This window comes from Serratia sp. CY33525 (genome assembly GCF_052169115.1).
Classification (GTDB): Bacteria; Pseudomonadota; Gammaproteobacteria; order Enterobacterales; family Enterobacteriaceae; genus Serratia; species Serratia sarumanii.
Genome location: NZ_JBJNLK010000001.1, coordinates 563,702 through 620,900 on the forward strand (window position 1 = coordinate 563,702; position 57,199 = coordinate 620,900).

Consider the following 57,199-nt stretch of genomic DNA (forward strand, 5'->3'; position numbering starts at 1 on the left):
ATGCATCGGCAACAGCATCTCGACCGGGTGATTGCCGGTGGAGAAGAACTTGCCGTTTTGCATCAGCAGGTAGCGCTCCTGCGAGGCGATCATCAGCACCTTCCACTTGCCGCCGCGATAGGCGTTCGGGTAGCTGGCACCCGCGAAGTCGGTTTTGGACGAGGTGTACTGGCTGAGGGAGTAAGGTGATGGGAAGAACGCGTTGTCTTCCGCCACATCCGGGGTGGGATTACGATCGTTGGACACTGAATCAGTCATGATTATCTCCATATTCACCGTTACGTTGCCCTTTCAGCTTAAATAACCGCCGGCGGGGCCGCAATGAGGGATATCCCTCAAGCAATCCTTGCAGCCGAAACTCAGGCGAGATTGCGTAGAGCGATAATAAAGGTTTCTTCGCTGGCGCCCTGGTGTTCATAGCAGCATTTTCTGACCGGCACCCGGAAATAGCGCTCCAGGATATCTTCCTGCAGCACTGCGCTTTTAACGCCAAACAGCGACTGCCGTTTTGCCATCAGTAAACACTTGTCGGAGATGCGTTCGGCGTAATTGAGGAAATGCGTATTCAGCACGATCGTCATCTGCCGCTCTTTGGCGAGGCGCCACAGCATTTCGATCATTTTGGCCTGATTGTAAAAATCCAGATTCGATTCCGGTTCGTCGAGGATCATGACGTCGGGATCTGCCACCAGCGCCTTGGCGAAATAACACATCTGCAGTTCACCGCCGCTGATCTGGTTGATATTTTTCTGCGCCAGCGGCGCGATCTCCAGCGCGTGCAACACCGCCTGCGCCCTGGTGAAATCTTGCCGCCGCGGCCCGGCGAACCATCCCGCCTGGCGGGCGCAGCCGAAAGTGACAAAATCGAGTACGCCATAGGAAAAATGTGGCGCCTTCGCCTGCGGCACGTAGGCCAGGCGCGCCTCTCGATTATCGACGCGGCCGATCTCGCACCTGCCGGCGCTGGGCCGACACAGGCCCGCAATATTTCTCAGCAGCGTCGTTTTGCCGGCGCCGTTCGGGCCCAGCACGCTGAGGATCTCGCCGCGCTTAAGCTCGAAGCTGACGTTGTCGAAAATGGGCTCCCGCCCCTTGAAACCAAAGGCTAGCCGGCTAGCGGTGATCATATCGATTCCCCAGAATAAAAAGCACCGCGAAAAGCGGCGCGCCGATCAGCGCGGTCAGGATGCCGATTGGAATTTCCGTATAGGTGGCGCCTCTCGCAATATTGTCGATAACCAGCAAAAACAACGCGCCGCAGAGCGCCGATGCTGGGATCAGGCGGCCGTGGTTATATCCCAGCACGCTTCGCACCAAATGGGGGATCACCAAGCCAACCCACCCCACCACGCCGGCCAAACTCACCGAGGCGGAAACCAGCAGAGAGGCGGCGATCAGCAGCAGGATCTTCAGCCGGGGCGGATTCAGGCCGGCAATGCGCGCCTCGTCGTCCCCCAGCGAGAGAATGTTCATGTTCCACCTGAGCCGGTAGATAGTCAGGTAACACGCCGCAAACAGCGGGATCAACCAATAGACCTGCACTTTCGCCACCGAAGCGAAGCTGCCCATCAGCCAGAAGACGATGGCGGGCAAGGTATCCTGCGGATCGGCGACATATTTGATGGCCGAGACAAACGCGATAAACACCGACGCGATAATCATGCCGGACAGGATCGTCGTCAGCGCATCCTGCCGGCGTTTCAGGCGGCAAATGCCAAGCACCAGCAACAAACTCACCACGCCGAAAAGAAACGACAGCAGGGAACTCAGGGCAAAAGACAAACTCAATAAAATGCCCAGCGCGGCGCCAAAGGCGGAGGCGGAAGACGTGCCCAGCACGTCCGGGCTGGCTAACGCGTTTTTCAGCACCGCCTGAAAGGTCGCGCCGGCGACCGCCAACCCGCCGCCCACCAGCATCACCGCCACCACCCGCGGCGCACGCAGGTTAAAAATCACCGAATAGTGGGCCTGGTTTTCCCCCGGCATGTTCCCCTGCCATAAAATCTGCAGCACGTCATGGGCCGACAAGGCGTAACGGCCGGCAAACAGTGATGCGACGGCAACCACACACAAGGCTAAAAACAGCCCTACCATGATCGCCATATATTTTCCTCTGCCCGGCATCCCCAAGCTCCTCCAACCCACTAACGCAATTCAACCGTGGTGCTAGCGCTGTGCCAGCACCTCATCCAACAAACGGTCCGGGATCGCATAGGAGAACATCGTCTGATAATAGCGGCGCGTCTCCTCCCGCAGCGTCTTGTCGCTAATGTCTTCAGGGGCATAGCGGTTGATCATAAACAGCGGCAGCAGTGACGTTTCCGCCGACAGGCCCCCCCAGTTATGAATGCCCACCGGCGTCGAGAAAACCTTGCCGTTTTTTACCGCCCTGAGCGTCTCCCAGGCCTGGCCGGGGATCCCCCCGTGCAGCAGCGCTTTGGCGCTGCCGAAAACCACGAAAATCACATCCGGGTCCCAGGCCATGATCTGCTCCATCGAAACGTTGATGTACCTGCCGGCATCCCCTTTCACCGGCAAATCCCCGGCGACGTTGTCCATGCCGGCCATTTTCAGGTAGGTGTCGCCGTAGGTATGCGGGCCGCTCACCTTCAGCTGCCTGCCGTCGCTTTCTTCGAGATACAACGCCCTGACGTGCTGCGCGCGGATGGCTGCGGCATAGGGGCGGATCTGCTTCAGGGTCTTTTCCCAGGCGTCTTTGAATTTGTGCGTGCGCGGCAGGCCGAGCGTGTCGGCGAAGGTATTTTCCCAATATATCTGGGTGACCATCGGTTGGTACTTTGTCTTCCCGCCGGCATCCAGATCGACGGTCATCACGCCCGCCCTTTCCAGCCGATCGTCCTGGCTTTTGCCGTAGTAATAAATAATGTCGGGCCGTAGATTCATTAACGACTCCATGTTGACCCGGTAGTCCTTATTGATGAAGGCGGAGGTGATCCTGCCGATGTCAGGCTTCATGTCCTTCAACACATGCATATCGGCATGCATGAACGCCCAGGGCCCCACGCCGACGACGTGCCGGTAGGCCGCCTCGTTCGCCAGGATCACGCCGAAGGGGCAGTTGCCGGTGATGACGATCCGCTGATAGTGGCCAGGCAACTTTTGCACCGCTGCGCTCTGCGGCCGTTCGGCCGCCGCCAGCTGACTGCCGCTGGCGCAAGGCGCCGTCGGCAAGGCGAATATTGCCAGCAGCGCGGTGGCGATAAATTTCACTGTGACGCACATGGTGCCTCCTGTGCGCACGCTCGGCGGCGTGCGGCGATGGGCTGCGTTAGGCCGACGCGGCGATGCCGGCGGCCATGATGGTTATCCCGGCCACAAAGACGATTGCCGTGGTGGCGACCGCGCCGCCGCCGACCAACGCGGCGGTTTTTCCTGTGGAAAGGTCTTTTCGTTGCAGGAAAGAGAGCTGCGACAGGGGAATGATTTTTCCGCTGTCGGCGACCAGGTCTTTCGGTTCAACCTTCGCCACCGTCAACTCGCCGCCGCTGCCGTCCTTCAGACCATATTTCAACCGGTCGCCGACATAGACCGGCGGCTGCAGCAGGTAATATTGGCTATTGAGCCCCGTCTCTTTTTGTTGCAACGCCACGTCGTGGTAGGTCGTGCAGCCGGCAAGGGAAAACGCCGCCATGCCGATAACCAACGGTACTAATGGGATAAATCGCATGGGAAACCTCGTGCTTCTATTTGCTGGTTTTTAACGTAACGGCGGACTTGAAGCGCATATAGCTCACGACCAGAGAAAGGAACGAGAATGCCGCCCCCGCCATTAAACTGATATTCGTCGCTTGCGCGCCCCGCATGTTGAAGAAAATCGCCACCAACGCCGAACCGACGATTTGCCCAATCAGCCGGGAACTGCCCAACAGGCCGCTGGCGATGCTGCTGTTTTCATGGGAGACCGACGTCATGATCAACAGGTTGTTCGGTGATTGAAACAGGCCGAAACCGATGCCGCACAGCGCCACGCGCCATACGATCGCCCCATTCGACGGATCGCTCGGCAGATTGGCCATCAGCAGCATGCCTGCCAGCAGACAGGCAAGGCCCGAGAGGGCAACAAGATTGGGATCGTACTTCTTGGCCAAATCGCCGGAAATCAGCGAAGACGCCATGGTGGCCAGCGGCCAGGCGGTCAGCAACAGACCGATTTCCACCACGTTTCTTTGCAGAACGTTGTGAAAATAAAAAGGCAGCGAAACATAGGCCAAAAGCTGGGTGCTGTAGGACAGCATCGACATCAGCAAAGACAATGACAGCGTCGGGTTATGCAGCATCGCGATCGGGATCAGCGCGGCGTCAGCCTTTCTTTTTTGATTGATGTACAGCAACCCGGCCAGCCCGGCGAATACCGCAAAGCTCAGCGCCGCCGCCGGCAGATGGTGAGTGGTCATGCTCATGGTGCTGAGCGAGAAAGCGATAAACAGCACAAACACCAACAGGGCGCCCCCGCTGTCGAACCCAACGCTGCGCCGCTCGCGGGAACCCAGGAATATCACGCTCAGCAGCAGCGACAGGCAGGCGATGGGAACATTAATGGTAAACAGCCAGTTCCAGCTCGTTTGAGAAAGTATCGCCGAGGCGATGGATGGCCCGGCGGCGGCGGAAACCGACACCACCATCACGTTTATGCCCAGGCCGCGCCCAAGCAGCCTTTCCGGGTATATCTCCTTGATCAGCGCCGCATTGACGCTGAGCACCGCCGCCGCGCCGAAGCCCTGTATCACCCTGAATGCCGTCAGCATCTCCAGCGTCGTGGACAGCGCGCAGCCCAATGATGAAAAAGCGAACAGCACCACCCCGGCCATAAAGATTTTTTTATTGCCCACCGCGCGACCCAGCGCCGCGAAGGGCATCAAAGAGGCGACGACGGCAAACTGGTAGGCATTAATAATCATGATGGAGGCCGATTCGGAAACGCCGAAATCTTTGGCGATCACCGGCAGCGCCACGTTGGCGATGGTACTGTCGAGCATGGCGATAACCGTGCTTAACGAGACGGCGAGAACGGCGAATATATTTAATGTCTCTTTTTCCTGGTGTTTAAAAGTCATGTTAACGCTCCAAAAACGTGAGTGACTTCATGCCGGCGGCAAAGACCCCATTTTTTATCCGTTTTAGTAATTACGTTATAACATATCAATTAAAGAGGAGAATAAATCTCATTTGAAATATTAGATTAAATAGTGTGTCAAAATAAGAATTAACAAATACAAAACAAATTAATAACAATACGAATATTCAATAAACAAAATAAATGCAGTATAAAAAACCAGTGAATTTAAGGAATGACATTAAAAGTAACAGCCGCTAACAGACAACCCCGCTGGTGCGTGAAATTGTTATGTTATAACAAAAACACCCTTTCCTTTTATGCTGGTTAACCTTATGGCTAAGACGGACCTTTTGAACACCCGGTTATCTCGCCGCAGAATGATGTTAGCAGGGCTGGCGGCCCTGGCGCTGAACGGCGCCGCTTCCCCGCTGGCTCACGCCCACGGCCTGCCGCGCCCCAAACCTCAGGGGGCGCGAAAAAGATTCCTGGTCATGTTGGATCCCGGTCATGGCGGCATCGACTCCGGCGCCATTGGCCACACCGGTTCGCTGGAAAAACATGTCGTTCTGGCGATCGCCAAAAATGTGCGTGCACAGCTCGACCGACACGGCATCGATGCCCGCCTGACGCGCGACAGCGACGTTTTTATTCCGCTTTACGATCGGGTGGAGATCGCGCACCGGCACGGTGCGGATCTTTTCATGTCCATCCACGCCGACGGTTTTACCTGCCCCAGCGCCTGTGGCGCTTCGGTCTTTGCGCTTTCCAATAAAGGCGCCAGCAGCGCGATGGCGAAATACTTATCGAACAGTGAAAACGCGGCGGACGATCTCGCCGGCCCTAACGTCATCAAGAAAGACCGCTATTTGCAGAAGATACTGTTTGATTTGGAGCAGACGGAAACGATCAAAGAAAGCCTGACGCTGGGCTCGCACCTGATTCAACATATTGCGCCCATTCATCATCTGCATGCCAAAAATACCGAACAGGCGGCCTTCGTGGTCTTAAAATCCCCGTATATTCCTTCCGTGTTGGTGGAAACCTCTTTCATCACCAACCCTGAGGAAGAAAGGCTGCTCGGCACCCCCGCATTCCGAAATAAAATTGCCACGGCGATCGCTCAGGGGATCGTCAGCTACTTTAAACGCGAAACGCACGCTTAAGCTTCGCCGAGGCGGCAAGCTCACGGGCTTGCCGCGCACAGGGACGGTGTCATCATGATAAAATGCAATCCGCGTTATTTTTCGGCGGGCATGCTTTTCCCCCTGCTGGCCCTATTACCACGCGGCGCCTTCGCCGTGTCGTTGACGGGGTCGCAGCAAAACAGCCTGAATTTCTACGGCACGATTATCGCCAGACGCTACAGCGGCCAAAACGCGCGCGACGACGGCGACCGCAGCTACCTCTATTTCGGCCTGATAGGCAAAAAAAAGATCGCGCCGCGCTGGCGGGCCTACGCCCACTGGGAATATACCGTCAGCTTCGCCGACGCGACTCGCAACAGCACCCGACTCGCCTATATTGGGGTGCAAAACGCAACCTTCGGCAGCCTCGATATCGGCCGCAATTGGGGCGTGCTCTATGATGTGACCGCCCTGACCGATCGCTCTCCGCTGTTTAGAGAGATGGCCTACAACTACATCGACAATTTTATGCGCGGCCGGGCGCGTAACCTGCTCACTTACCGCCGCCCCTTCAGCCTGTTTCAGCGGCGCGCCGCACTCGCGTTGCAATATCAGTTCAAAGACGGCGACGACCGGCAAACGCCGGGCAAACAAAACGGCAACGGATTCGGCCTCTCCTTCCGTTATGCGCTGACGCCGACGCTCAGCCTCATCGCCGCCGCCTCGGCGTCTCAAACCACGCAGCGGCAACAACGCGCCGCCGGCTATCGCCGGCGCATCGATACGCTGGCCGAAGGGGTTCTCTATGCGTCGAAAAAAATCTACCTTGCGGCCGTGTTCACCCAAAGCGACAACGCCATCAGCCCGCAACAAACCGCTAACCGCGGTTCGGCGTCAAGTTATGAAGCGCTCGCCAAATACCGGCTGACGGACCACATCCAACCCAACATCGGCTATACCCGTTTGATACAGACCCGGGCAGGCCGGAACATGGACTTATTGAACTACGAGGAGCTGGGCGTGACCTGGTTGCTCAACAGCAATATGCAGGTGTTTATTAACTATGAATTCAATAACCTTTCGCAGCACACGCCCGACGTCGATGCCTCGGACAAGCTCGATATGGGCATCAGCTATCACTGGTGATCCGCTCTCCCTCAGCCAATAAAAAGCCCCGCCCGGTGAAGGGCGAGGCTCGCGACGCGTTGAGTCTTTAGCTGTTCACGAACGCCAGCAGATCGGCGTTGACCTGATCGGCATGGGTGGTCGGGATGCCGTGCGGCGCGCCCTTATAGGTATTGAGCGTGCCGTTCTGCACCAGCTTGGCCGACAGCACGCCGGAGTCCTGATAAGGCACTACCTGATCGTCGTCGCCGTGGATCACCAGCACCGGAATGGCAATCTTCTTGAGATCTTCGGTGAAATCGGTCTGCGAGAAGGCGACGATGCCGTCGTAGTGTGCCTTGGCGCCACCCATCATGCCCTGGCGCCACCAGTTCCAGATAATCGCCTCCGACGGTTTGGCGCCCGGGCGGTTATAACCGTAGAACGGGCCGGCGGGCACGTCGTAATAGAACTGCGCCCGGTTGGCGGCCAGCTGCGCCTGGAAATCATCGAACACCGCTTTGGGGGTGCCCTGCGGATTGGCGTCGGTTTTCACCATCAGCGGCGGCACCGCGCTGATCAGCACCGCTTTGGATACCTTGTCCTCGCCGTGGCGCACGATATAGCGCACCACCTCGCCGCCGCCCGTCGAGTGGCCCACGTGCATCGCGCCCTGCACGCCCAGGTGTTTTACCACCGCGGCGACGTCATCGGCGTAGTGGTCCATGTCGTGCCCTTCCGACACCTGGCTGGAGCGGCCGTGGCCGCGGCGATCGTGCGCAACCACGCGGAACCCTTTGTTCACGAAGAACAGCATCTGGGCATCCCAGTCATCGCTGGACAGCGGCCAGCCGTGGTGAAAATAGATAACCTTGCCGTTTTTGGGGCCCCAATCCTTGTAGAAAATCTCGACGCCATCGCTGGTCGTTACGTAACCCATGTCGTTTCTCCCATTTACACTTTGGTTAAAAAAGAAGGTTTATACTGCGCGCGGCGCCGGGATCTCTGGCTCCCTCATCCCGGTTGGCCGACGATCTTGCGTTGATCGTTTAACGAGTATAGGTTTAAAGTTCACTTTAAGGTCAAACACGATTCGGCAAACCGCATTCCCGCTTTCACTCGGCATCAGGAGAATTCAAGTGCAGGGAGATGACATCCTCATGACGATGGAGCAACGGCTTGCCGCCCAGCGTCATGCCTTCCTGCGCGACGGCGCACCGACGATCGCTCAGCGCAAGGCCACCCTGCGCCGCCTGCGGAGCGCCATTTTGGCCCAGCGCGGCGCGCTGACGGCGGCCGTCAGCGCAGACTTCGGCCACCGTTCGCCTTACGAAACCGACATCCTGGAGATCCTGGTCACCGTGCAGGCGATCGATTACCTGCTGAGCAACCTGAAACGCTTCATGCAGCCGGAACGCCGCCACGTCGCCCTGCCGTACCAGGCCGGGCGCGCCTACGTGCAATACCAACCTAAAGGCGTGATTGGCGTCATGGCGCCGTGGAACTACCCGTTTTCGTTGACCTTCATCCCGCTGGCCACCGCCCTGGCCGCCGGCAACCGCGTGATGCTGAAACCTTCGGAGCTCACGCCGCGCACCAGCCAGCTTATCGAAACGATGCTGGCAGCGCTGTTTCCCGCCGATGAGGTCGCCGTGGTGACCGGCGGGCCGGACGTCGGGGCCGGGTTCAGCGAGCTGGCGTTCGATCACTTGGTGTTCACCGGCAGCACGGCGATCGGCCGCCAGATCATGCAGGCGGCCGGTAAAAATCTGGTGCCCTTGACGCTCGAGCTGGGCGGCAAAAGCCCCGCCGTGGTGGCGCCCGGCGCGGTTAACGCCAGAACCGTTAACAGCCTGGCGTTCGGCAAGCTGTCGAACGCGGGCCAAACCTGCATCGCGCCCGATTTCCTGCTGATCCATCAGGACGATGTGGAAAACTTCATCGCGCTCTACGACGCGGCGGTCAAAGCGTTTTACCCCGACGGGCCGACGAGCCATGACTACGGCGCCATCATCAACGACAGGCACTACCACCGTTTGCAGGATCTGCTCACCGACGCCCAGGCGCGGGGTGCGCGGATCGTTCCGGTGGGCCACCGCCCGGACTCGGCGGTGGAACGGCCGAAAACCCTCGCCCCCACGCTGATCGTCGGCGCCCCCGACGACAGCCGGATCATGCAAGAGGAAATCTTCGGGCCGCTGCTGCCGATACGCACCTACGCCGCCTTTGATGAAACGATCGACGTTATCAACGCCGGGCCGCGCCCGCTGGCGCTGTACTACTTTGGCCCAGGCGGCGCGCTGCAGGATCGGCTGCTGGCGCGCACCACCTCCGGCAACGTCAGCGTCAACGCCACCCTGCTGCACTTTGCCCAGGACGATCTGCCGTTCGGCGGCATCGGCCCCAGCGGCATGGGGGCCTGTCACGGCATCGAAGGATTCCGGGCGCTGAGCCATGCCAAGGGCGTCTTTATCCAAAGCCGCTGGCGCTTCACCGATCTGCTGCGCGCGCCGTTCGGCAAGCTGGCGGACGCGGTGCTCAAGGTGATGCTGCGGCGCCGCTAGAGCGCCGCGCTGACTATCAATAACACAGCCATGAATCGCCGCAAGCTATCACAGTATTCAATCATTCCTATTTTATCTCTCCGCCGCCGCTGACTAAGCTTAGCCATGAGTCGCCCTTTGCCCGTTAGCGGCCGGGGCGATGTGATTCCATTGAGTTCAGTTATTTAGCGCAACACCCGACGCAAGCCTTACCCGCATGCCTTGTTAACCGCTCCACGCCCGGCGGCTGGAGCACCCTTACGGAAGCAGAGAGCGCATTATGACAACTGAAAGCAAATGCCCGTTTTCGGGCGGCAAGCAGCCCGCACCGCAGAACGGCCCCACCAATCAGGATTGGTGGCCCAATCAGCTCAGCCTGAAACCGCTGCATCAGCACTCCCCCCTGTCCGATCCGATGGATAAAGACTTCAACTACGCCGACGCCTTCAACAGTCTCGATCTGGCGGCGGTCAAACAGGATCTGCACGCCCTGATGACCGACTCGCAGGAATGGTGGCCGGCGGACTTCGGCCACTACGGCGGCCTGTTCATCCGTATGGCCTGGCACAGCGCCGGCACCTACCGCATCGGCGACGGCCGCGGCGGCGCGGGCGAAGGCCAGCAGCGCTTCGCCCCGCTCAACAGCTGGCCGGACAACGTCAGCCTCGACAAGGCGCGCCGCCTGCTGTGGCCGATCAAACAGAAATACGGCCGCAACATCTCCTGGGCCGACCTGATTATCCTGACCGGCAACGTGGCGCTGGAATCGATGGGCTTCAAAACCTTCGGCTACGCCGGCGGCCGTGCCGACACCTGGGAGCCGGACGACGTCTACTGGGGCTCGGAGAAGATCTGGCTGGAGCTGAGCGGCGGGCCAAACAGCCGCTACTCGGGCGACCGCGATCTGGAGAACCCGCTGGCGGCGGTGCAGATGGGCCTGATCTACGTCAACCCGGAAGGCCCGGACGGCAACCCCGATCCGGTGGCCGCCGCGCGCGACATCCGTGAAACCTTCGCCCGCATGGCGATGAACGACGAAGAAACCGTGGCGCTGATCGCCGGCGGCCACACCTTCGGCAAGACCCACGGCGCCGGTCCGGCGTCTAACGTCGGCGCCGATCCGGAAGCGGCCGGGCTGGAGTCGCAGGGCCTCGGCTGGCACAGCACCTTCGGCACCGGCGTCGGCAAAGACGCCATCACCAGCGGCCTGGAAGTCACCTGGACCACCACCCCAACCCAGTGGAACCACGATTTCTTCCGCCATCTGTTCGAATACGAATGGGAGCTAAGCCAAAGCCCGGCCGGCGCGCACCAGTGGGTGGCGAAAGACATCGGTGAAACCATTCCCGACGCCTTCGATCCGAACAAGAAACGCCGCCCGACCATGCTGACCACCGACCTGTCGCTGCGCTTCGATCCGGCCTACGAGAAGATTTCGCGCCGCTTCTATGAGCATCCGGAAGAGTTGACCGACGCCTTCGCCCGCGCCTGGTTCAAGCTGACCCACCGCGATATGGGGCCGCGCCCTCGCTACCTCGGCCCGGAAGTGCCGCAGGAAGAGCTGATTTGGCAGGATCCGATCCCGGCGGTCGATCATCCGCTGATCGACGAGCAGGACATCGCCGCGCTGAAAAACGCCGTGCTGGCTTCCGGCCTGCCGGTATCGGCGCTGGTCTCCACCGCCTGGGCTTCCGCTTCGAGCTTCCGCGGTTCCGACAAACGCGGCGGCGCCAACGGTGCGCGCATTCGCCTGGCGCCGCAAAAAGACTGGGCGGTCAACCAACCTGCGCAGCTCGCCGCAACGCTGGCCAAGCTGGAGAGCATCCAACGCGCCTTCAATGATGCGCAGGCCGGCGGCAAGCGCGTCTCGCTGGCGGATCTGATCGTACTGGCCGGCGCGGCGGGCGTGGAACAGGCGGCGAAGAACGCCGGTTTGGCCCTGACGGTGCCGTTCGCGCCGGGCCGCATGGACGCTTCGCAGGAGCAGACCGACGTGGACTCTTTCGAAGCGATGGAGCCGCTCGCCGACGGTTTCCGCAACTTCCTGAAGGGCAAATACCGCGTGCCGGCCGAGACGCTGCTGGTCGACAAGGCGCAGCTGCTGACCCTGACCGCGCCGGAAATGACGGTGCTGGTCGGCGGGCTGCGGGTACTCGGCGCCAACGTCGACGGCACGCCGCACGGCGTGTTCACCCATCGGCCGCAGGCGCTGACCAACGACTTCTTCGTCAACCTGCTAGACATGGGCACCACCTGGCACCCGGTGGGTGAGGACGGCCTGTTCGAAGGGCGCGATCGCCGCAGCGGCGCGGTCAAATGGACCGGCACCCGCGTCGATCTGGTGTTCGGTTCACACGCGCAGCTGCGCGCGCTGGCCGAAGTCTACGGCAGCGCCGACGCGCAGGAGAAGTTCGCCCACGACTTCGTCGCTGCCTGGAACAAAGTGATGAACCTCGATCGTTTCGATTTGGCGTAAACTCCCCGCAACGGCCTGCTTCGGCAGGCCGTTTTTCCTCCCGAGATCAACACCGCCTCCGCTCAACGCCGGCCTTAGCACGCGCCGTTATATTTTATTTTCCGCTTATTCGTATTTACTCAACAAGTCATATAAAAATTTGATGGGCGGCAATTCTTTTAATGCTGTATTTATATTTAGACGGCAATGAAGACCGTAAACTCAGCTGGCTAATGCGATATATCCCATCCAGGAGAACACCGTTATGGATTATCTTCGATTCGCCTCAGCGCGCGGCGAGGCGGGCCTTATGACCCTCGCCGTTCCTTAGCGACAGCGGGCTTAGCCGGCAAAGGCACCCCACCGTTTTTATGCCAATAAAAAGAGAGGTTCTGCACCTTCGCGATATTCGCTTAGGCGCCAGAATTTCGCCCTTATTTAATGTTTCACGACGCGCATTGCGTTTTTAGTTTTTATTTTTCAGCCGACGGGAAAGCTCATAGGAAATCACGCTTCACTCAGGAAAATAACCGCTACCTGGAGGTCATCATGCAACATATTATCGGTATTTCTTCTCGTCGGCTGAGGATATCAGCCCTTGCGCTGCTGCTCCCTGCCGTATCATGGGCAGCCGATACGGCGTCTCTCGCCGTGGGGCCGCAATATGACACCACCCATGTCTACGTCGAACGCGGCAAAATGGATGCCTTTGTCGACAGCATCCTGAAAACCTTCGGCGGCACCAGCACCGAACGCGTGCTGGTCAACGTCACGCCCACGCCGAGCAAAACCTACTCCCAGCTGATACTGACGCCGGCCGGCAGCTTCTCGGTGTTCGATTTCAAAACGCCGATCCCGCACCCGTTCGGCGCCGAGCGCAACGGTTTTCTGGTCAGGGATATGGATGCCGCCATCCGCCAGGCCAGGGCCGCCGGCGCCGATGTGCAGGTTGCGCCTTTCGACGATCCGATTGGCCGCGACGCGGTGATCCAGTGGCCCGGCGGCGTCAACATGCAGCTCTATTGGCACACCAAGGCGCCCAACTACAAGCCGCTGCTGAGCGTGCCGGAAAACCGCCTGTATCTCTCCGCCTACCGCGTCAACGATTTCCTGAAAAGCTACCAGGCGTTCTCGCACGCCACGGTGGTGAGCGACGAACAGGTCAGCGATACGGCGATCGGCCGCAGCGACAACGGCAAGATCCGCCAGATCGAACTGGACTCGCGCTTCGGCAAAACGCGCATTTTCGTCACCGACGGGCATCTGCCTTATCCGTTCGGCCATGAGCGCACCGGCTATGGCGTCGACGATCTGCCGGCCACGCTGGCCAAAGCGACGGCCAGCGGCGCGCAGGTGCTGTGGCGTTCGACGGCGGCGGAGCGCCGCGCCTCGGCGCTGGTGCGTTTCCCCGGCGGCTACATCGCCGAAATCCACCAGACGGCTAAATAAACCCAAGGCGCGCTGCGGCGCGCTTTTTTCTTCGGATACCCATGATGAAACGCACGCTTCCCGCACTGTTGCTGTTCTCCTCGCTCCCCGCCCTGGCGGCGGAACCCGCCGCTTCCCCCTGGAAAAACATCCCGTTGGGCGATGCGGCCACCCTGTCTTTCGACGGTTCACTGCGCGAGCGCTATGAATGGACGGATCAACGCGATCTGAGCGGCGGACGCGACGACACCTTCATGCAGCGCCTGCTGATTGGCGCGCGCCTCGACTATGGCGACGACTTTGGCGCCTATGTCCAGTTGGGATCGTCACTGGCCACGCCGCGCGATCGCGGGCGCAAGCCGACCGACGAAGATCATGCCTATCTCGGCCAGGGCTATGTGGACTTAAAACTGCCCACCGCCTACGGCCTCGGCACCCTGCGGGTCGGCCGCCAGGAGATTGCGCTGGGTTCGCTGCACCTGATGGGCACCCGCGACGGCCCCAACGTGCGTCGTTCTTTCGACGCCATCCGCGCCAGCTGGGCCAAGGATAAAAACCGCCTAGACGCCTTTATCGGCCACCCCGTCACCCTCAAAACCGGCAGTTTCGACGACGATACCGACAACAGCCAAAAGGTGTGGGGGCTGTACGGCACCACGCCGCTGGCAGCGCTGGCGTCCTCGCTCGATCTCTACACCTTTGGCTTTGAGGATAACGACGCCCACTACGCGCAGCTCAGCGGGCAAGAACGGCGCTATACCGTCGGCGCGCGCATTTTCGGCGCAGCGCAGGGGTTCGACTGGGATAATGAAGCCGCCTGGCAGTTCGGCAGCGCAGAACAGCGCGACATCCGCGCCTGGTCGGCGTCGGCGCACGCCGGGTATAGGATGAGCGACTGGCGCTGGCAGCCGCGCTTTGGCGGCAAGATTGGCATCGCCAGCGGCGATAAAAACGGTCACGATGGGCAGCTCAATACCTTTAACGCCATGTACCCCAAGCTGCCCTACCTGACCGAAAACGGGCTGGTGGCGCCGGCTAACCTGATCGCCATTCATCCTTCGGTCACGATTACGCCGTGGCAAACCCTGGCCATCGACTTCAGCTGGGACGCGTTGTGGCGGCAACGCCGCGAGGATGCCTTCTACCTCGGGCCGATGCGCCCGGTGAAGGGCAGCGCGCAAGGCTCGCGCTTTATCGGCAACCAGTATCAGGTCGAAACCATCTGGACGCCGCGCAGCGATCTTCAGTTCAAGGTGGCCTATGTCTACTTCGACGTCGGCCACAGCCTGCAGCAGCATGCCGGGCTGAAAAACATGAACTTCATCCTGGCGCAGGGCACCTACAGTTTTTAATTATCAGGCAAGTTAATCGGTGTACGCGGGCGCCCTTAATGATCCCTTACTCAATTAATGACGTTCGCCGGCGTATAGCCGCCTATATGCATTGCGGCAATGGTGGCTACTCGCCGCCATTTACAGATGAAAATTAATGAAAAGCAAAAAGATAAATCAGTTAGGTAAACTCCACGAGCCAATTACAGAGTAATATTAAATAAAGATTTAATTCCACCTGGTTATTTAAGTGCGCCTTTTACACATATCTTATGTAAAAGATTCATATAAGAATAACTCATTAATAAAATAATTATGCCTATACTGCTTTCAGCCAACCATTGCGCGCCATTAATTCCTCACCGTGATTAATGATAAGGACATATCCCGCTTGAGTGCGATATTCAAGCCAGACCAAGGAGGCAAGCCAATGATAACCCAATAACTCCCCCTATTTTCAAACCTGTGTACGAGCATATAGAGCGTTAAGTGCAATATTGTCAACGTCCAAAGGAGTTTGATATGTCATTAGCTACCGATAAAATCTCAGATTATTTAACCGATTATGAAAGAGGCGATCGCGAGGGAAGCAGCAAGCCTTCATACGCCACGGAAGACGTTTCAGATCTGTTGCTGAGGAGCCATTATTCCGCCAATGGCAAAGGCGTGACTGACCATGCGGCAACAATAACCTACTCTTTCCCCGTGTATACCGACAGCGATAAGCCAGGATCCGCACAGCTTACCGCCGCCCAACAGGCCCAAACCAAGCTTTCATTGCAGTCCTGGTCAGACGTGGCCAATATCACCTTCACCGAGATCAAAGGCACCGATGCCAAAAGCGCTGATATAAAGTTTGGTTTTTATAAGGCGGCCAGCGGAGGCAATTACACCTCCTATGAAAGTACGCAAAACGACCTGAAAAGCACCATCTGGATCAGCGGCAACAAAGGCTACGACGCTTCGAATCCGCAGACCAATAACTATGCCAGGGATACGCTGACCCACGAAATAGGGCATGCGCTCGGGCTCTCCCACCCCGGAAACTATGATGCCTCCAACGCGACTTACCCCACCTACACCAACTCGGCGAAATATTATGAGGACGACCATCAATATTCTTTGATGAGCTATTTTAGTGAACAAAACACCGGCGCCGACTATAAAGGCGTATGGCCCTCGGGGCCGCAGCTGGATGATATTACCGCCATTCAGAAGCTGTACGGCGCGAACACCACCACGCGCACCGGTGATACCACCTATGGTTTCAACTCGAATACGGATCGAGACTTTTTGAGCGTTAAGGCGTCCACGGACAAAATCGTGGCGGCTATCTGGGATGCCGGCGGCAACGACACGCTGGATTTTTCAGGCTACAGCCAAGATCAGCGCATCAACATTAACGAAGGCTCATTCTCAGATGTGGGCGGATTGAAGGCGAATATCGCCATCGCCTATGGCGCGCAGATTGAAAATATCATCGGCGGCAGCGGCGCCGATATCTTAGTGGGCAACGCACTGAACAATACGCTCAAAGGCGGCGCAGGCAACGATATCATTTACGGTGCCGACGGCGCCGATCAGCTCTGGGGCAATGCAGGCGCCGACACCTTCGTCTTCAGCGCAGCCGACGACAGCCAGGCCGCCGCGCCGGACTGGATCCGTGATTTCCAAACGGCGGTGGATAAAATCGATCTGTCGTGGCTCAACCAGACGGTTAAGGCCGAGGGGGGCGAGTTGCACTTCGTCGATAATTTAAGCGGCTCGCTGTATGAAGCGGCGCTGAATTATGACTCGCAGCAGAATGTCACCGATCTGGCGATCAATCTCTCCGGCCATAACCAGCCTGATTTCCTGGTTAAAATCGTGGGGCAGGTCGACGCTTCCGCCGATATTCTCGTCTAGCCAAGAAACCCGCAGTCCGGCGCGAACGCCGGACTGTTTATCTCTTCGCAGGCCTCCGATGGCGTTTTTTGCGCGGTTCCCACATCACCAAAGCAGTAAATGGGTGTGAGGAGCAACGGAACAATAAACGCACTTAAGCAGTCAATTTAAATGACTATTATTCTATAAATCAATAAGTTATTACGTCATCGCCAGAAATCATCCGTTCTTCTTTCTTGTCTCATCCATCACACAGCAAATGATAGTCATTATCATTTGATATCTATTCCTGATGCTCATAACCTACTGTTCATGCATACAGTTTTCGTAATTTTTAACCATCTTCGTCTTAAATGCGCAGCGTCGTTAACTGTCTGTAAAGCGTTACCATGTGCCATTTCCATGGCAGGAACTTATTAATAAACTGAGGAATTATCATGGCTGAACAAAAGAAAAATGCCCAGGTACAGAGTGGCGTCAACGACGACATCACCGAACTAAAGTCGCTGACTACACTGCGCAAACGGGTCGTCAGCGACGGTGAAATCGTCTCAAAATCTGCCAACGGCTTTCGACTGGCCAACGGCAACACCGGCGTAATGTTGCGTAACGACGGCAAGGATTTTTATGCCCTGACCACACCAACCGGACAGGCACAGGACGGGCAGTGGAACACGCTGCGCCCCTTCTCGTTCAATCTGGCTTCCGGTCGGGTTGCTCTGCGCAACGGCGTAGATATCTCCGGCGGGGCGATGGTTTCGCATAATGCGGACATCTCCACTGCGACCACCGGCCCGGCTCCGCTTATCAACGGGCAGGTCTATAATGCGGCAACTATACATACCGAATTTACCAGCGGTAATATCACCACGACCATGCTGATGGGGTCACGCGTGGTCGCCGGCAAAGAGGATTATGGCCTGCTCTCTTACCGCGACTGGCAGGGAAACTGGAATGAACTCCGGGTCAAACCCAATGCCGAGCTGTCTGTTGGACAACTGACCAAGCGCAACGCTCACGGCTGGTTCACTGCAAGCCCGCCTGAGAATGTCGATAAATCGCAGGAATCCCTTACCAACGGGCTTTATTTACCTAATCCAGGTAATAAACACGTAAAAATTTATCACCACGACCATGTGAAGTACAACGAGCTGGTCATTAACGTGAGTGACGGCAATAAAAATAGCTGGTTCGTTTTCAAAGAAGACGGCTATGCCGTCACCGGCGGCGGGTGGAACATCAGCTCTGACGTCCGTATGAAAACGGAAATAACCCCAATCGACGGCGCCCTGGACAAGCTGGCCAACATCGGCGGCTACACCTACCTCAAACAGGGCGTACCGGAAGCCGGCGTGATTGCACAAGAAGTGGAAGAAATTCTCCCCCAATCCGTGACCCAGACCGAGCTGAAACTCAATGACGGCAGCGTGCTGAAAGACGCCCGCAGCATCAATATCAACGGCGTAGTCGCGTTGCTGGTTGAAGCGCTTAAGGAAGAACGCTCACTGCGCGAAGCAGAACGAGAGGCTTTTGAAAGACGACTGGTTGCCTTGGAAAAAGGCATTGAGCGCGCCTGATTAACAATATTGGGCCGTTAGCACTGAATACCTCTCAGCGCCTTTACAGGCGAGTACCACGCTTGCAACACGATGACGGAAAGGAACTCAATTATGAATGGATTTAATTACGGTGATGGTAAAGGAAGGGAGCGTCAAAGCGGTGTAAATGTAGAAGCTGCTTCCCGGTTCGATAATGTCTGCGTTATTCGCAGCTCGGCAGCGCGTCGATTACATCGTTCTATTTGAAGAGGGATCGGATTATGACACGATATGAAGATATAACGCAGTATGAACGCGATGTAATGACTTCAATGGGATACAACTGGAATGGACATGGTTGGCAACGAGGGTTTGACTTATCAGATAGCAATATGGTTGTAGAAGCATGGGTTGGCGAGGGTTTACCTGATAGACAGAAGGAATTGAGTAATATTACCCATATCTGGGATCAAAAAATTTCCGATATTAATAAACCGATAAGTGCTTTTGCTCCTGAAGATGATGATATCACGCCATTCAGTAATGAAGCAAAAGAGAGTTACCGTGAGGATTCAGATACAGCCATTCAGTTTGCAGCTAATAAAGCAAATGAAATTGACAACCAAATTAAAGAAATTCAAAAGGATATTGACGCATTAAGCAAGAAAGCTGAAAGTAGTCAACTGACTGAGTTCGAGAAAGCAAACCTAAAAGTAATTATTAGCAAGTTAAAGGTAAGTAAAGAACGCCTTACCATTCTTCGAAATGAAGCTAATAAACGAAAAGTACATCAGGAATATTTAAAGCTGAATAATGAAGACTGGTTCTTCTCTAGAGAAAAGCCCACCTCCTGGGTTAGGGAGCAGCAATCATTAAACAGAAAGGAAATGGGTAAAAAACTGGAAGAAGAGAAGAGAATACAGTCAGAAATTGACACAGCCAAACAAAATATTGAACATTTAGAAAATGAACAGCGTGAGAAGGAAGAGGAAGTCCGCAAAGCTGAGGAAGCTCGCAAGGCAGAGGAAGCCCGTCGAGCGGAAGAAACCCGCAAAGCCGAAGAGGCCCGTAAGGCAGAGGAAGTCCGTCGAGCTGAAGAAGCCCGCAAGGCTGAAGCAGCTCGGAAAGCGCTGTTCGCCAAAGCCGGCGTACTGGACGCCCCGGTCTATACACCCGGCATGATAAAAGCGGCCAATGCCGCGATGGCCACGGCCGGGGTCATGGTGCTCAACCGCGCGGGCGGTATGGTACAATTATCAACATGGATCAACAGCGTGATGACCAGCGCCAGTGAGCTGGCCGGCTGGGTATCCGGTGGAGTGTGGCGCGGCGCCGTCGAAGTTTCCCGGGTTACCACGCTCACTGCGGTAGCTCCGGCAGTCGGCGCCTTCGTTGTCGGATTCTGGCCGGGGAAAGCCGGTGAAAGTCAGAGCGATATTGATAAATTGCTGGGTCGTGATTTAACACAGATGTTTACCGTTCCGGCCAGCCTGGTTGCCGCAGGGAAAACACCGATTCAGCCGGAAATGACCACGGTCGATTTACCGGTGCGCGGGTTTATTCGCAGAGGGAATAGCGGTCAGCAAGAGGTAATACTGGTCAAAACAGGAACGGGCGGCGTCTCCGCTACCGTGCCGGTGTATCGGCCGGTTCGCGATGAAAAAACCGGCCTGGACCGGATAACCTTGCCGGCGGTTGCCGGTGCGCCGGGGCGAACCATTTTGATAAACCCGGGCACCGCCCCGTCGGGTCCGTGGCATACCGGCAATCCTGCGTCTGCAGCGCCGGTAACGCCGGTGCATACCGGTACGGAGATAAAGCAGGCCGACAGTATCGTCACGACGACGTTCCCTGCAGATGACATGCCACTGCAGGATTTTATCTACTGGCAGCCTGATGCAACGGGAACCGGTGTTGAGCCTGTCTATGTCATGCTCAGTGGTATCTATGGTGAAACCAACGCTAAAGGGCAATACAGTGGTCGCGACTACAACACGGACAAGGCCGGTGGCCCAATTCAGAATCTGGACTGGAAAACCGCCACCATTGACCGCGCCGGCGTGGACAAAGTGAAGCTGCATACCGGGCGGTTTGGCGAATCTCCCGATAACAAGGTGATGATTGACCGCCTGGAAAATATCCTGAAGGGAGAAGTACAGCCCACCGATACCGACAAGCGTTTTTACACCCACGAAATCAGGGAATTGGAGCGTTATAGAGCAGTTGGTGTTCCTGATGGAATATCACCTGATGACGATGGTGCTACATGGAATAACACTCATACGGCGACGTTGGAAGATTACAAATTAAGTAGCGATCGCTCTCTGTTATATACACCAGAAGCATTAAAAGCTGGTGATGAATAAATCTGGAGGTTATATATGATTGATTTTAAACCTATGTTTGAAAATGAACAAATCCGAGACATAGTTTTATTCTTGTCGGGACGAAAAGAAAACGGGATATCTCATCCTCAATTAGATGGGTATTGCACTATGTATGGTAATAAACGTATATCAAACATTGAACTGATCTCATTAGTGAAAAGCATGCGAGAAAAAGGGGATGTATCATCTAATGGAAAAGGTGGCTATAAAAGAGGTCCAAACTGGAAAGAACCCGCATTCGTAACCGAGAAAAAATACGGTATTGAGTAATTACCAGTGCCTTCCATAAGTGCGTTTTAAGCAGCGTCCAACAAACGAGAGTTTGTTGGACGTTTTCGTTGATGGCTAATTCCACGCCAGATTGGTTTTCAGTCCAGCCCTGGGGCAGAAAACAACGGTTTTGGCTCCGTTGCTCCCCCCAAATCGCGCAGACGAGCTCACACCGCTTCCAGCTCCGCCGCCAGGGTGGCGACCAGCTCCGCCGCCGGCATCGGCCGCGCCAGGCCCACGCCCTGCCCGGCCCACAGCGACATAAACTCTCCGCGCCCGGCCTTGGCCGCCGCCTGGCGGATATCGCCGGTGAGCGCGTTCTGCACCGGATAAGGCAGGATCTGCGCCTCTTCCGCGCGCATCTGCCGCATGAAATCATTGACGATACCGCGCGCCGGGCGGCCGCTGAAGGCGCGCGTCAGGCGCGTGCTGTCATCACCGGCGTTGCGCAGCGCCGCCCGCCAGGCTTCGGCGATGCCCGACTCCGGGCTGCACAGGAACGCGGTGCCCAACTGCGCCGCCTGCGCGCCCAGCAATTGCGCCGCCGCGATGCCGCGCCCGTTCATGATACCGCCCGCGGCGATCACCGGGATCTTCACCGCCGCCACCACCTGCGGCAGCAGGGCCATCAGGCCGACGCAGGATTGCTCGATATCGCCGAGGAAGGTCGGGCGGTGGCCGCCCGCCTCCGAGCCAGAGACGCAAACGAAGTCGGCGCCCGCCTCTTCCCAGGCGCGGGCTTCCGCCACCGTGGTGGCGGTGCCGATCACCCGCGAGCCGGCCTTCTTGAACTGCGTAACCGTGGCGCGCGGCAGCACGCCGAAGGTGAAGCTGGCCACCGGCGGCGCCGCCTCCAGCAAGGCCGCGATCTGGTCACGGTTGTTTTCGGCGAATTGGGTGGGGATCGGCGGCTCGCTCAGCCCCAGCGCTTCGCGGAACGGCCGCAGCAGGTGCTGGGCGCGCTTGAGCTCGGCGAGATCCGGGTGCTGCTCATCGAGCAGAAACAGGTTGATGTTGAACGGCCCGGCGGTCTGCGCGCGGATCTGCTGCACCCGTTCGAGGATCACCGCCGGTGAAAACAGCGCCGCCGCGCACGAGCCCAGCGCCCCGGCGTTGCTCACCGCCACCGCCAACGCCGGCGGCGACGCGCCGTTCATCGGCCCCTGAACGATCGGATAGCGCAGCCCAAGCTCGCGGGCAAAAGCAGAAGGTGCCGTCATCAATGTGTCTCCCTGTGCTGACTACATTCGTCTTACGGCGGCCGCGCCGCCGAACCGACCAAAAGCATAGCACCTTCTCACCGCCTGGCCGCGCAGTTAATGCTTCACCTGACGCCGGTCGAGCGACAGGAAGTGATGCACCACCGGTTTCTCCGGCCCGATATGGAAGCGCAGCGCCACCTGCTGCAGATCGGCGTCGGCGTGCGACACCCGCTGGTGCTGCCGCAGGTGCTCTGCCCAGGACTCCACCAGGAACCACTCCATGATGCATTCCGGATCGCCGGTGTGCTCGGTAATGCCCCAGGCGTAAGCGCCGTCGCGGCGACGCGCCCGCTCCAGCATCAGCAGCGTGCGCAAGAACTGCGGCCGATCCTGTTCGCGGATGCGGTACTCCACCTGAATCATCACCGGGCCGCGATCGTTCTCGACCGGCGTGTTGACCAGCGGCTCCGGCCAATGGTTCGACGGCTGCAGATCGGCTTCGCCGGTCGGCAGCCGCAGGCGGTGGAACAGCAGCCCCGCCGCCAGCAGGCCGACGCCGCCGACCAGCAGCGTGGCGGCCACGCCCAGCTCCTGCGCCACCAGCCCCCACAACAGGCTGCCTGCCGCCATCGCGCCGTTGAACACCATCAGGTAGATGGCCAGGCCGCGGCCGCGCACCCAGTTGGGCAGAACGCCCTGCGCCGCGCCGTTGAGCGTGGTCAGCGCGATAATCCAGCCGGCACCCAGCACCAACAGCAGCACCACCGCCAGCCACTGCGGCGGCGCCAGCGACAGGGCCGCCATCACCACGGCGGTCAGCACCGCCGCCAGCAACACCAGCCCGTCGGCATTCAGCCGCTGGCGCAGGCGCGGCAACACGATCGCGCCGAGGATCGCCCCGGCGCCTACCGCCCCCAGCAGAACGCCGTAAAAACCGGCGCTGCCGCCCAGCATGCGGCGCGCCACCAGCGGCAGCAGCGCCCAAACCGAGCTGGAGAAGGCGAAGAACACCGCCGCCCGCAGCAGCACCACGTGCAGCTCGCGGCTGGAACGGGCATAGCGCAGGCCGGCGCGGAAGGCGCCGAAGAAGTGTTCCGACAGGCCGCTGTCCTCGGCCTTCGGCCGCTTCCACCACAGCAGCGCCGCGATCACCAGCACATAGCTCATCACGTCCGCGCCGTAGGCCGCGCCGGCGCCGAAGCTGGCCAGCAGCAGGCCACCGGCCGCCGGGCCGATGGAGCGGGCGATGTTGATGCCCAGCGAGTTCAGCGCCACGGCGTTTTTCAGCTCGGCGCGCGGCACCAGCTCCGGAACGATCGCCTGCCAGGTCGGCCCCATCAGTGCCGCGCCGATGCCGCCGACGAAGGTCAGCGCCAGCAGGTATTCCACCGTCAACGCACCGGTCTGCGACAGCACCAGCAGGCTGCCGCTGACGCAGGCCAGCAAAATTTGCACGAAGATCAGAAAGCGCCGTCGATCGAGGATGTCCGACAGTACCCCGGCCGGGATCGCCAGCAGGAACACCGGCAGCGTGGCGGCGGTCTGCATCAGCGCCACCGCCGAAGGGTTACTCGACAGATCGGTAATCAGCCACGAGCTGGCGACGTCGCGCATAAAGCTGCCGACGTTGCCGAGCACCGTGGCGCCCCACAGCACCGCAAATAAGGGGATTTTCAGCGGCGCGAAGCCGCCCGCCGCCGCCTTGTTGTCCGCCTGTTCAGCCATCCGTTCGCTCCTTCAAATCGTTAAATGCCACCAGCAACAGCGCGCCGGACAGCCCAAGGTGTTCAAAAAATCCGTTCATCATCTGGCCGCGTTCCGCCCCGTCGAACTGCCAGAACGGATTGGCCATCAGCGTCGCCATCAGGGTGAAACCGGCCAGCGCCAACGCGCCGAGCCAGCGGTAAAAGCCGCTCAGGATCAGCACCGACGCCGCCAGTTCCAGCAGCGTAACCAGCACGGCGAACAGCGCCGCCGGCTGCAGGCCGAAGTGGGTCATCTCGGCGATGGCGCCTTCGACGTTCAGCGCCTTGACCAATCCGCCCTGAATGTAGGCGGCGCAAATGGCGAGCAGCAGCAGCCAGCGCACCGCGGGCGCATGCAGCCGCTGCGCGCAGCGGGCGGCGATAGCAGTCAGGTTCATCGCGCCCCCTTAGAACGGCGAATTCTGGATAAAGGCCAGCAGATCGGCGTTGAAGCGATCGGGATCGACCTGCGCCAAGCCGTGAGCGCCGTCGGCGTATACGTTCAGCTCCGCCTGTTGCATAAGCTTAGCGGCTTTCAGCGCCGAGGCGCCGATCGGCACGATCCGATCGGCGTCGCCATGCACCAGCAGCGTCGGCCTGTCGATCGCCAGCAGATCGGCGGTGAAGTCCACTTCGGAGAACGCGCTCACGCCGTCGTACTGCCCTTTCATGCCGCCCTGCATGCCCATCAGCCAGAAGTGGTCGATCAGCCCCGCATTGCTCTCCACCTCGTCGCAGTGGAGACCGTAGAACGGCACCGCCAGATCTTTGAAGAACTGCGAGCGGTTGCCCGCCACGCCGCTGCGAATGCCGTCGAAGGCCGCCATCGGTGTGCCTTCCGGGTTGACCGGCGTTTGCAGCATCAGCGGCGGCACGGCGCCCACCAGCACCACCTTCGCCACCCGATCGCTGCCGTGGCGGCCGATGTAGCGTGCCACTTCGCCGCCGCCGATGGCGTGGCCGACCAGGATCAGATCGCGCAGATCCAGCGTTTCGATCAGCAGAGCCAGATCGTCGGCGTATTGGTTGATGTCGTTGCCGTGCCAGGTCTGATCCGAACGGCCGTGGCCGCGGCGATCGTGGGCGATCACGCGGAATCCGCTCTGGCCGAAAAACAGCAGCTGGTTGTCCCAGGCATCGGCGGACAGCGGCCAACCGTGGGAGAACAGGATCGGCTGGCCGCGGCCCCAATCCTTATAGAAAATGCGTGCGCCATCGGGCGCGGTGAGGATGCTCATGACGTGTTCCCCGCTCGGTATTGAATTGGATTTTGTACCGGGTAACAGTACGGCAGGCGCAAAGGCAGTGATAACGGAATAATTTTCGCATGATCGCGAGTTTTTTTGCTGAAGAGGCCGGCGTCGCCGCCGGCGCAAAACGTCAGATGTTTTCCAGATCGATACCGCGCGTTTTCGGGCCGAACAGCCCGATCACCAGCATCACGATCAGCATGCTGGCGACGATAAACGCGATCACCCCCAGCGAGCCGCCGTACTGCAGGATAATGCCGATGATGATGCTGCTGAACACCGTCGACAGCCGGCTGAAGGAGTAGCAGAAACCGACGGCGCGGGCGCGAATATGGGTCGGGAAGATCTCGGATTGATACGAGTGGTAGCTGTAGGTCAGCCAGGCGTTGGACCAGGTGATGAAGAAGCCGCACAGGATCAGCCACAGCGGGTTGTTCTGCAGCGCGAACAGCGAGCCGAAGACCACCGTCACCAGGCAAGACAACACGATCTGCCACTTATTCTCCATCTTGTCGGCGTAGAAGCTGCACAGCAGCGAGCCCAGCGGGTAGGCCAGCGTAATGAAGAAAGCGTACAGCAGGCTGTGGGTGACCGATGCGCCCTTGCCCGACAGCAGCGCCGGCAACCAGTTGCCGAAGCCGAAGAAACCGATGGCCTGAAAGAAATTCATCACCACCAGCATCAGCGTGCGATCGCGATACTGCGGCGCCCAGATGTCGCGAAAGCGGCCGCGCAGCGGTGCCCCCTCGGCATCGTCCACCGGGCGCGACGGGAAGTCCACGGCCATCACGCCGCAACGCCGTTCCATATCCCGCATCACCTGCCGGGCCTGCGCATAGCGCCGCTGCTGCACCAGCCAGCGCGGCGACTCAGGCAGCCCCTTGCGCACCAGCCAGATCACCAGCGAGGCCAGCGCGCCGGCGATCACCACGTAGCGCCAGCCGCTCAGGCCCCAAATCGTCTGCGGCACCAGCCACCAGGACATCAACGCCACCGCCGGCACCGACAGGAACTGCACGAAGAACGCGAAGGCGAAAGCCCGGGTGCGCAGATGCGCAGGCACCCACTCCGTCAGATAAGTGTCGATGGTCACCAGCTCAATGCCGAGCCCGACGCCCACCAGAAAGCGCAGAAAGATCACCCACTCCGCCTGCTGTTGAAACGCCAGCAGCAGCGAGAAGGCGCCATACCAGATCAGGGCGAACATAAAGGTGGCGCGGCGGCCGAAGCGATCGGCGTACGGGCTCAGCAGGCTGGCGCCGACGAACAGGCCAAGAAAGGTGGCGGAGGCGAAGGCCGCCTGGTCCGACACGCCGAAGACGCCCTGCGCGCCGGTGTGGAAAATGCCGTCGGCGATAAGGCCGGTGCTGATATAGCCGGTCTGGAACAGATCGTAGAGTTCGAAAAAGCCGCCCAGCGACAGCAGAATGATAAAGCGCCACAGGCCGGCCGACGCGGGCAAGGCGTCGATTCTGGCCGCCAGATCCCGCGCATGGATCGGCGACGCCGCTACAGAGTCACTCACCGTTAACCTCGCATTAACATTTTTGATGGCTTTCTATGCTAGCGAAGCGGCGTCGGAGTTAAATTTTTAATTAGCAGACTATGAAAAAAAGTTAAGCATAAAACGCTGCAGCAGCCTGTTTTATAGCAGGAAAATGCAACGCGGGATGCCGCAGCGGCATCCCGAATCGGTGGCTTAACGGCTGGGGTGCTGCTGCAGCCGTTCGCTGCGGTAGAAGCTCAGCAGGCACCCGCCGAGGGCGATCAGCGCCAGCGGCGCGGCGACGAAGCCGATGTTGCCCATGCCCAGATGCAGGCTTACCTGGTTGCCCAGCAGCGCGCCGCTGCCGATGCCGAAGTTGTACAGGCCGGAGAAGATCGCCATCGCCACGTCGGTGGCGTCCGGCGCCAGGCTCAACACTTTGGCCTGCATCGACAGGCCGATGGCCATGATCGCCATGCCCCAGAAGATGCACAGCACCGTCAGGTGGCTTTCGCTGCCGGCGGCCGGCAACAGCAGCAGCAGGCTCAAGGCCAGCAGCGCGATGGCGCCGATAAAGAAGCCGGAAGGAAAACGCTCGCTGTAGCGGCTGAACAGCAGGCTGCCGACGATGCCGGCGGCGCCGAACAGCAGCAGCATCAGCGTGGTGAAGTTCTCCGACAGCCCGGCCACGGTCTGGATAAACGGCTCGATGTAGCTGTAGGCGGTGAAATGCGCCGTCACCACGATGACGGTCAGCATGTACAGCGCCAGCAGCGCCGGGCGTTTGAACAGCAGCGGCACGCTGGCCAGCGAACCGGAGTGCTCACTTTTCAGCACCGGCAGCAGGCGCCACAGCAGCACCAGCGCCAGGGTGGCGCACACCGCGATGCCGATAAAGGTCATGCGCCAGCCGAGCAGTTGCCCCACCACCCGCCCGAGCGGCAGCCCGAGCACCATCGCCAGCGCGGTGCCGCCCGCCAGCAGGCTCAACGCCTGGGCTTTCTTGCCCGGCGGCGCCACGCGGATCGCCAGCGAGGCGGTGATCGACCAGAACACCGAGTGCGCCAGCGCCACGCCGGCGCGCGAAATGACCAGCGTGGTGAAGTTCCAGGCCACGGCGGTCAGCACGTGGCTGGCGATAAACAGCATGAACACGCCGATCAGCAGCTTGCGGCGCTCGATTTTGCTGGTCAGCAGCATGCACGCCAATGAGGCGGCGGCGACGATCCAGGCGTAGATGGTGATGATCAGGCCGACCTGTTCGGTTTGCATCGAGAAGCTGGCGGCGATGTCGCTCAACAGACCGACCGGAATAAATTCGGTGGTGTTGAAGATAAAGGCCGAGACGGCGAGGATAACCACGCGCAACCAGGCGGTTGAGCGCGAAACGGCAGCGTGTTCCATGGTAAACAAAATCCGGACAGGTGCGGGCAAGTAGCGATATTTTAACCAACCGGCCCGCTAAATGCGATACACGTCACACTTTAATTGTGTGGTTTTTTTCGCCGCATTTCGACACATTCGCAGACACACGGTTGCACAAATGCTGTGCTAATCTATTGAAGCGTACCAATTTTTCCTGCCGCTCTTCCCCTCCGGCCGCCGCAGACGACGCGCCGCGCCGAAGAACCGCGCGCAGTGTCCATTTGGCGTTTTCTGAGGCGAGGTCATTATGTCCGCGATTTATGATTGGTCCGTGCTCGCATTGCGCAATGTTTACGATCGCCGCATTCAGGGCAAGCCGGTGCTCGACAGCGCCGCGCTGTTCCCCGACGCCGAACGTTTCACCGCCCAGTGGCGGCAGATCCGCGAAGAGGCGCTAACCGTCGCCCACGATCTGCACAATATTCCCCGCTTTCACGAGATCATGATCCAGCAGGCGTCGATTTCCGCCAACGACGCGCGCGACTGGCGCATGTTCATCATGAAGGCCTACGGCCAGCCGATCGCCCGCAACCTGGCGCGCTGCCCGACGCTGGCGGCGTTGATCGCTTCATCCCCGGACGTGCTGTCCGCCTCGCTCTCCTTCCTGGCGCCCGGCAAGCAGGTGCCGCCCCACCGCGGGCCGTTTCGCGGCATTCTGCGCGGCTATCTGGTGCTGGACATGCCCAAACGCGCCGACGGCGCGCCGGCGGCGGTGCTGAAAGTGGACGGCCGCGAATACCGGCTGCACGAGGGGGAGTTCATGCTGTGGGACGACACCTTCGAACACGAAGTGTGGAACGACAGCCCGCAGGTGCGCACCGTGCTGCTGCTGGACATCCGCCGCCGCGACATGCCCGGCGGGCTGCGGCTGCTCTCCAGCGCCATCATCGCCCTGGTGCGGCTGAACGTGCGCTGGATGCAGAAACAGTTCTGAAGCGGGCCTCCCTGCCCAAAGGGCGGCGCTCAGCCGCCGCCCAGATAGGCCTTTCTCACCTCCGGATCGTTCAACAGCTCCTGGCCGCTGCCGGTGAGGCGGATCTGGCCGTTGACCATCACATAACCGCGATCGGACAGCTTCAGCGCGTGGTTGGCGTTCTGCTCCACCAGAAACAGCGTCATGCCGCTGCGGGTCAGCTCGCGCAGCACGCCGAAGATCTGCCGCACCACGATCGGCGCCAGCCCCAGACTCGGCTCGTCCAACAGCAGCAGCTTCGGCCGGCTCATCAGCGCGCGGGCGATCGCCAGCATCTGCTGCTCGCCGCCGGACAGGGTCATCGCTCGCTGGTTGCGCCGTTCCTTGAGGCGCGGAAACAGCTCGAACATGCGCTGCAGATCCTCCGCCAGATAGCGGTTGCCGACGGTGATGGTACCCATCAGCAGGTTCTCCTCCACGCTCATGTCCGGAAAGATGCGCCGCCCTTCCGGCGCTTGCGCGATGCCGCCGGCCGCCACGTAGTGCGTGGAGCGGCGGCTGATGTCCTCGCCGCCAAACAGGATCTGCCCGCCGGCGATGCGCGGCTGGCCGAAGATCGACATCAACAGCGTGGATTTTCCCGCGCCGTTGGCGCCGATCAGCGCCACCGTCTCCCCGGCGTTGACCTGCAGCGACACCTTGCGCAGCGCCTGGATCGGCCCGTAAAACACGTCCACTTCGCGAAATTCCAGCATCGCTTCGCTCATCCCGCCAGCTCCTCTTCGTCCGCGCCCAGGTAGGCGGCGATCACCGCCTCGTTGTGCTGGATCTCCTGCGGCGTGCCGCGGGCGATCACGTCGCCGTGATCGAGCACGATCACCCGATCGGAGATCTCCATCACCATGCCCATGTCATGCTCGATCAGCAGCACCGTGATGCCGTGATGCTGGCGCAGGAAACGGATGATGCGGCTCAGCGTGGCCGTTTCCACCGGGTTCAGCCCGGCGGCCGGTTCGTCGAGGCAGATCATCTCCGGCGTGGTGCACATGGCGCGCGCGATCTCCAGCCGCCGCTGCTGGCCGTAGGACATCTCCCCCGCCAGCCGGTTGGCGCAGTCCACCAGATCCACCACCTCCAGCCAGTAGAAGGCGTGATCCAGCGCGGCGCTCTCCGCCCGGCGGTAGCCCGGCGTATTCAGCACCCCGGCGATCAGGTTGCGGTTGCTCTGCATGTGCTGCGCCACCAGCAGGTTCTCCACCACCGACATTTCGCGGAACAGGCGGATATTCTGGAAAGTGCGCGCCAGCCCGGCGCGGTTGACCAGGTGGGTGCCGCCGAACATCTTGTAATAGAGGCGCGAGCCGAGCCGCTTCGGGCGTATCCAGTCGCCGGCGCGGAACTTCTGCCCCAGCACCTGGATCACGTCGGTCGGCCGCTTGTGGGTATTGAGCAGGATCGCGCCGCCGCTGGCGCGGTAAAAGCCGGTCAGGCAGTTGAATACCGTGGTCTTGCCGGCGCCGTTGGGGCCAATCAGGGCGGTGATGGAGCCGCGCTCCACCTCCAGATTGACGTCGTTCAGCGCCTTGATGCCGCCAAAGCGCATCATCAGGTGCTCCACCCGCAAAATGGCGTCGCTCATGGCGCCACCCCCTTGCGTTCGGCGAAGCTGGCGCGGCTGATGCGCACCAGCCCACGCGGCCGCCAGATCATCATCGCCACCATCAGCACGCCGAACAGCAGCACCCGGTATTCGGCGAAGCTGCGCAGCAGCTCCGGCGCCACCGTCAGCACGAAGGCCGCCAGCACCACGCCGAGGGTGGAGCCCATGCCGCCCAGCACCACGATCGCCAGGATCAGCGCCGACTCGAAGAAGGTGAACGAGGTCGGGTTGACGAAGCCCTGATAGGTGGCGAAAAACACCCCCGCCAGCCCGGCGGTGGAGGCGCCCAGCATAAAGGCCGACAGCTTCACCAGCACGTGGTTCAGCCCGAGAGAGCGGCAGGCGATCTCATCCTCGCGCAGCGCCTCCCAGGCGCGGCCGATCGGCATGCGCGTCAGCCGGTGCTTGATGTACAGCACCAGCAGCACCACCAAAAACAGCACCGCGTAGATGAAGATGAACTTGAGGTTGGGGTTGTAATTGATGCCGAGAAACTCGTGGATCGGCACCCCGCCGTCTTTGGCGCGGCGGCCGAACTCCAGGCCGAACACCGTCGGCGCCGGCACCGAGACGCCGTTCGGCCCACCGGTGAGCGACATCCAGTTGTTCAGCACCAGCCGGATGATCTCACCGAACCCCAGCGTGACGATCGCCAGGTAGTCGCCGTGCATGCGCAGCACCGGGAAACCCAGCAGCGCGCCGGCCAGCGCCGCCATCAGCGCCCCCAGCGGCAGCATCGCCCAAAACCCCAGCCCGAGGTACTGATAGCCCAGCGCCAGCCCGTAGGCGCCGATGGCGTAAAACGCCACGTACCCCAGATCGAGCAGCCCCGCCAGCCCGACCACGATATTCAGCCCCAGGCCGAGCAGCACGTAGATCAGGCCGAGGATCGCCACCGTCAGCAGGTATTTGGTGGCGACGAACGGGAACAGCAGCGCGATCGCCGCCATCAGCGGCAGGAGCCAGCGCAGGTTGGATTTATAGCCCAGCGGCCGCACGTAAACGCCGTCGTTGCCACCGTCGAAGCGCGCCAGCACCCTGCGCCCCGGCGCGGTTTGCAGGAACAGGCTCAGCAGCAGCCGCCCGGCCATCACCGCGATGATAATCCACACCAGCCGGTGCGGTTCGAAGTTAAAGCTGTAGCCGTTCAGCACGATGCCGACGATCGGCCCGAACACGATCAGGGCGATCAGCCCGGCCAAGACGGCGTCCAGCAGGCTGCGTTTAACGTCCAGCCCGCCGTGGATCACGGATTGCGACATGGCGTTCTCCTTAAACCTTGGCGATCAGCGGCCGGCCAAGCAGGCCCTGCGGACGGAAGATCAGGATCGCCACCAGCAACCCGAAGGAGAACACGTCCTTGTAATCCGAGTTCACCATGCCGGCGAACTGCGCCTCCGCCACCCCGAGCAGCAATCCGCCCAGCATGGCACCCGGCAGCGAGCCGATGCCGCCCAGCACCGCGGCGGTGAAGGCCTTGATGCCGATGATAAAGCCGACGTAAAAATCGAAGGTGCCGTAGTTCATGGTGATCAGCACCCCGGCCAGCCCGGCCATGGCGGCGCCGATCACGAACACCAGCGAGATCACCCGATCGGTATTGATGCCGAGAATCGAGGCCATTTTGCGATCCTGCTGGGTGGCGCGGCAGATGCGCCCCAGCCGGGTGCGCTGAATGATGTAGGTGAGGATCGCCATGCCGAGCAGCGACGCCACCAGAATAAACACTTTGGTGTAGGTGATTTGCACCACGCCGCCGTCGAACTCCAGGCGGAACACGCCGCTCAGCAGCGTTGGGATGCCTTGCTGGCGCGGCCCTTGGCTTATCTGCGCGTAGTTTTGCAGGATTAACGACATGCCGATGGCGGAGATCAGCGGCGCCAGGCGGGTGGAGTTGCGCAGCGGCTTGTAGGCGATGCGCTCGATCACCCAGCCGTACACCCCGGTGATGACGATGGTGAACACCAGCGTGCCGAGGATCAGCAGCGGGAACGAGTGCAGCCCGAAGAACGACAGCAGCGCCAAACCGATGGCGCACAGGTAGGCGGAGATCATGTACACCTCGCCGTGGGCGAAGTTGATCATGCCGATGATGCCGTAAACCATGGTGTAGCCGATGGCGATCAGGCCATACACCGCACCGAGGGTCAGGCCGTTGATCAGCTGTTGCAGAAAGAATACATCCATAATGAGCAGTCTCGCCTGGTAAGGCCGCCAACGCAGTCCGACGCGGCCCAAAGGTCATCGCGGAACGGGCTCGCCAGAGCGGCGAGCCCGTCGGTCATAGGGTTACAACTTCAAGGTTCGGCCGTTTACAGCTGGTGATATTTGCCCTTGTCATCCCATTGGTAGACCACGTAGTCCGAGACCTTCAGGTCGCCCTTCTGGTCCCAGGCTTTTTTGCCCATCACGGTATCCACATCGTGCGACTTCAGCCATTCGGCGGCCTTGGCGCTGTCTTTGCCGCCGGTGGCGTTGAAGGCGGCGGCGATCGCCTGGATCGAGGCGTAGGAGTAGAGGGTGTACCCTTCCGGCTCAAAGCCGCTGGCGCGGAACTTGGCGATCACCGCCTTGCCTTCCGGGATCTGACGCGGATCGTTGCCGAAGGTCATCAGCACGCCGTTGGTGTACTGCGGCCCGCCGGCGGCGGTCACCAGTTCTTCGGTCACCACGCAGTCGCCGGAGAAGAACTTGGCGGTCACGCCCTGCTCGCGCATCTGGCGCACCAGCGGCCCGGCTTCCGGATGGCAGCCGCCGAAGTAGACCACGTCCGGCTTGACCGAGGCGATCTTGGTCACCAGCGCGTTGAAGTCTTTCTCGCCGCGCGACAGCCCCTCATACAGCACTTCCTTGACCCCGCGCTTGTTCATCGCCGCCTTCGCCGCGTCCGCCAGCCCCTGGCCATAGGTGTCTTTATCGTGGATCACCGCGATGCGCTTGGCCTTCAGGGTGTCCAGCATGTAGTTGGTGGCGATCACGCCCTGCTGATCGTCGCGCCCGCACATGCGGAACATGGTCTTCATGCCGCGCTCGGTGATCTGCGGGTTGGTGGAGCCGGGGGTGATGGCGATGATGCCGGCCTCGTCATACACCTCGGAGGCGGGCATGGTAGAAGAGGAGCAGAAGTGGCCGACCACCGCCGAGACCTTTTCCTGATCCACCAGCCGGTTGGCGACCGCGACCGCCTGTTTCGGTTCGCAGGCGTCATCCCCCTGCACCAGCTTGATTTTTTCCCCTTTGATGCCGCCGGCGGCGTTGATGTCCGCCGCCGCCTGAGAAGCGCCGCGCCAATACTGATCGCCGTAGGTGGCGTTCGGCCCGGAGAACGGCCCGGCGACGCCGATGACGATATCGGCCTGCGCGGAAAACGCCGTACCTAAACAACCGATGAGCAAAGCAGCGAGCGGACTTTTTATCAATTTCGATGACATTGTTATCTTCCTCAGCACTGGTGTAGCGGAACGCCCTGGGGCGCGGAACTTTCACTTTATGTGTAGACGGGGAAAATAATTTTCTTGAGAGCGCAGTCGCATTCCCCAAAAATGGGTAAGCAAAAATCCAGCCATTGTGACGACGAATACATATTATTTGCTTATTCATCCTACATATCAGTTGCGGCGCGGCGTTTGACGGGGTTAACGGGGGATAAGCCGTACGGCTAAGAGGGAAGGTGCAGGATAGCGAGAGTGACCCTGCACCATCGCCGTGCAACGGCTTGTGCAAGCGACGTCAAAACGATTTGGGATGCAAAAATCAGCGCATAGCGATGGAAAATGCCGAAAAACAGCGCAAGGTGCTCATTCCCTCAGCAAACGCGCTTTTTTTGCAGTTTAGCGCTTTGACAAACCCCAGGCGCCCCGCTATTATTCGCCCCGTTCCAACAATTCCTCTGTAGTTCAGTCGGTAGAACGGCGGACTGTTAATCCGTATGTCACTGGTTCGAGTCCAGTCAGAGGAGCCATATTTAGAAAAGCCCGCTCAGGGAAACCCGAGCGGGCTTTTTGCTTTTGGTTTTCCGGGCAATGGCGGAGATGCCAGCGGCTATCCGAACATTGCCACACAACCATAACCTCTTAAAGTAAATCACATAAAGTACGGTTTATTACCGTCAGTACCCGGCTGGTTAACACCGATATTTTCGCCAATGTGTCTCTCAGGCTCATCAATAATGTCGGCAATTAAAGCGGCGACGCTCTTACGCGATACGATCGTCCCTTTGAACGGCTCATCGCGAGTAGTGAGTTCATAATCAACCTTGTCTTCATCCGTTAACCAGGCCGGGCGCAGAATGGTGTAATTCAGCCCCGAGGCTTCAATGGCGTCAGCCGCCCGCCGGAATGGCTTGAGGGGTTCACCAATAATCGTACGATTCCATTCACCGAATTTTCCCGGGACTTCATCGTAAATCCCCAGCGAAAGAACAAAGATCAGGCGTTTGACGCCGCAGGCCTGCATGGCGGCAATCACCGCCTCAGCCTGCGCATCCAGATCCTCCCCCGTCAGGTTGGCATACACCAGATCCTGGCCCTGTATCGCTTGTTCCAAAGCGGATCGGTTCAATACATCGCCGATAAAGATCCGCGCGTTGGTCGGATGCGAATGGATTTTTTCCGGCCGGCGAGCGAACAACGTTTGCACGACTGCCGGTTCATCCGCCAACCGTTCGATAACATGACAGGCGATTTGACCGCCTGCGCCAAGGATCAGGACATTCTTCATGGTCTTCTCCATCGATTATTCGCCCAGGTGCGCGGCGAAAAACGGCAACACCTTGTCCAGCGCTTTGCGAACGGCTTCCGGTTTGTCATACAGCTCGTAATGTGAAAAGTCCGCTAACGACACCAGCTCGCGATGTGCTGAAGCCGTTGCGCGTCCATAGACTTCCATACCATCGCGATAGGCGCCAAAGGCGCCGACTTTCTCACCCACCACCACCATCACCGGCTGAGTCAGCAGCAGCTCGGTAAACGCGAAGGCATCCCAGGCCAGCGTTTTTTGCGCGTGCGAGAACAGCATGCGCGTTGCCCCGCCCGGCTGCTGACCGCGCGCGGTCTTGTAATAGTCCGTCGCTTCAAAAACATCGCGCTCTGTGAGCCCGTGGACAGTTGCCGCCTCCGGGCTGGCGGGCAGCAATTCGTTCACCTGGAGCTCACCGCCGCGCGCTTCAAGGGTGCGCTGCGCAGCCATCGCATCCAGCGCCGCTAGCGGATCGTAACTGCTGAAGCCCTCGCGGAAGAGTCGCCCAATATTAACGCCAGTGATGCTCACCACGGCTTTGATGCGTTTCTCCGTCAGGGTGGCATTGACGGCATAGCCGCCACCGCCGCAAATGCCCAGCACGCCGATACGATCCGCATCGACATACGGCAAGGTGACGGCGTAGTCGATGACGCGGCTGATGTCCTCTACGCGCTGAGCCGGATCTTCTATCCAGCGCGGCGCTCCGCCGGATCCGCCCTGAAAACTGGCGTCATAGGCGATAACGACGTACCCCTGCTCCGCCAGCGCTTTGCCATAAACATTGCCGGAGGTCTGTTCCTTACAGCTGCCGAAAGGATGGACGCTGACCACCGTCGGGTAACGTCTAGATTCATCAAACCCCAGCGGCAGCTGAATGTTGGCGGCGATGTGCCAGGCCATATCTGCATTTTGGATGCGGACGTTTTTCATTACAGCGTCTCCTCAAAGAACGGTGCCAGGACGGAAACGGCTTCGGCGACATAGGCTTTGCCGTCATACAGATCCATATGGTTAGCGCCTTCGACGATGTGGTAGCGCTTATCATTGCTTGATGCACGATCGTATAAGTCATCGCTCATCCATTTACTGCCCGCCACGCTACCCGCCACGATCTGCATCGGCTGGGCCAGATACACTTCAGCCATGTGGTAGGCGTCGTAGGTAATGATCTGGTTGAGACTGCGCAGTGTCGCATAGCCAGGCGCCGTCGGATATTGCGCGCGCGGAGTGTGGTAATACTCCCAGGCCTGGCGCAGCTCTTCGTTCGGCGCATCGGATTCTTTCATAGGCGCCAGCGGCATGGTGGCATGTTCACCGCTGTTGATATCGCCAGTACGGGCGTTGGAGCCGGCCTCAACATACGGCAGCGCATCAATGGACTTCACATTGTTTTCCCACCCGTTGCGAAACATCGAGCCGATATTGACGGCGCTGACGGTGCCGATCGCCTTAATGCGGCGATCCTGGATCGCGGCGTTGGCGGTATAGCCCGCGCCGGCGCAAATCCCCATTGCGCCAATGCGCGCATTATCGACATAAGGCAACGTGGTCAGGTAGTCAATCACCGCGCTGACGTCTTCGGTACGGATATAGGGGTTTTCCAACTGACGGGGGACGCCGCCGCTTTCCCCCTGGTAAGAGGCATCGTAGGCTACGGTCACAAAACCCTGCTCTGCCAGTTTTGCGGCGTAGGTGCCGGCGGTTTGTTCTTTCACGCCGCCGCCCGGGTGAGAAACGACGATGGCCGGATACTGGCGGCTCGCGTCGAATGCCGGCGGGAAGTAGAGCACGGCAGAGAGATCAATCATCGGGTTATTGCTATTAGTGAAGCTGATTTTCTGGTTCATCATCCGGTTCCTCGTAGGGGCTATCGGTTAACTGCAACGTTTGGTGTTATCACTATAGATATTGAACATTCAGATGATTAGACCCAAAATCATGATTGAACCTATCATTTAAATGATTAATCAACTGAGCGTGAAACAGAGATGAAACGTGATGAGATAGCCGATCTGGTGGCATTCGTCGTGGTCGCGGAGGAACGCAGCTTCACCCGGGCCGCCGCCCGTCTGGGCATGGCGCAGTCGGCGTTAAGCCAGATAGTCCGGCGCATTGAAGAACGGCTGGGGTTTCGTCTGCTGACGCGCACCACGCGCAGCGTGGTCCCCACCGAGGCCGGAGAGCAACTCTTATCGACCCTTGGCCCTATGCTGCATGATTTAGATGCGGTCATGACCTCGCTGGGCGACCTGCGCGATCGGCCATCCGGTACGATACGCATTACCACGGTTGAACATGCGGCAAAAACGCTGTTGCTGCCGGCCATGCGCACGCTGTTGAAATCCCACCCTGAAATTGACGTACAGCTCGTCATCGATTACGGCCTGAGCGATGTGGTCGCCGAGCGTTTCGATGCCGGCGTCCGTCTGGGGGGAGAGATGGATAAAGATATGATTGCCGTGCGTATTGGGCCTGACATTCCGATGGCGATCGTTAGCGCGCCTGATTATCTTGCCCGACGAGGCACCCCGACATCGGTGGCGCACCTGGTCGATCATCAGGCAATTAACCTCTATCTTCCCACATCGGGCACCGCCAACCGCTGGAGACTCATCCGCGGCGGGCGTGAAGTCCGGGTTCGCATGGAAGGCCAACTCTTGTTAAACACCATCGACCTGATCCTGGATGCCGCTATCGACGGGCACGGCCTGGCCTACCTACCCTACGATCAGGTACAGGCCGCCATTGATGAAAAAAAGCTCGTCCGCGTGCTGGATAAGTTCACCCCGGATTTACCGGGATATCACCTTTACTACCCGCATCGCAAACACCCAGGCTCTGCCTTTTCCCTGCTCATTGATGTGCTGAAGTTTAATGGAACATAAACCCCGAAGTTGCGTTCTGCCGCCAGAATTCGCTCTGACAGCACACCGACATCAGAAGAGCCATATTTAGAAAAGCCCGCTCAGGGAAACCCGAGCGGGCTTTTTGCTTTCACGCTAAATGCGTCGACAGGCAACGTTACTCTTTGGCTATCGGCGCGGCATTTTCATCAATTTTTACCTTACCCTGAATATCAGCAATCTTCCTCTCCAGATCCGCCACCTGCGCTTTGCTGTGCAGCAAGGTATAGGTCAGATCAAACTGCGCACTGGCGCCAGGCTGCAATTGCTTAACGCGTTTTTGTTCGCGCTCGATGGTGACCGGGTAGGCATAGCTGGTGCCCGGCTCAATCCCCGTCACATATCCCTGTTTTAACGTATCGGTATTCTTCCACAGCGTCAGGACGGGCAATTGGCGGGTATCGAACTGAATCGCCACCCCTTTGTCGCCCGCGTGATTGACCAGCGCCGCCAGTGTCTGATGATTCGGATCCGATAAGGGCTTAATGTTAAAGACCATTTCATCGAACCCTTTGGTGGGGCCGGCATAGGTTCCCCAGGTCTTCAACCCGGCTTTGGCATAGTCGTTAAACGGGCTGATGCTGGCCATCGGCGCCAGGAAGCGGGCGCCATTTTCCAGAATCGGCGCGCCGAAATTGCTGTGGTAGATAATCTGGTAGTCGTGGGGATAATCCGCCCGGTTGGTTAACACATCATGCAGGCTGAAACTGTTGCTGCCGGGTACGTAGCGCAGTTCGGTCAGGGTTTGCAGATCGGCTTTTTTGAATGTGCTCTCTTTGATCAGGCCGCGAATACGAATTTCATACGGCGCCGTATCCGCTACCTCAACCTCAACCAGTGAGGCCGGCGTATTGCCCGCTTTACCGTGCAAGGTGTAAATTTGCCCTCCTTCGGTCACCGGATGACCAGTCCACTCATAGCCGCAGCGCACCATCATCTCATTGAAACCTTCCAGCCAGCCGAGCCCATTGCGGCTTTCCAGGTTGATAAAGGCGGGGTTGACCACCTCTTTGACCGGAGAATCCCACCCCATTTTCGCGCCAAATCCTTCCGCCCGCAGGAGGTTCATGCCGCGCGTGGGACTCAGCGTGATGGTCAGGCCATCCTCGCTGCGGATAATCACGACTTTGCTGCCTTCCTGCTTGCCGCCGTGCAACACTTTCTGCTCAATGCTGAACGTTTTATCTTTAACCTTCAGCGCTTCACTCGAAATCTTCCAGTTTCCTTTCTCCACGCCATCTTCAGCGCTGGTCAGCACCCAACTCTGCGCCGCCGCCTGCCCTGAAATCAGGGCCGAAAACACCGCCATAACCCACGTTTTCTTCATTTCCCTTCCCCTTTAGCTGAATCGATTTTTTTACTCACGAGAGAAATCTACTGTTAAGCAGGTTAAAGAAATGTGATGAACTTCACCGGGTGAATATTTGAATAAATAGTGCGATAAAAATACGAATTTGTTCGCAGTTTTAATGAAACACGTTGAGTTATTGCACGTTAAATGAGCGATTAATCAACATAAGTCGTATCGTTTCAGCTTTGAGCAGGGGATGGTTTATCGCGAAGGTACGGCGGGTGACTTGTTAACGCTATCTGGCTCAAACGGCAGCGCCCATACAGCCAGCACGCCTTGAGCCTCTTTGCTTTCACGGCTGCCTCCTGATATCGGGGGCGCCATATTGCGAACAGCCCGCTCAGGGAAACCCGAGCGGGATTTTTGCTTTTCTGCCGTTAGCGCTTACAGCACAAATTCGTAGTGAGAGCCGTCCGGCAGTTCAACATCCAGGCGCAGCTTGCCGCCGGCCGCCTCAACATAGCGTTTTAGCGAAGACAGTTTCAGATCGCGGCCCGGTTTTTCCATCACGGCAACGGTCGGTTGCCGGATACCCAGCGCCTGCGCCATTTCAACCTGCGTTTTCTGCACCTTCTCGCGCAGCTCGGCAAGGTGGATGTTCAGCATGATGTCAGCCGCCAGCGCTTGCGCTTTGGCCACGACCTCGGGCTTTTCATCCGCAATAAGCTGTTCCAGCGTTCTGCCCATCGCGTCACTCCTTCTCGTTTAATGTGTTCAGCCAGTTCGTGAATTCCCGATCGGCAGCCTGGATCATCCGATCGTAAAAACGTTTTTCATTACCGGCTTTATTGCCCGCGCAAAGCACAATGCCGTTACGGTACGGATCGAAGGCGAAGAATGTCCGCAACGGTTCGCCACGGCTCTGAATGCGCAGCTCTTTCATATTGCTGTAACGCGAACCTTTAACCGTATCGGCATAGGGTCTGGGCAGCCCCGGCCCCTTTTCCCGCAGGATCATCAATGCGGCAAGCACGCCAGCCCGATCGGCATCGTGGAGTGAGCTAAACCAGTTATCAAACGCATCCGTTGTTTTAATTTCCCACACGGGACCTCCCTGCAAATATAGATCAACAACTATATAGATGTAAAGCTATAGCAGAGAGGTGCCGGGATGACATGCAAAGGCGTGCGTTGTTACTGCAAGGCTGAACGTACATCCACGCATTTTGCAAACGCAGTGCGAGGCATTCACCTTTTTACGAGCGGCATCGAACAATCGGTCAGAGGCACGGGGCGTTTCCCCGCCGCCCCTTTATGAACCCTGTCACAAAATGCGCATAACGTTTTCGGCGCTCTGCGCCGCGGGCGGCGAGCGATAAGTTTGTTAACGCCACGTTACATCAGGTTAGGCAACATTGTTAACGGCGATTGATGCGCCACACGCATCGCGCCATGCGTTTATTGCGCTTATTTAGTTTATTTTCCTGAGCGAGTCTTCAGCAACAGGCGCGGCGTCAGGCGCCCATAACAAACTGGAGATAAAGATGCATTCCTCTACCTCACCCATGACCACCCGGGCCAGAGCTGGCGCGATCCTGCGCGTCACCTCCGGCAACTTTCTGGAACAGTTCGACTTCTTTCTGTTCGGCTTTTACGCCACCTACATCGCACACACCTTTTTCCCGGCCAGCAGCGAGTTCGCCTCGCTGATGATGACCTTCGCGGTATTCGGCGCCGGTTTTCTGATGCGCCCCATTGGCGCCATCGTGCTGGGCGCCTACATCGATAAAGTCGGCCGCCGCAAAGGGCTGATCGTCACCCTGTCGATCATGGCCGCTGGCACCTTCCTGATCGTGCTGATCCCCTCTTACCAGAGCATCGGGCTTTGGGCGCCGCTGCTGGTGCTGTGCGGGCGCCTGTTGCAAGGCTTCTCGGCGGGCGCGGAGCTGGGCGGCGTGTCCGTCTATCTGGCCGAAATCGCCACGCCGGGCCGTAAGGGCTTCTACACCAGCTGGCAGTCCGGCAGCCAGCAGGTGGCGATCATGGTGGCGGCAGCGATGGGCTTCGCGCTCAATGCGGCGCTGGAAGAAAGCGCCATTCGCGAATGGGGCTGGCGCCTGCCTTTCCTGTTCGGCTGCCTGATTGTTCCCTTCATCTTCTTGCTGCGCCGCAAGCTGGAAGAGACGCGGGAATTTACCGCCCGCCGCCACCACCTGGCGATGCGCGACGTGTTTAAAACCCTGCTGAAAAACTGGCCGGTGGTGATGGCCGGCATGCTGATGGTCGCCATGACCACCACCGCGTTTTACCTGATCACCGTGTATGCGCCGACCTTCGGCAAAAAGGTGCTGTTGCTCAGCGCCTCCGACAGCTTGCTGGTCACTTTACTGGTCGCGATTTCCAACTTCATCTGGCTGCCCATCGGCGGTGCGCTGTCGGATCGCTTCGGCCGCAAGCCGGTGCTGGTCGCCATGACGCTGCTGACGCTGGCCACCGCCTACCCGGCGCTGAGCCTGCTCGCCGCCGCCCCCAGCTTCAGCATGATGCTGGCCGTGCTGCTGTGGCTGTCCTTCATTTACGGCCTCTACAACGGCGCCATGATCCCGGCCTTAACCGAGATCATGCCAACGGAAGTGCGGGTGGCCGGGTTCTCGCTGGCCTACAGCCTGGCAACGGCGGTGTTCGGCGGCTTTACGCCGGTGATCTCCACCGCGTTGATCGAATACACCGGCGATAAGGCTTCACCGGGCTACTGGATGAGCTTCGCCGCGCTGTGCGCCTTGCTGGCGACGCTGTATCTGTATCGCCGCATCGCCATGCCGCTGCAAACCGCACGCTAACGCGCCATCGCCATAAGGAATCATGCCATGCAGAAACTCACTCGTTCGATCCTCGCCGCGCTGGTGTGCGCCTCTTTCAGCACCGCGGCGCTGGCCAAAGACGTGACCGTGATGATCTCCGGCGGCTTCAAGGCCGCGCTGGAGAAACTGGCCCCGGAATATGAAGCCCAAAGCGGCGACAAAATCATTCTGGTGTCCGGCCCTTCCATGGGGAAAACGCCGCAGGCGATCCCCGCGCGGCTGGCGCGCGGAGAGCAAGCCGATGTGGTGATCATGGTGGGCGACGCGCTGACCCAACTGGACAAAGGCGGCTGGATCCAGCGGGGTTCGCGCGTGGAGCTGGCCGATTCGCCGATCGGCATGGTGGTGAAACAGGGCGCGCCCAAGCCGGCGATAAAAACGGATGCCGAGCTGCGCAATGCCTTGCTGCAAGCCGACTCTTTCGCCTATTCCGACAGCGCCAGCGGCCGCTACGTCAGCGGCCAACTGTTCAAAAAGCTGGGCATCGAGGAACAAGTGAAAGGAAAAGCGCACATAGTTGAGCGCATCCCGGTTGCCTCTGAAGTGGCGCAGGGGAAATACGCGTTGGGCTTCCAGCAGGTCAGCGAATTGCTGCCCGTGGCGGGCGTCACCTTTATCGGCGAACTGCCGGAAAACGTGCAGTACATCACCCGCTTCGCCGGCGCGGTAACGGCCAAGGCGGAACATCGCCGCGAAGGCAAAGCGCTGCTGGAGTTCCTCGCCTCCTCTCAGGCACAGCCGACCATTCGCGCGACCGGCATGCGAAGCGTGCCGGCGCAGCAGCCGGTCAGGCAGAGTGATACCGTTCAGTAATCAGCTTTTCCAGCTCGGCGGCGACGAAAGACTGCATGCGGCCGCCGCGCCGGATCAGGCCCACGGTGCGTTTCACCACCGGCTCGACCAGCGGCACCGACGTCAACACCGAATGCTCTGAAGCGGGCATCGACATGGCGGGCACGGCGGCAATGCCGATACCCGCCTCAACCATGCCCAGCATGGTCGTCACATGGCGAGTTTCGCACACGCTGGGGCGCTCCGGCACGAGGTGTTCCAGGCGCTGATCGAGCAGATTGCGATTGCCGGAGGTTTTATCCAGCGACACGTAATCCTGCTGATAAAATTCCCGCCAGGTGAGGCTCTTTTTAGCGGCGAGCGGATGATCGCGCCGGCAGGCGGCCACGTAAACGTCCCCCACCAACGGCACAAATTCAAGGTTAGGCTGCAGCCGCCCGGCAAAGCAGATGCCGAAGTCAGCCTGGCCGCCGGTGACCGCCTCAATCACATTGCCCGCGCTGCCGTCGATCAGCTTAACGCGCACGCGCGGATAGCGAAGCCGGAAACGGCGTATCACGTCGGGCATGAAATAGTAGGCCGCCGACGGCACCGTGGCGACGGTGACCAGCCCGGTACGCTCCTGGCTGACCTTATCGATATCGGCCAACACCGCTTCGACATTCATCAGCAGCTGATCCGAACGCTCGGCAAACGCCTGCCCGTACAGCGTCAGCGTCACGCGCCGGGTAGTACGATCGAACAGTTTGCTGCCCAGCGCGTTTTCCAGCTTCTCAATCCTGCGGCTCAGGGCCGACTGCGACAGGCAGATGGATTCTGCTGCCAGCCGAAAATTGCCGTACTCCACCAGCGCGCGGAAGGCATAAAGATCGTTGAGATCAAAATTCACGGGCATAGCGGCCGACTCTCCTTGCTGAACGCAAAACATCGATGATAACCGCTTAGAGCGCCACGGCAACCGGCCTGGCAATTGAGCCACCCAAGCCCTTATCGCCCCAGCAGCACCATTCCCCAAATAATGATAGTCATCACCACCGCCACCAGCTGCGCAGCGCCGCCCAGATCTTTAGCGCGTTTGGATAACGGATGTAATTCCAGCGAAATGCGATCGACCACGGTTTCAATCGCCGTATTAAGCAGCTCAACCACCAATAGCAGAAAACTGCAGGCGATTAATAACAGCCGTTCTATATTTGTAATATCTAAACCAAATGTAACAACCAGTAAAATGGCGTTAATAACCAATAATTGGCGAAACGCATCTTCGGTAAGCACGGCGTCAATAAATCCGGCCCAGGAATTCCTTATGCTGTAGGTTAATCGGCTTATTCCTTTTTTCTTTTCCACAGGCATGCAATCAGCTCTCGTCAATACTGCCACAATCACTCGCGAATAAATCACGCGGCGTGAATTTATCTCGAGTTTATTAATTAAAGGCCTTAACCGTTCTCTTCCCGGAGGCGATGCATGCACTCACGCGCCGTCACCCTGCCCCTGAAACGGCACCGCCCGAAAATGCCCCGGCGCGGTTATTATTCTGAGAACGTGAAAAGGCGATGCGTTATCAGCCGGTTAAAGCGTTTTCTCGTATAAGCGGTAGCGCTTATAGGGAACCGCGCCGATGCGTTCTAAAATCGTCCGCATGCCGGTATTGGTTTCCAGGATCCACGACATTTCCAGCGCGTCGATATTGCGCTTGGCGAAAGGCTCGCGCAGCGCCTCAATCAGCAGCAGCGCAATAATCGGCCCGATGCGGCTGAATTGATATTCCTGGCGCACGCCCATCAACGGCACGCGCGCGGTGCGCACGCCGCTGACTTTCAGCCGCCACAAGAGCTTCGCCCAGCCGAACGGCAATAACCGCCCCTGCAGATCGGCAATCGCTTCGTTGATGTTCGGCAGACCGACGATAAAGGCGCAGGGGGCGCCATCCACCTCGGCGATATGGATCATATCGTCGGGCACCAGGAACTTCAGCTGATCCCCCATGGTGGCGAACTCGTGCTCGGTGAACGGGACAAACCCCCAGTTATGCTGCCATCCGGAGTTGAACACCTCGCGCAGCACCTGCATCTCCTCGCGAAAGCGCTTGCGGTTGAGGCGGCGAACGGTCACCTTTTTGCGCACCTGCTCCATCATCCGGGTTAACGACGGCGAAAAATGCAGGTCGGTTCTTTTCATCCAATAGGCAAGCAAATCAATCCCTTCGCTGTAGCCCTGCTGCGCTATTTGCGCCGCATAGTAGGGCTTCGCGTGCGTCATCAGGGCGGAAGGCGGCGTATCGAATCCTTCGACCAACAGGCCGCTTTCCTGATTGATATTGAGGCTGAACGGCCCGGTGATTTTGCGCGCGCCTTTCGACCTCAGCCACTCCTCCGCCACCGTGAATAAAGTGCTGAAAACGGCGGGATCGTCAACGGCGTCAATCATGCCGAAATGGCCGGTATCCTCGCCATGCAACTCCCGGTGCAGAGCATCGATTTGCGCCGTGATGCGCCCAACGACTTTGCCCTGTTTTTTGGCCACCCATGCCTGCCATTCAATATGGTCGGTGCCGGGATTCTTCTTTGACAGGTGCTCTTCGCGCTCTACATGCAGCGGCTCAATCCAGTTCGGATCATCGCGAAACAGTTGCGAGGGGAAAGCAATAAATTCTTTAAGTTCGCGTTTACTCAGAACTTTCTCAACACGGATCATAAATAGCCTTACGTTTTAATAAAATAATTAAATAAGCGCGCGACAACGCCTTTAGCATTTTTTATGCTGTTCTCATTTATTGGATTGTGTATTGCCTCCGGTTCAATGATAAGAAAAACCGAATATTACCCCCTGTGAATCAGCGCATTATTGCGCCCGACATTCACCCTTTGATGTCCGTAATTGATAAAAAAAGGAAACAGAAAGCGGCGCAGCCAGGCTACGCTAATGGTGCTCTTTTATTATTTTGTGCTGTTATGGCAAAAGAAACTCGCCGCTTTTAGTGTACCGACTTTAATCAGGAGGTGTACCACCATCTTTACCACTTAATGCTCTTTTTAAGATTAGCCTTAAATGAATCGTTCACTTTTGGATTTCTTGCGGCATACTGTTTAGGAAGTGTTTAAGTTCCAAGATAGCCATGTATGAGGTCATAACCTATGAGCCGACAGTTATTTCCTGCCCGAAAGAGACAGGCTAAAGAACGGCGCAGCCCGGATATTACAATAGTCTTTCGTATATCGCCAGGGTGCCGCTCAAGGCTGATAACACGGGCTACTCACGCTCTGCCCGGTTAATAACCGGCGTGCCCTCAAGCACGGCAATATACGCTGTTCGCGGAATGAAGATGGTTGAATAACAAACTTATTCAAAACCTATTCATAGTAAAACATCAATTACCTCGCCAAGAGCGATTTCTCTCTTTTGGTGATTTTTAATCTATGGCTAAGTTTGTCTATGTCTGAAACAAGTTCCGTTCATTCTCTTCCCATGCGCTATGCGGACTTCCCCACCTTAGTGGACGCGTTGGATTACGCGGCGCTGGGCAATACGGGAATGAATTTTTACGACCGTCGCAATCAACTCGTGACCGTTCTCGAATATCGCACGCTACAGCAAAAAGCGATCTCGGGCGCGCGGCGTTTATTGTCCCTGAAACTCAAGAAAGGCGATCGCGTGGCGCTTATCGCCGAAACCAGCGCGGGATTCGTCGAAGCCTTTTTCGCTTGCCAATACGCCGGCCTGGTGGCGGTGCCGTTGGCGATCCCGATGGGCGTGGGCCAACGCGACTCCTACACCGCCAAACTGAAAGGGCTGATCGCCAGCTGCAATCCCGCGGCGATCGTCAGCAGTGAAGAGTGGACGCCGCTGATCGCCTCAGCCACGGAAAACACCTCGGCGCTGCACATCCTCAGCGATGCGGATTTTAACGCCTTGCCGGAGCCGGAAATCGCTTTGCCCGCACCTTCGCCCGACGACATCGCCTATCTCCAATACACCTCGGGCAGCACCCGCTTTCCGCGCGGCGTGATCATTACCCAGCGGGCGGCGATGGCGAACCTGAACGCGATCAGTCGCGACGGGATCAAGCTGCGCGCGGGCGACCGCTGCGTTTCGTGGCTGCCCTTCTATCACGATATGGGCCTGGTCGGTTTCCTGCTAACGCCGGTGGCGACCCAGCTGTCCGTCGATTACCTGCGCACGCAAGATTTCGCCATGCGCCCGATGCAATGGCTGAAACTGATCGCCAAAAATCGCGGCACGGTGTCCGTCGCCCCGCCGTTCGGCTACGATCTGTGCCTGCGCCGCAGCAACGCCAAAGAGCTGGCCGATCTGGATCTTTCCAGCTGGCGGGTCGCGGGCGTGGGCGCCGAGCCGATCCCGGCCGAGCTGCTCGGCCAGTTCGGCGAACACTTCAGCAGCATCAACTTCGACAGCAAAGCCTTCATGCCGTGCTACGGCCTGGCCGAGAACACCCTGGCGGTGAGTTTTTCCGATCCCTGCTCCGGCCCGCAAACCAACGCGGTCGACCGCGATATTTTGGAGTACGAGGGTAAAGCGGTCGCGCCCGGCAAGAAAACCCGCGCCGTCTCGACCTTCGTCAACTGCGGCCGAGCGCTGCCCGGCCACCGCATCGAGATCCGCAGCGAAACCGGGCAACCGCTGCCGGAACGCCAGGTCGGCCATATCACGATCTCCGGCCCCAGCCTGATGAACGGCTATTTCTGCGACGACGAGTCCCAGCAGCAAATTCAGGTGACCGGCTGGATGGATACCGGCGATCTGGGCTACCTGCTGGACGGCTATCTGTACGTCACCGGCCGCAAGAAGGATTTGATCATCATTCGCGGCCGCAATATCTGGCCGCAGGATATCGAGTACGTCGCGGAATCCGAACCGGAAATCCGTTCCGGCGATGCGATCGCCTTCGTAACCGAAGAGCACGACGAAGCGGCCAGGATCATTTTGCAAATCCAGTGCCGAGTCAGCTCGGAAGAACGCCGGGAACAAATCGTGCGTTCGCTGAGCGCGCGCATTCAAAGCGAGTTCGGCATCGCGGTGGACATCGAGCTGCTGCCGCCGCACAGCATTCCCCGCACGTCGTCGGGCAAACCCGCGCGTGCGGAGGCCAAAAAACGCTGGCTGAGCGCCTCGCTCTACCCGCACATGCCGCAGCTGGCCGGTTTCGCGCAATGAGCGGCACGGTGGCAGTGACGGGCGCGACCGGTTTTATCGGCCGGCACATCGTCCAGGAACTGCTGGCGCAAGGGTTTAACGTGCGCGCCCTGACGCGGCGCGCGGGAAAAGCCGCCGCCGACAACCTGCAGTGGATCCCCGGCGCGCTGGAGGATCGGCCCTCGCTCACCGAGCTGGTGCGCGGCGCGGAGTGCGTCGTGCACTGTGCGGGCCAGGTGCGCGGGCATGCGGAAGCGGTGTTCACCCGCTGCAACGTCACCGGCAGCCTGAACCTGATGCAGGCGGCCAAACAGAACGGCCGCTGCCGTCGCTTCCTGTTCATGTCGTCGCTGGCGGCCCGCCATCCGGCGCTGTCCTGGTACGCCCATTCAAAACAGGCCGCCGAGCAGCAACTCATCGCCGCCACCGGCGAGATCGCGCTGGGGATTTTCCGCCCGACGGCGGTTTACGGGCCCGGCGATAAAGAGCTGAAACCGCTGTTCAACGGCCTGCTGCGCGGCGTGCTACCCCGGCTGGGCGCGCCTGACGCCAGGCTCTCTTTTCTGCACGTGAGCGATTTGGCCAAGGCGGTCAGCCAATGGGTGCAGGCCGAACCCGCGCAGCCGAATATTTACGAACTGTGCGACGGCGTGGCCGAAGGCTATAACTGGCTGCGCCTGCGGGACATCGGCGCCGCCGTGCGGCACGGGCCGGTGCGCCTGGTGGGCATTCCGCTACCGCTGCTGAAAGCCCTGGCGGATATCAGCGTGGTGTGGAACCGCCTGGCAAAACAGGAGCCGATGCTGACGCGCAGCAAAATACGCGAATTAACCCATCACGACTGGTCCGCCAGTAATCACGCGCTGTCGCAACAGATTAATTGGTTTCCACAGGTAAGTTTGGAGCGCGCGCTGCGCGAAGGGCTGTTTTAATTATTCCAAATAGAGGTGTGTCAACGTTCTTATGCTAAATCGCGATGCTGTAATGGATTATATCCTGACGTGTTTGCAAGGTATCGTCGAAGGCGGAGTGGAAATAAAACCTGATAGCGATCTCGTCAATGATCTTGGCCTGGAATCCATCAGAGTCCTGGATCTGCTGATGATGCTGGAAGATGAATTAGATATCTCCATTCCTATCAATATATTGCTTGATGTCAGAACGCCTGAGCAACTGCTTGACGCGCTGCGCCCTTATCTGGAGAAAAACCATGGGACTGTATGATAAGTTTGCGCGCCTCGCCAATGACCGCGAACAATTTCAAACGTCCGGTCTGAATCCGTTCGGCACCTGCATCGACGAAGTCTATTCCGCCACCCAGGGCCGCATCGGCGATCAAAAGATTGTCCTCGCCGGCACCAATAATTACCTTGGCCTGACGTTCGATGCGCAGGCGATCGCCGCCGGCCAGGCGGCCCTGGCCGCGCTCGGCACCGGCACCACCGGCTCGCGCATGGCGAACGGCAGCTACGGATCGCACCTGACGCTGGAGCGGGAGCTGGCGGAATTCTTCGATCGCCCCAGCGCCATCGTGTTCTCCACCGGCTATACCGCCAACCTGGGCGTCATCAGCACGCTGGCAGGGCCGGGCGCCGTGGTGTTGATCGACGCGGACAGCCACGCGAGCATTTACGACGCCTGCGCCCTCGGCGGCGCGGAGATTATTCGCTTCCGCCACAATGACGCCGCCGATCTGGAGCGCCGCATGGTGCGCCTGGGCGAGCGTGCGCGCGAGGCGATCATTATCGTGGAAGGCATCTACAGCATGCTGGGCGACGTCGCCCCGCTGGTGGAAATCGTCGACATCAAGCGGCGGCTCGGCGGGTATCTGCTGGTCGACGAAGCGCACTCCTTCGGCGTGATGGGCGAGCACGGCCGCGGCTTGGCCGAAGCGCTGGGCGTCGAGCAAGACGTGGATATCATCCTGGGCACCTTCAGCAAAAGCCTGGCTTCGATCGGCGGTTTCGCCGTTGGCGGCAAGGGGATGGACGTGCTGCGCTACAGCAGCCGGCCGTATATCTTTACCGCGTCGCCGTCGCCGTCGAGCATCGCGTCGGTGCGCACGGCGCTGCAAAAAATCGCGCGCCATCCCGAACTGCGGGAAAAGCTGTGGAGCAACGCGCACCGCCTGTACCACGGCCTCGCCGAGCTGGGGTATACCCTGGGGCCGCGCATCAGCCCGGTGGTGCCGGTGATGATCGGTTCGAAGGAAGAAGGGCTGCGTTTCTGGCGCGAGCTGATCGCCCACGGCGTGTATGTAAACCTGGTGCTGCCACCGGCCGCGCCGGCGGGCGTCACCCTGCTGCGCTGCAGCGTCAATGCCGCGCACAGCGATGAAGAGATTGACACCATCGTGCGCGCCTTTGCGGCGCTGAAAAAATAAGGCCTTTCCCTCTCGGCCGCGGCGGCGGTGCCGAAAATGGCATCGCCGCCCTGCCGAACCGATGCGCGCCTCAGTGCGCAGCCGTTGATACTTCCTCAGCGGAATAGCGATAACCCTGCGCCGCCATAAATTCCGCGATGGCTTTTTCCGCCGCCGAAAGCACCTCCTCGATCGGCCGATCGGCATCGAGATCCACGATGTCGGCGCCTTCGAACGTCAATAACGGCGTGACGGCGATCTTCTTCTCCAGCGCCGCTTTGCGGTGATCGGGTTTGCGCGCGCAGGCCACCGCCAGACTGACATTCAGCTTGAGCACCAGATCCGGTTTTTGCCCCGCCATCCATTGGAACGCCGCCCGCTCGCGCGCCGCCAGCCAACGGACAAACCGGCTCCCTTCAACGTCGACGGGAAAAACCGTGCCGTCGTAAGCGCCGGGGATCTGCGCCTGCGGAAAACGGTCGGTCAACACGATGAACCCTTGCCGCCGATACGCCAGCATGCGGCGAAACCGCAGCAAGCGCCGCCCCACGAAAGCGATGATCACCGCCGACGGCAGCAGGCCAATGCGGGATTTTTTCGTTTTGACTTTTTTGGTATTGCTCTCGATAGCCTTGCCCACCGAGCGCCCGAGCAGCGGCAACTTCGCCGCCGCGCGGCCGACGTTGCCCGCCTGTTTGCCCAGATGCACCTGCACCGCCGGGCCATAATGTTTCATATACGCGATCAGATGTTCACAAACGGTGGACTTACCCGATCCGTCGCTGCCGATAACCGCAATCAGCGGCGGAAATTTTGCACTCATAATAAGACTCTCTTTCAATACACCAGAAACGGCGTGCCATATTTGAAGCGAACTACCGCTTATCATTGCCGTGGCGGCCGCGTGGAAAAAATTTTCCGTAACGCGACGCCAAAAAAGCACAAAACATTAAGCGAAAATTGAAAAGCCCTGCTCTTTTTTCGCCGTTAGCCCGGCCGGAAATTAACATAAAAAGCGAAACCGGCGCACGCACCAACAATTAGCACAAAATAACAAGAACGATCGCCATAAATATCAATTCAAATAACGAACAGGAATTCCCATCTCATTATTTTATCGCAGCAAAGCACAATAAATATCTTGAACCCAAGGCGTATTGGAATACAATAGTTTTTTTCGCATTGGATCAATTATTGTGAGTCAGCAGATAAGACCTTCATCTGATCGCTCGCCCGTGCGCGTAATAGCGATAACCGGCTGTGACGGCTCGGGAAAATCCACGTTAGCCGCCCGCCTGGTCAACGCCTTATCGCCGCAAGAACCTGCCGAACTGCTTTATCTCGGCCAGTCTTCCGGGCGCATTGGCGAATGGATCAGTTCGCTGCCGATTATTGGCGCCCCTTTCGGGCGTTATTTATTGAAGAAGTCGCAGCGCGTGCATGAGCGCCCTTCCACGCCGCCGGATAATGCCACGGCGCTGGTGATTTTTTTACTCTCCTATTGGCGCGTTTATAAATTCCGTCGCATGCTGAAGAAAAGCCGCAGCGGCGCATTGCTGATCACCGATCGTTATCCGCAGGCCGAAGTGGCGGGGTTTCGTTTCGATGGCCCGCAGCTGGCGAAAACCGCCGGCGGCAATCGCTGGATCCGCTGGCTGAGAAAGCGCGAACAAAACCTCTACCAATGGATGGCGTCTTATCAGCCCTTATTATTAATTCGGCTGGATATTGACGAACAAACGGCCTATTCACGCAAACCCGATCACTCATTGGCGGCGTTGCGTGAAAAGATCGCCGTCATCCCGCACCTGACGTTTAACGGCGCTAACATATTGGATTTAGACGGCCGCGAGCCGGCCAATCGTATTTTCGACGAGTCTCTGCGCGCCGTTAAAATATCGCTGAGGGCCGCCAATGCCTAGCCGCCAAATAACCTTTTCGTACCGAAACAGATGAAAAAAAATAAACTCACCGCCGAACAGAATACCTCTTCCGCCTGCATCACCGGGCTGATTGCCGTGGTGGGCAGCGACGGCACCGGCAAGTCCACGCTGACCGCCGATCTGGTCAAGAACCTGCAGCAACATCGCCCCACGGAGCGGCGCTATTTGGGGCTGATCTCCGGCGAAGACGGCGACAAAATCAAGAAATTGCCGTTCATCGGCGTGTGGCTGGAACGGCGCCTGGCGGCCAAATCCGATAAAACCCAGCGCATGAGCAACAGGCCGCCGGCGCTGTGGGCGGCGCTGATCATGTACGGCTTTTCGCTGTGGCGCGCCTCCAACCTGCGCAAGGTGCGGCGGCTGGCGCAGAGCGGCGTGCTGGTGATCAGCGATCGCTACCCGCAGGCGGAAATTTCAGGTTTTTACTACGACGGGCCCGGCATCGGCGTGGAACGCGCAAAAGGCTGGCTATTGAGCCGCCTGGCGGCGCGCGAACGCCGTTTATATCAACGCATGGCCGTCTATCGGCCGGAGCTGATCATTCGCCTCGATATCGACGTCGATACGGCGTTTTCTCGCAAGCCCGATCACAGCTATGAAGAGCTGAAAGACAAGATTTCCGCCATGGTGCGCCTGCAGTACAACGGCGCGCGCATCATCGAGCTGGACGCCAGAGCCCCTTACGACGAGGTGCTGAGCAACGCGCTCAACGCCATTTCCGCCGTGGTGAACCCCGCGAAGCGCCCACAGAGCGACATCGGGCAACCCGGCGAAAACGCCGGCGAAGAAACTCAGGTTTATTAAACGCATACAGGGCAAGCGCATGACAGCGGAACACAAGATGCAGCAAAACAACGATAACGGCTGGTTTGGGTTATGAAACGGTGGTTTTCCGATGGCGCATTTCGCTCCATTTTACGTAATGCCGCCTACTTAGGCTCCGGCAGCGTGGCCAGCGCGCTGCTCGGCCTGCTGGCGCTCTCCTGCGCCGGTAAAGGCATGTCGCCTGAAATGTTCGGCGTGCTGGTGGTGATCCAGGCCTATACCAAAGCGGTCAGCGATTTCATCAAATTCCAGACCTGGCAGTTTGTGGTGCAATTCGGCACCCCGGCGCTGGAGCATCAAAACACCGGGCGCTTCCGCGACGTCGTCGCCTTCTCCTTCGGGCTGGATATCGCCAGCGGCGTCATCGCCGTGCTGGGCGGTATGATCATGCTGCCTTTCTTGTCTCACGCCCTGGGGCTGGACAGCGAAAGCTTCTGGCTCGCCATGCTGTACTGCACCCTGATCCCGTCGATGACCTCGTCCACGCCGACCGGCGTGCTGCGCGCCTTCAACCGCTTCGATCTCATCGCCATTCAGCAGGCGATCAAGCCGTTCCTGCAGGCGGTGGGCAGCGTCATCTCCTATTATTTCGATCTGGGATTCCCCGGCTTTATCGTCACCTGGTACGCCTCTAACCTGATCGGCGGCACGCTGTTCTGGTGGTTCACCGCACGCGAGCTGCGCCGCCGCGATATCCACGGCGCGCTGAGGCCGCGCCTGTTCAACGTCGCGCGCCGCATCGAGGGCGCCTGGAACTTCGTCTGGACCACCAACATCGCCCACACCATCTGGGCCGCACGCAACTCCTGCACCACCGTGCTGGTGGGCGTGGTGCTCGGGCCGGCCGCCGCCGGGCTGTTCAAGATCGCCATGACCTTCTTCGATGCGACGGGCACCCCGGCCAAGCTGCTGGAGAAAAGCTTCTATCCGGAGATCATGCGCCTGGATCCGCGCACCAAGACCCCGTGGCTGCTGGGCCTGCGCTCCTCGCTGCTGGCCGGCGGCATCGGCCTGGCCGTCGCGGTGTTGATGCTGCTGGTGGGCAAACCGCTCATTTCCGCGGTGTTCGGGCAGCAATACCTGGAAGCCTATGACCTGATTCAAATCATGCTGGGCGCGATCATCGTTTCCATGATGGGCTTCCCGCAGGAGTCCTTACTGTTTATGGCAGGCAAGCAGCGCGCCTTCCTGATCGCGCAGGCGACGGCCTCGGCGGCCTACATTGCGCTGCTGGTGTCGATGGCGTATGCCTTCGGCGTGCAGGGCGCCGCCTTCGCTTATTTACTGGGGCAATGTTTAGACGTTCTGTTATCCCTGATACCGACGATCGGCGCCTACCGCAATCGCTTTATGTTGGGGCTGAATGCGCCCAAAGAGAGTAATCAATGACCGCTACCGATAATTGGAAGAAGTTCTCCGCCGAAACCACCCAGGCGCTGTTTGTCGCGGTGGAAGAAGACGACCTGGTTGAGGCGAATATCAGCCTGCCGCAGCAGATTGATTTGCAGTGTTCCCCCGAGAGCATCCGGGACAACTACGCGCTGTGCCTGCAGTTTTGGGAAGACGGTTTTTCCCGCCGCGAGCTGCTGCAACTGGTGAACGGTTTCCTGCAAGATCCGCAGTTGGCGGCGGCTACCCGCATGCGCTACAAATATATCCGCGCCCGCTACAAGCATCTGCGCTTCGCCCAGCAGCTGTACGGCGCGCCCCACCGCGCCAACCGCCTGTTCCACACCACCACTGTGGTGCTCGGCCATTTTCAGGATGCGTTTCGCAACGGCAACCAGAAAAACCTGACGCTGTACGGCAACCTGCTGCGGCTGCTGCTCAGCAAGCCGGTGTGGTCATATGTGCGCTATGCGCTGCGCCACACCCGGCTGGAAAGCGCACAGGGCTTTATCGCCTACCGCCAGGAGCAAATGCGCCAGCTGCAGACGCTGATCGCCAGCCCGGCGCTGACCGGGCACCAGTTCCACAACGTGCGCAAAATCGTCAGCCGCCAGGTGTCGTTTTACGACACGCTGAGATCGATCGACCCCGACAACCGCGAGGCCCGGCAGATCTCGCGCTTCCTGGCGGCGATTAACGGCCTGATGGGCGACCGGCACGACGTGATGGTGGCGGACAAACTGGCCGGCGGCGATATCTACGATCGGCCGGCGATCCTGGATATCGACATTCGCCAGCGCCTGGAGCTGCTGCTGGCGCGCTTTCCGCTGTCGTTTTCCCCGCCGGCCGTCGCGGCGGGCAGATAAGCGCGTTGCAAGGAGCCATGATGACGTTGCGTCGCTTGCTGATCTTCACGCTGCTGCTGTCGCCGCTGGCGGCATCCGCGCATAACTTCGTGCAGGGCCGGCCGGTGGCGCCGATCGCCATCGCCGATCGCGGCGAACTGCTGCTGCGCAACGGCGATTTCAGCTACCGGCCGTGGAACAGCGCAAAACTGGCGGGCAAAGTGCGGGTGATCCAATACATCGCCGGGCGCACCTCCGCCAAGAAGAAGAACTCGCTGCTGATCAACGCCGTCAAGGACGCGAACCTGCCGGGCGATCGCTTCCAGCCGACCACCATCGTCAACACCGACGACGCGATCCCGGGCTCCGGCTTTTTCGTGCGCGGCAAGATCGAGAAAAACAAGCGGAATTACCCCTGGGCGCAGTTCATCGTCGACAGCGACGGGCTGGGGCGCATGGCCTGGCGGCTGCCAGAGGAGAGCTCCACCATCGTGGTGCTGGACCAGGCCGGGCGCGTGCAGTGGGCGAAGGACGGCGCACTCACCCCGCAGGAAGTTGACCAGGTGATTGCCCTGCTGCGCGCGCTGATCGCGCGGGAGACGCCATGAAGCGCACGCCGCCGGGAGCCGATGACGCATGTCTTTGATCGAACGCTACATCACGGTTGAGATCCGCCGCCTGGTGATGATGATCGCCGGGTTTCTGATCTTCATGTTCGCCAGCTACTCCGCCCAGCGCTACCTGACCGACGCCGCCAACGGCACGCTGGCGCTGCGGGTGGTGGCCGACGTGGTGTTCTATAAGTCGCTGATCGCGCTGGAGATGATATTGCCCGTCGCGCTGTATGTCTCGGTGGCGGTGGCGCTGAGCCAGCTGTACAGCGATGCGGAGATCACCGCCATGCTGGCCGCCGGCGCCAGCCCGCTGCGGCTGTACAAGGCGGTGCTGATACTGGCCGTGCCGCTGGCGATAGCGGTCACGCTGCTGTCGCTGTATGGCAGGCCCTGGGCGTACGCCAATATTTATCAGCTGCAGCAAGAGTCGCAGTCGTTGCTGGACGTGAGCCACCTGCAGGCCGACAAATTCAACGTTAGCGGCAACGGCCGCATGATCCTCGCCAACCACGTCGACAAAACGGCCAACCACCTGACGGACGCCCTGATTTATGTGCGCGGCGGCCATCATACCAACCTGTACCGCGCGCAGTCGGTGGAGGTGCTCGACGCCTCCCCCGCCAGCCCCGCCGTGCGGCTGAAAACCGGCACCGCCTAT

General features: G+C 59.3%; 52 protein-coding genes and 1 tRNA gene (2 of these 53 cut by a window edge). 25 read left to right on the forward strand and 28 right to left on the reverse strand.

Annotation, left to right across the window (positions count from 1 at the left end; genetic code table 11):
* From hchA to ACJ8IM_RS02755, 6 genes are all read right to left on the reverse strand, one after another.
* A protein-coding gene (hchA, locus tag ACJ8IM_RS02730; protein WP_033654929.1) for a glyoxalase III HchA crosses the window boundary here: on the reverse strand, nt 1-258 show its start. 618 nt of this gene lie to the left of the window's left edge; the window shows 258 of its 876 coding nt (coding positions 1-258); it begins with the start codon at nt 256-258; its stop codon lies off the left edge, out of view.
* A gap of 101 nt (nt 259-359) precedes the next feature.
* Complete coding sequence (locus tag ACJ8IM_RS02735; RefSeq protein WP_033647937.1) at nt 360-1,127, reverse strand: ABC transporter ATP-binding protein; 768 nt, start codon at nt 1,125-1,127, stop codon at nt 360-362.
* Nucleotides 1,114-2,103: a FecCD family ABC transporter permease gene (locus tag ACJ8IM_RS02740; protein WP_229601724.1), complete on the reverse strand. Its 990-nt coding sequence runs from the start codon at nt 2,101-2,103 to the stop codon at nt 1,114-1,116. The genes ACJ8IM_RS02735 and ACJ8IM_RS02740 overlap by 14 nt, the downstream gene beginning before the upstream one ends.
* Nucleotides 2,104-2,166: 63 nt before the next feature.
* Nucleotides 2,167-3,243, reverse strand: coding sequence for an ABC transporter substrate-binding protein (locus ACJ8IM_RS02745; RefSeq protein ID WP_230116453.1), 1,077 nt, complete (start codon nt 3,241-3,243; stop codon nt 2,167-2,169).
* Nucleotides 3,244-3,289: 46 nt separating this feature from the next.
* Nucleotides 3,290-3,688, reverse strand: a complete 399-nt coding sequence (locus ACJ8IM_RS02750; protein ID WP_223181972.1) for a hypothetical protein — start codon at nt 3,686-3,688, stop codon at nt 3,290-3,292.
* Between the two features lie 16 nt (nt 3,689-3,704).
* Nucleotides 3,705-5,075: an MFS transporter gene (locus tag ACJ8IM_RS02755; protein ID WP_033654931.1), complete on the reverse strand. Its 1,371-nt coding sequence runs from the start codon at nt 5,073-5,075 to the stop codon at nt 3,705-3,707.
* 334 nt (nt 5,076-5,409) lie between these two features.
* Here ACJ8IM_RS02755 and amiA point away from each other — a divergent pair, with 334 nt between their 5' ends.
* Together amiA and ACJ8IM_RS02765 are read left to right on the forward strand one after the other, a co-directional pair.
* Entirely contained in the window at nt 5,410-6,240 is an 831-nt protein-coding gene (gene amiA / locus ACJ8IM_RS02760; RefSeq protein ID WP_060430595.1) for an N-acetylmuramoyl-L-alanine amidase AmiA, read from the forward strand.
* A 54-nt stretch (nt 6,241-6,294) separates the two neighbouring features.
* Nucleotides 6,295-7,347 (forward strand): porin, encoded by a 1,053-nt coding sequence (locus ACJ8IM_RS02765; protein WP_033654933.1) that lies wholly within the window; start codon nt 6,295-6,297, stop codon nt 7,345-7,347.
* Between the two features lie 67 nt (nt 7,348-7,414).
* Here ACJ8IM_RS02765 and ACJ8IM_RS02770 read toward each other — a convergent pair whose 3' ends face one another.
* Complete coding sequence (locus ACJ8IM_RS02770) at nt 7,415-8,245, reverse strand: alpha/beta fold hydrolase (protein ID WP_033635196.1); 831 nt, start codon at nt 8,243-8,245, stop codon at nt 7,415-7,417.
* Between the two features lie 199 nt (nt 8,246-8,444).
* Between ACJ8IM_RS02770 and ACJ8IM_RS02775 the strand changes: the two genes are divergently transcribed.
* The 8 genes from ACJ8IM_RS02775 to ACJ8IM_RS02810 all read left to right on the forward strand — a co-directional run bounded on the left by ACJ8IM_RS02775 (nt 8,445) and on the right by ACJ8IM_RS02810 (nt 21,141).
* Nucleotides 8,445-9,869, forward strand: coding sequence for a coniferyl aldehyde dehydrogenase (locus tag ACJ8IM_RS02775; RefSeq protein ID WP_229601726.1), 1,425 nt, complete (start codon nt 8,445-8,447; stop codon nt 9,867-9,869).
* A gap of 259 nt (nt 9,870-10,128) precedes the next feature.
* Entirely contained in the window at nt 10,129-12,324 is a 2,196-nt protein-coding gene (katG, locus tag ACJ8IM_RS02780) for a catalase/peroxidase HPI (protein ID WP_101455524.1), read from the forward strand.
* A gap of 630 nt (nt 12,325-12,954) precedes the next feature.
* Nucleotides 12,955-13,752 carry a glyoxalase gene (locus ACJ8IM_RS02785; protein WP_080289926.1) on the forward strand — a complete coding sequence of 266 codons (798 nt, stop codon included), beginning with the start codon at nt 12,955-12,957 and terminating at the stop codon, nt 13,750-13,752.
* A gap of 41 nt (nt 13,753-13,793) precedes the next feature.
* Nucleotides 13,794-15,083 (forward strand): alginate export family protein, encoded by a 1,290-nt coding sequence (locus ACJ8IM_RS02790; RefSeq protein ID WP_033654937.1) that lies wholly within the window; start codon nt 13,794-13,796, stop codon nt 15,081-15,083.
* A 501-nt stretch (nt 15,084-15,584) separates the two neighbouring features.
* Nucleotides 15,585-16,967 (forward strand): serralysin family metalloprotease, encoded by a 1,383-nt coding sequence (locus ACJ8IM_RS02795; protein ID WP_041035877.1) that lies wholly within the window; start codon nt 15,585-15,587, stop codon nt 16,965-16,967.
* A gap of 416 nt (nt 16,968-17,383) precedes the next feature.
* Complete coding sequence (locus ACJ8IM_RS02800; protein ID WP_033654939.1) at nt 17,384-18,523, forward strand: tail fiber domain-containing protein; 1,140 nt, start codon at nt 17,384-17,386, stop codon at nt 18,521-18,523.
* Nucleotides 18,524-18,765: 242 nt separating this feature from the next.
* Entirely contained in the window at nt 18,766-20,850 is a 2,085-nt protein-coding gene (locus tag ACJ8IM_RS02805) for an S-type pyocin domain-containing protein (protein WP_308317396.1), read from the forward strand.
* A gap of 15 nt (nt 20,851-20,865) precedes the next feature.
* Entirely contained in the window at nt 20,866-21,141 is a 276-nt protein-coding gene (locus ACJ8IM_RS02810; RefSeq protein WP_071796825.1) for a hypothetical protein, read from the forward strand.
* A 167-nt stretch (nt 21,142-21,308) separates the two neighbouring features.
* On the opposite strand, the gene ACJ8IM_RS02815 is transcribed toward ACJ8IM_RS02810, so the two are convergent.
* The 6 genes from ACJ8IM_RS02815 to ACJ8IM_RS02840 form a co-directional block, all read right to left on the reverse strand.
* Complete coding sequence (locus ACJ8IM_RS02815) at nt 21,309-22,361, reverse strand: NAD(P)H-dependent flavin oxidoreductase (RefSeq protein ID WP_101455525.1); 1,053 nt, start codon at nt 22,359-22,361, stop codon at nt 21,309-21,311.
* 96 nt (nt 22,362-22,457) lie between these two features.
* Entirely contained in the window at nt 22,458-24,068 is a 1,611-nt protein-coding gene (locus tag ACJ8IM_RS02820) for an MFS transporter (RefSeq protein ID WP_101455526.1), read from the reverse strand.
* The gene (locus ACJ8IM_RS02825; protein WP_043147684.1) at nt 24,061-24,486 is read right to left on the reverse strand and encodes a DoxX family protein; all 426 of its coding nucleotides are present in this window, start codon (nt 24,484-24,486) and stop codon (nt 24,061-24,063) included. The genes ACJ8IM_RS02820 and ACJ8IM_RS02825 overlap by 8 nt, the downstream gene beginning before the upstream one ends.
* A 9-nt stretch (nt 24,487-24,495) precedes the next feature.
* Nucleotides 24,496-25,326 carry an alpha/beta fold hydrolase gene (locus ACJ8IM_RS02830; protein WP_043147685.1) on the reverse strand — a complete coding sequence of 277 codons (831 nt, stop codon included), beginning with the start codon at nt 25,324-25,326 and terminating at the stop codon, nt 24,496-24,498.
* Nucleotides 25,327-25,468: 142 nt separating this feature from the next.
* Nucleotides 25,469-26,863: an MFS transporter gene (locus ACJ8IM_RS02835; protein WP_172448736.1), complete on the reverse strand. Its 1,395-nt coding sequence runs from the start codon at nt 26,861-26,863 to the stop codon at nt 25,469-25,471.
* Nucleotides 26,864-27,037: 174 nt separating this feature from the next.
* Complete coding sequence (locus tag ACJ8IM_RS02840; protein WP_101455527.1) at nt 27,038-28,228, reverse strand: sugar transporter; 1,191 nt, start codon at nt 28,226-28,228, stop codon at nt 27,038-27,040.
* Between the two features lie 268 nt (nt 28,229-28,496).
* Here ACJ8IM_RS02840 and ACJ8IM_RS02845 point away from each other — a divergent pair, with 268 nt between their 5' ends.
* Nucleotides 28,497-29,183 (forward strand): aspartyl/asparaginyl beta-hydroxylase domain-containing protein, encoded by a 687-nt coding sequence (locus ACJ8IM_RS02845; RefSeq protein WP_033654946.1) that lies wholly within the window; start codon nt 28,497-28,499, stop codon nt 29,181-29,183.
* Nucleotides 29,184-29,212: 29 nt separating this feature from the next.
* Here the strand turns inward: ACJ8IM_RS02845 and ACJ8IM_RS02850 are convergent, their stop codons facing one another.
* The 5 genes from ACJ8IM_RS02850 to ACJ8IM_RS02870 all read right to left on the reverse strand — a co-directional run bounded on the left by ACJ8IM_RS02850 (nt 29,213) and on the right by ACJ8IM_RS02870 (nt 34,253).
* The gene (locus tag ACJ8IM_RS02850) at nt 29,213-29,929 is read right to left on the reverse strand and encodes an ABC transporter ATP-binding protein (RefSeq protein ID WP_033647952.1); all 717 of its coding nucleotides are present in this window, start codon (nt 29,927-29,929) and stop codon (nt 29,213-29,215) included.
* Entirely contained in the window at nt 29,926-30,801 is an 876-nt protein-coding gene (locus ACJ8IM_RS02855) for an ABC transporter ATP-binding protein (RefSeq protein WP_101455528.1), read from the reverse strand. The genes ACJ8IM_RS02850 and ACJ8IM_RS02855 overlap by 4 nt, the downstream gene beginning before the upstream one ends.
* Entirely contained in the window at nt 30,798-32,084 is a 1,287-nt protein-coding gene (gene livM, locus ACJ8IM_RS02860; protein ID WP_101455529.1) for a high-affinity branched-chain amino acid ABC transporter permease LivM, read from the reverse strand. The genes ACJ8IM_RS02855 and livM overlap by 4 nt, the downstream gene beginning before the upstream one ends.
* 10 nt (nt 32,085-32,094) lie before the next feature.
* On the reverse strand, nt 32,095-33,009 hold the full coding sequence (locus tag ACJ8IM_RS02865; protein WP_004928592.1) for an ABC transporter permease subunit: 915 nt from the start codon (nt 33,007-33,009) through the stop codon (nt 32,095-32,097).
* 125 nt (nt 33,010-33,134) lie between these two features.
* Nucleotides 33,135-34,253: a branched-chain amino acid ABC transporter substrate-binding protein gene (locus tag ACJ8IM_RS02870; protein ID WP_033647954.1), complete on the reverse strand. Its 1,119-nt coding sequence runs from the start codon at nt 34,251-34,253 to the stop codon at nt 33,135-33,137.
* A gap of 454 nt (nt 34,254-34,707) precedes the next feature.
* Between ACJ8IM_RS02870 and ACJ8IM_RS02875 the strand changes: the two genes are divergently transcribed.
* Nucleotides 34,708-34,783 (forward strand) — tRNA-Asn (locus ACJ8IM_RS02875).
* Nucleotides 34,784-34,905: 122 nt separating this feature from the next.
* Here the strand turns inward: ACJ8IM_RS02875 and ACJ8IM_RS02880 are convergent.
* The 3 genes from ACJ8IM_RS02880 to ACJ8IM_RS02890 are packed head-to-tail and all read right to left on the reverse strand — an operon-like array spanning nt 34,906 to nt 37,412.
* Nucleotides 34,906-35,541 (reverse strand): SDR family oxidoreductase, encoded by a 636-nt coding sequence (locus ACJ8IM_RS02880; RefSeq protein WP_033655222.1) that lies wholly within the window; start codon nt 35,539-35,541, stop codon nt 34,906-34,908.
* A 15-nt stretch (nt 35,542-35,556) separates the two neighbouring features.
* A complete protein-coding gene (locus ACJ8IM_RS02885) occupies nt 35,557-36,492 on the reverse strand; it encodes an alpha/beta hydrolase (RefSeq protein ID WP_033655221.1) in 936 nt (311 codons plus the stop codon).
* Nucleotides 36,492-37,412 (reverse strand): alpha/beta hydrolase, encoded by a 921-nt coding sequence (locus tag ACJ8IM_RS02890; protein ID WP_033655220.1) that lies wholly within the window; start codon nt 37,410-37,412, stop codon nt 36,492-36,494. Before ACJ8IM_RS02890 ends, ACJ8IM_RS02885 begins: the two co-directional genes overlap by 1 nt.
* Nucleotides 37,413-37,550: 138 nt before the next feature.
* Here ACJ8IM_RS02890 and ACJ8IM_RS02895 point away from each other — a divergent pair, with 138 nt between their 5' ends.
* Entirely contained in the window at nt 37,551-38,447 is an 897-nt protein-coding gene (locus tag ACJ8IM_RS02895; protein ID WP_033655219.1) for a LysR family transcriptional regulator, read from the forward strand.
* 136 nt (nt 38,448-38,583) lie between these two features.
* Here ACJ8IM_RS02895 and ACJ8IM_RS02900 read toward each other — a convergent pair whose 3' ends face one another.
* The 3 genes from ACJ8IM_RS02900 to ACJ8IM_RS02910 all read right to left on the reverse strand — a co-directional run bounded on the left by ACJ8IM_RS02900 (nt 38,584) and on the right by ACJ8IM_RS02910 (nt 40,861).
* Entirely contained in the window at nt 38,584-39,792 is a 1,209-nt protein-coding gene (locus ACJ8IM_RS02900; RefSeq protein ID WP_033655218.1) for an aldose 1-epimerase family protein, read from the reverse strand.
* 408 nt (nt 39,793-40,200) lie between these two features.
* Complete coding sequence (locus ACJ8IM_RS02905; protein ID WP_033635213.1) at nt 40,201-40,503, reverse strand: XRE family transcriptional regulator; 303 nt, start codon at nt 40,501-40,503, stop codon at nt 40,201-40,203.
* A gap of 4 nt (nt 40,504-40,507) precedes the next feature.
* Entirely contained in the window at nt 40,508-40,861 is a 354-nt protein-coding gene (locus tag ACJ8IM_RS02910) for a type II toxin-antitoxin system RelE/ParE family toxin (protein ID WP_033655217.1), read from the reverse strand.
* Nucleotides 40,862-41,300: 439 nt separating this feature from the next.
* On the opposite strand from ACJ8IM_RS02910, the gene ACJ8IM_RS02915 reads away from it, so the two are divergent.
* Both ACJ8IM_RS02915 and ACJ8IM_RS02920 read left to right on the forward strand, forming a co-directional pair.
* On the forward strand, nt 41,301-42,596 hold the full coding sequence (locus tag ACJ8IM_RS02915; RefSeq protein WP_033655216.1) for an MFS transporter: 1,296 nt from the start codon (nt 41,301-41,303) through the stop codon (nt 42,594-42,596).
* Nucleotides 42,597-42,623: 27 nt separating this feature from the next.
* Nucleotides 42,624-43,430, forward strand: coding sequence for a substrate-binding domain-containing protein (locus tag ACJ8IM_RS02920; protein ID WP_033655215.1), 807 nt, complete (start codon nt 42,624-42,626; stop codon nt 43,428-43,430).
* Here ACJ8IM_RS02920 and ACJ8IM_RS02925 read toward each other — a convergent pair.
* The 3 genes from ACJ8IM_RS02925 to ACJ8IM_RS02935 form a co-directional block, all read right to left on the reverse strand.
* On the reverse strand, nt 43,405-44,304 hold the full coding sequence (locus ACJ8IM_RS02925) for a LysR family transcriptional regulator (RefSeq protein WP_033647959.1): 900 nt from the start codon (nt 44,302-44,304) through the stop codon (nt 43,405-43,407). The two genes, ACJ8IM_RS02920 and ACJ8IM_RS02925, sit on opposite strands and share 26 nt — an antisense overlap.
* A 92-nt stretch (nt 44,305-44,396) precedes the next feature.
* Nucleotides 44,397-44,762: a diacylglycerol kinase gene (locus tag ACJ8IM_RS02930; RefSeq protein WP_033635218.1), complete on the reverse strand. Its 366-nt coding sequence runs from the start codon at nt 44,760-44,762 to the stop codon at nt 44,397-44,399.
* A gap of 219 nt (nt 44,763-44,981) precedes the next feature.
* Nucleotides 44,982-46,106: a hypothetical protein gene (locus tag ACJ8IM_RS02935; protein ID WP_033655214.1), complete on the reverse strand. Its 1,125-nt coding sequence runs from the start codon at nt 46,104-46,106 to the stop codon at nt 44,982-44,984.
* A gap of 738 nt (nt 46,107-46,844) precedes the next feature.
* On the opposite strand from ACJ8IM_RS02935, the gene ACJ8IM_RS02940 reads away from it, so the two are divergent.
* From ACJ8IM_RS02940 to spt, 4 genes are read left to right on the forward strand one after another with little or no spacing between them, the layout of a single operon-like run.
* Nucleotides 46,845-48,584 carry a fatty acyl-AMP ligase gene (locus ACJ8IM_RS02940; RefSeq protein ID WP_033655213.1) on the forward strand — a complete coding sequence of 580 codons (1,740 nt, stop codon included), beginning with the start codon at nt 46,845-46,847 and terminating at the stop codon, nt 48,582-48,584.
* Entirely contained in the window at nt 48,581-49,495 is a 915-nt protein-coding gene (locus ACJ8IM_RS02945) for an NAD-dependent epimerase/dehydratase family protein (RefSeq protein ID WP_033655212.1), read from the forward strand. The genes ACJ8IM_RS02940 and ACJ8IM_RS02945 overlap by 4 nt, the downstream gene beginning before the upstream one ends.
* A gap of 31 nt (nt 49,496-49,526) precedes the next feature.
* Nucleotides 49,527-49,787 carry an acyl carrier protein gene (locus ACJ8IM_RS02950; RefSeq protein ID WP_015378483.1) on the forward strand — a complete coding sequence of 87 codons (261 nt, stop codon included), beginning with the start codon at nt 49,527-49,529 and terminating at the stop codon, nt 49,785-49,787.
* On the forward strand, nt 49,774-50,946 hold the full coding sequence (gene spt / locus ACJ8IM_RS02955) for a serine palmitoyltransferase (RefSeq protein ID WP_004935542.1): 1,173 nt from the start codon (nt 49,774-49,776) through the stop codon (nt 50,944-50,946). Before ACJ8IM_RS02950 ends, spt begins: the two co-directional genes overlap by 14 nt.
* 70 nt (nt 50,947-51,016) lie before the next feature.
* On the opposite strand, the gene ACJ8IM_RS02960 is transcribed toward spt, so the two are convergent.
* Nucleotides 51,017-51,748 (reverse strand): ATP-binding protein, encoded by a 732-nt coding sequence (locus ACJ8IM_RS02960; protein ID WP_033647963.1) that lies wholly within the window; start codon nt 51,746-51,748, stop codon nt 51,017-51,019.
* Nucleotides 51,749-52,121: 373 nt separating this feature from the next.
* On the opposite strand from ACJ8IM_RS02960, the gene ACJ8IM_RS02965 reads away from it, so the two are divergent.
* From ACJ8IM_RS02965 to lptF, 6 genes are all read left to right on the forward strand, one after another.
* On the forward strand, nt 52,122-52,847 hold the full coding sequence (locus ACJ8IM_RS02965; RefSeq protein ID WP_033655211.1) for a lipoprotein: 726 nt from the start codon (nt 52,122-52,124) through the stop codon (nt 52,845-52,847).
* A 30-nt stretch (nt 52,848-52,877) separates the two neighbouring features.
* A complete protein-coding gene (locus ACJ8IM_RS02970; RefSeq protein ID WP_033655210.1) occupies nt 52,878-53,672 on the forward strand; it encodes a hypothetical protein in 795 nt (264 codons plus the stop codon).
* A gap of 72 nt (nt 53,673-53,744) precedes the next feature.
* Nucleotides 53,745-55,082, forward strand: a complete 1,338-nt coding sequence (locus tag ACJ8IM_RS02975; RefSeq protein WP_033655209.1) for a lipopolysaccharide biosynthesis protein — start codon at nt 53,745-53,747, stop codon at nt 55,080-55,082.
* Nucleotides 55,079-55,948: a hypothetical protein gene (locus ACJ8IM_RS02980; protein WP_033655207.1), complete on the forward strand. Its 870-nt coding sequence runs from the start codon at nt 55,079-55,081 to the stop codon at nt 55,946-55,948. The genes ACJ8IM_RS02975 and ACJ8IM_RS02980 overlap by 4 nt, the downstream gene beginning before the upstream one ends.
* A gap of 20 nt (nt 55,949-55,968) precedes the next feature.
* Nucleotides 55,969-56,535, forward strand: coding sequence for a YtfJ family protein (locus tag ACJ8IM_RS02985; RefSeq protein ID WP_033635227.1), 567 nt, complete (start codon nt 55,969-55,971; stop codon nt 56,533-56,535).
* Nucleotides 56,536-56,563: 28 nt separating this feature from the next.
* Nucleotides 56,564-57,199: the 5' portion of an LPS export ABC transporter permease LptF gene (gene lptF / locus ACJ8IM_RS02990; protein ID WP_033655204.1), read on the forward strand. It continues 435 nt past the right edge of the window; 636 of the gene's 1,071 nt are visible here — the first part of the coding sequence; it begins with the start codon at nt 56,564-56,566; the stop codon falls past the right edge of the window.

Coding starts and splice junctions, on each gene's coding strand:
- ACJ8IM_RS02735 (WP_033647937.1), bottom strand. CDS start 1,127: ATGATCACCGCTAGCCGGCTAGCCTTTGGTTTCAAGGGGCGGGAGCCC.
- ACJ8IM_RS02740 (WP_229601724.1), bottom strand. CDS start 2,103: ATGGCGATCATGGTAGGGCTGTTTTTAGCCTTGTGTGTGGTTGCCGTC.
- ACJ8IM_RS02745 (WP_230116453.1), bottom strand. CDS start 3,243: ATGTGCGTCACAGTGAAATTTATCGCCACCGCGCTGCTGGCAATATTC.
- ACJ8IM_RS02750 (WP_223181972.1), bottom strand. CDS start 3,688: ATGCGATTTATCCCATTAGTACCGTTGGTTATCGGCATGGCGGCGTTT.
- ACJ8IM_RS02755 (WP_033654931.1), bottom strand. CDS start 5,075: ATGACTTTTAAACACCAGGAAAAAGAGACATTAAATATATTCGCCGTT.
- amiA (WP_060430595.1), top strand. CDS start 5,410: ATGGCTAAGACGGACCTTTTGAACACCCGGTTATCTCGCCGCAGAATG.
- ACJ8IM_RS02765 (WP_033654933.1), top strand. CDS start 6,295: ATGATAAAATGCAATCCGCGTTATTTTTCGGCGGGCATGCTTTTCCCC.
- ACJ8IM_RS02770 (WP_033635196.1), bottom strand. CDS start 8,245: ATGGGTTACGTAACGACCAGCGATGGCGTCGAGATTTTCTACAAGGAT.
- katG (WP_101455524.1), top strand. CDS start 10,129: ATGACAACTGAAAGCAAATGCCCGTTTTCGGGCGGCAAGCAGCCCGCA.
- ACJ8IM_RS02790 (WP_033654937.1), top strand. CDS start 13,794: ATGATGAAACGCACGCTTCCCGCACTGTTGCTGTTCTCCTCGCTCCCC.
- ACJ8IM_RS02795 (WP_041035877.1), top strand. CDS start 15,585: ATGTCATTAGCTACCGATAAAATCTCAGATTATTTAACCGATTATGAA.
- ACJ8IM_RS02800 (WP_033654939.1), top strand. CDS start 17,384: ATGGCTGAACAAAAGAAAAATGCCCAGGTACAGAGTGGCGTCAACGAC.
- ACJ8IM_RS02805 (WP_308317396.1), top strand. CDS start 18,766: ATGACACGATATGAAGATATAACGCAGTATGAACGCGATGTAATGACT.
- ACJ8IM_RS02810 (WP_071796825.1), top strand. CDS start 20,866: ATGATTGATTTTAAACCTATGTTTGAAAATGAACAAATCCGAGACATA.
- ACJ8IM_RS02815 (WP_101455525.1), bottom strand. CDS start 22,361: ATGACGGCACCTTCTGCTTTTGCCCGCGAGCTTGGGCTGCGCTATCCG.
- ACJ8IM_RS02820 (WP_101455526.1), bottom strand. CDS start 24,068: ATGGCTGAACAGGCGGACAACAAGGCGGCGGCGGGCGGCTTCGCGCCG.
- ACJ8IM_RS02825 (WP_043147684.1), bottom strand. CDS start 24,486: ATGAACCTGACTGCTATCGCCGCCCGCTGCGCGCAGCGGCTGCATGCG.
- ACJ8IM_RS02830 (WP_043147685.1), bottom strand. CDS start 25,326: ATGAGCATCCTCACCGCGCCCGATGGCGCACGCATTTTCTATAAGGAT.
- ACJ8IM_RS02840 (WP_101455527.1), bottom strand. CDS start 28,228: ATGGAACACGCTGCCGTTTCGCGCTCAACCGCCTGGTTGCGCGTGGTT.
- ACJ8IM_RS02845 (WP_033654946.1), top strand. CDS start 28,497: ATGTCCGCGATTTATGATTGGTCCGTGCTCGCATTGCGCAATGTTTAC.
- ACJ8IM_RS02850 (WP_033647952.1), bottom strand. CDS start 29,929: ATGAGCGAAGCGATGCTGGAATTTCGCGAAGTGGACGTGTTTTACGGG.
- ACJ8IM_RS02855 (WP_101455528.1), bottom strand. CDS start 30,801: ATGAGCGACGCCATTTTGCGGGTGGAGCACCTGATGATGCGCTTTGGC.
- livM (WP_101455529.1), bottom strand. CDS start 32,084: ATGTCGCAATCCGTGATCCACGGCGGGCTGGACGTTAAACGCAGCCTG.
- ACJ8IM_RS02865 (WP_004928592.1), bottom strand. CDS start 33,009: ATGGATGTATTCTTTCTGCAACAGCTGATCAACGGCCTGACCCTCGGT.
- ACJ8IM_RS02870 (WP_033647954.1), bottom strand. CDS start 34,253: ATGTCATCGAAATTGATAAAAAGTCCGCTCGCTGCTTTGCTCATCGGT.
- ACJ8IM_RS02880 (WP_033655222.1), bottom strand. CDS start 35,541: ATGAAGAATGTCCTGATCCTTGGCGCAGGCGGTCAAATCGCCTGTCAT.
- ACJ8IM_RS02885 (WP_033655221.1), bottom strand. CDS start 36,492: ATGAAAAACGTCCGCATCCAAAATGCAGATATGGCCTGGCACATCGCC.
- ACJ8IM_RS02890 (WP_033655220.1), bottom strand. CDS start 37,412: ATGATGAACCAGAAAATCAGCTTCACTAATAGCAATAACCCGATGATT.
- ACJ8IM_RS02895 (WP_033655219.1), top strand. CDS start 37,551: ATGAAACGTGATGAGATAGCCGATCTGGTGGCATTCGTCGTGGTCGCG.
- ACJ8IM_RS02900 (WP_033655218.1), bottom strand. CDS start 39,792: ATGAAGAAAACGTGGGTTATGGCGGTGTTTTCGGCCCTGATTTCAGGG.
- ACJ8IM_RS02905 (WP_033635213.1), bottom strand. CDS start 40,503: ATGGGCAGAACGCTGGAACAGCTTATTGCGGATGAAAAGCCCGAGGTC.
- ACJ8IM_RS02915 (WP_033655216.1), top strand. CDS start 41,301: ATGCATTCCTCTACCTCACCCATGACCACCCGGGCCAGAGCTGGCGCG.
- ACJ8IM_RS02920 (WP_033655215.1), top strand. CDS start 42,624: ATGCAGAAACTCACTCGTTCGATCCTCGCCGCGCTGGTGTGCGCCTCT.
- ACJ8IM_RS02925 (WP_033647959.1), bottom strand. CDS start 44,304: ATGCCCGTGAATTTTGATCTCAACGATCTTTATGCCTTCCGCGCGCTG.
- ACJ8IM_RS02930 (WP_033635218.1), bottom strand. CDS start 44,762: ATGCCTGTGGAAAAGAAAAAAGGAATAAGCCGATTAACCTACAGCATA.
- ACJ8IM_RS02935 (WP_033655214.1), bottom strand. CDS start 46,106: ATGATCCGTGTTGAGAAAGTTCTGAGTAAACGCGAACTTAAAGAATTT.
- ACJ8IM_RS02940 (WP_033655213.1), top strand. CDS start 46,845: ATGTCTGAAACAAGTTCCGTTCATTCTCTTCCCATGCGCTATGCGGAC.
- ACJ8IM_RS02945 (WP_033655212.1), top strand. CDS start 48,581: ATGAGCGGCACGGTGGCAGTGACGGGCGCGACCGGTTTTATCGGCCGG.
- ACJ8IM_RS02950 (WP_015378483.1), top strand. CDS start 49,527: ATGCTAAATCGCGATGCTGTAATGGATTATATCCTGACGTGTTTGCAA.
- spt (WP_004935542.1), top strand. CDS start 49,774: ATGGGACTGTATGATAAGTTTGCGCGCCTCGCCAATGACCGCGAACAA.
- ACJ8IM_RS02960 (WP_033647963.1), bottom strand. CDS start 51,748: ATGAGTGCAAAATTTCCGCCGCTGATTGCGGTTATCGGCAGCGACGGA.
- ACJ8IM_RS02970 (WP_033655210.1), top strand. CDS start 52,878: ATGAAAAAAAATAAACTCACCGCCGAACAGAATACCTCTTCCGCCTGC.
- ACJ8IM_RS02975 (WP_033655209.1), top strand. CDS start 53,745: ATGAAACGGTGGTTTTCCGATGGCGCATTTCGCTCCATTTTACGTAAT.
- ACJ8IM_RS02980 (WP_033655207.1), top strand. CDS start 55,079: ATGACCGCTACCGATAATTGGAAGAAGTTCTCCGCCGAAACCACCCAG.
- ACJ8IM_RS02985 (WP_033635227.1), top strand. CDS start 55,969: ATGACGTTGCGTCGCTTGCTGATCTTCACGCTGCTGCTGTCGCCGCTG.